Origin of the sequence: Dokdonella sp., assembly GCF_019634815.1 — a bacterium.
Lineage (GTDB): Bacteria > Pseudomonadota > Gammaproteobacteria > Xanthomonadales > Rhodanobacteraceae > Dokdonella_A.
In genome coordinates, this window is the sequence record NZ_JAHCAP010000003.1 from 115,344 (window position 1) to 173,014 (window position 57,671).

47 protein-coding genes (2 of these 47 cut by a window edge) are annotated in these 57,671 nt (G+C 65.4%); 25 read left to right on the forward strand and 22 right to left on the reverse strand.

Annotated features, from left to right (window positions below; genetic code table 11):
* Nucleotides 1–2,099: the 5' portion of a DNA mismatch repair protein MutS gene (gene mutS / locus KF759_RS02945; protein ID WP_291222905.1), read on the reverse strand. The gene continues 496 nt to the left of window position 1, outside the view; 2,099 of the gene's 2,595 nt are visible here — the first part of the coding sequence; the start codon lies at nt 2,097–2,099; its stop codon lies beyond the left edge, outside the window.
* A 282-nt stretch (nt 2,100–2,381) separates the two neighbouring features.
* Nucleotides 2,382–2,813: a hypothetical protein gene (locus tag KF759_RS02950; RefSeq protein ID WP_291222906.1), complete on the reverse strand. Its 432-nt coding sequence runs from the start codon at nt 2,811–2,813 to the stop codon at nt 2,382–2,384.
* Nucleotides 2,814–2,956: 143 nt separating this feature from the next.
* Between KF759_RS02950 and KF759_RS02955 the strand changes: the two genes are divergently transcribed.
* Entirely contained in the window at nt 2,957–3,157 is a 201-nt protein-coding gene (locus KF759_RS02955; protein WP_291222907.1) for a hypothetical protein, read from the forward strand.
* Nucleotides 3,158–3,302: 145 nt separating this feature from the next.
* Here KF759_RS02955 and KF759_RS02960 read toward each other — a convergent pair whose 3' ends face one another.
* On the reverse strand, nt 3,303–4,229 hold the full coding sequence (locus tag KF759_RS02960) for an endonuclease NucS domain-containing protein (protein ID WP_291222908.1): 927 nt from the start codon (nt 4,227–4,229) through the stop codon (nt 3,303–3,305).
* 266 nt (nt 4,230–4,495) lie between these two features.
* On the opposite strand from KF759_RS02960, the gene recC reads away from it, so the two are divergent.
* The 3 genes from recC to recD are packed head-to-tail and all read left to right on the forward strand — an operon-like array spanning nt 4,496 to nt 13,343.
* Nucleotides 4,496–7,915 carry an exodeoxyribonuclease V subunit gamma gene (gene recC, locus KF759_RS02965; protein ID WP_291222909.1) on the forward strand — a complete coding sequence of 1,140 codons (3,420 nt, stop codon included), beginning with the start codon at nt 4,496–4,498 and terminating at the stop codon, nt 7,913–7,915.
* Complete coding sequence (locus tag KF759_RS02970) at nt 7,912–11,523, forward strand: UvrD-helicase domain-containing protein (RefSeq protein ID WP_291222910.1); 3,612 nt, start codon at nt 7,912–7,914, stop codon at nt 11,521–11,523. Before recC ends, KF759_RS02970 begins: the two co-directional genes overlap by 4 nt.
* Nucleotides 11,520–13,343: an exodeoxyribonuclease V subunit alpha gene (recD, locus tag KF759_RS02975; protein ID WP_291222911.1), complete on the forward strand. Its 1,824-nt coding sequence runs from the start codon at nt 11,520–11,522 to the stop codon at nt 13,341–13,343. The genes KF759_RS02970 and recD overlap by 4 nt, the downstream gene beginning before the upstream one ends.
* Nucleotides 13,344–13,467: 124 nt before the next feature.
* On the opposite strand, the gene KF759_RS02980 is transcribed toward recD, so the two are convergent.
* The 5 genes from KF759_RS02980 to KF759_RS03000 all read right to left on the reverse strand — a co-directional run bounded on the left by KF759_RS02980 (nt 13,468) and on the right by KF759_RS03000 (nt 20,113).
* The gene (locus tag KF759_RS02980; protein WP_291222912.1) at nt 13,468–15,525 is read right to left on the reverse strand and encodes a S9 family peptidase; all 2,058 of its coding nucleotides are present in this window, start codon (nt 15,523–15,525) and stop codon (nt 13,468–13,470) included.
* 158 nt (nt 15,526–15,683) lie between these two features.
* Nucleotides 15,684–17,561: a sulfate adenylyltransferase subunit CysN gene (gene cysN, locus KF759_RS02985; protein ID WP_291222913.1), complete on the reverse strand. Its 1,878-nt coding sequence runs from the start codon at nt 17,559–17,561 to the stop codon at nt 15,684–15,686.
* A complete protein-coding gene (gene cysD / locus KF759_RS02990; RefSeq protein ID WP_291222914.1) occupies nt 17,561–18,460 on the reverse strand; it encodes a sulfate adenylyltransferase subunit CysD in 900 nt (299 codons plus the stop codon). Before cysD ends, cysN begins: the two co-directional genes overlap by 1 nt.
* Nucleotides 18,461–18,628: 168 nt before the next feature.
* Complete coding sequence (locus KF759_RS02995) at nt 18,629–19,852, reverse strand: beta-ketoacyl-[acyl-carrier-protein] synthase family protein (RefSeq protein ID WP_291222915.1); 1,224 nt, start codon at nt 19,850–19,852, stop codon at nt 18,629–18,631.
* A gap of 3 nt (nt 19,853–19,855) precedes the next feature.
* Nucleotides 19,856–20,113, reverse strand: coding sequence for a phosphopantetheine-binding protein (locus KF759_RS03000; protein ID WP_291222916.1), 258 nt, complete (start codon nt 20,111–20,113; stop codon nt 19,856–19,858).
* Between the two features lie 183 nt (nt 20,114–20,296).
* On the opposite strand from KF759_RS03000, the gene KF759_RS03005 reads away from it, so the two are divergent.
* The 3 genes from KF759_RS03005 to KF759_RS03015 are packed head-to-tail and all read left to right on the forward strand — an operon-like array spanning nt 20,297 to nt 22,242.
* Entirely contained in the window at nt 20,297–20,656 is a 360-nt protein-coding gene (locus KF759_RS03005) for an EamA family transporter (RefSeq protein WP_291222917.1), read from the forward strand.
* Between the two features lie 4 nt (nt 20,657–20,660).
* The gene (locus tag KF759_RS03010; protein WP_291222918.1) at nt 20,661–21,053 is read left to right on the forward strand and encodes an EamA family transporter; all 393 of its coding nucleotides are present in this window, start codon (nt 20,661–20,663) and stop codon (nt 21,051–21,053) included.
* Complete coding sequence (locus KF759_RS03015; protein WP_291222919.1) at nt 21,046–22,242, forward strand: DegT/DnrJ/EryC1/StrS family aminotransferase; 1,197 nt, start codon at nt 21,046–21,048, stop codon at nt 22,240–22,242. The genes KF759_RS03010 and KF759_RS03015 overlap by 8 nt, the downstream gene beginning before the upstream one ends.
* On the opposite strand, the gene KF759_RS03020 is transcribed toward KF759_RS03015, so the two are convergent.
* Genes KF759_RS03020 through KF759_RS03030 form a run of 3 tightly spaced genes read right to left on the reverse strand, consistent with a single transcriptional unit; the run spans nt 22,243 to nt 25,053 of the window.
* Nucleotides 22,243–23,109: an arginase family protein gene (locus tag KF759_RS03020; RefSeq protein WP_291222920.1), complete on the reverse strand. Its 867-nt coding sequence runs from the start codon at nt 23,107–23,109 to the stop codon at nt 22,243–22,245.
* Nucleotides 23,090–24,199, reverse strand: coding sequence for a GNAT family N-acetyltransferase (locus tag KF759_RS03025; protein WP_291222921.1), 1,110 nt, complete (start codon nt 24,197–24,199; stop codon nt 23,090–23,092). Before KF759_RS03025 ends, KF759_RS03020 begins: the two co-directional genes overlap by 20 nt.
* Nucleotides 24,196–25,053, reverse strand: coding sequence for an alpha/beta fold hydrolase (locus KF759_RS03030; protein ID WP_291222922.1), 858 nt, complete (start codon nt 25,051–25,053; stop codon nt 24,196–24,198). Before KF759_RS03030 ends, KF759_RS03025 begins: the two co-directional genes overlap by 4 nt.
* On the opposite strand from KF759_RS03030, the gene KF759_RS03035 reads away from it, so the two are divergent.
* From KF759_RS03035 to tldD, 5 genes are all read left to right on the forward strand, one after another.
* Nucleotides 25,046–25,492, forward strand: coding sequence for a hypothetical protein (locus KF759_RS03035; RefSeq protein ID WP_291222923.1), 447 nt, complete (start codon nt 25,046–25,048; stop codon nt 25,490–25,492). The genes KF759_RS03030 and KF759_RS03035 overlap by 8 nt on opposite strands.
* 114 nt (nt 25,493–25,606) lie before the next feature.
* Nucleotides 25,607–26,185 (forward strand): Maf family protein, encoded by a 579-nt coding sequence (locus KF759_RS03040; protein ID WP_291222924.1) that lies wholly within the window; start codon nt 25,607–25,609, stop codon nt 26,183–26,185.
* Nucleotides 26,186–26,290: 105 nt separating this feature from the next.
* Complete coding sequence (gene rng / locus KF759_RS03045) at nt 26,291–27,769, forward strand: ribonuclease G (protein WP_291222925.1); 1,479 nt, start codon at nt 26,291–26,293, stop codon at nt 27,767–27,769.
* A gap of 69 nt (nt 27,770–27,838) precedes the next feature.
* Nucleotides 27,839–31,651, forward strand: a complete 3,813-nt coding sequence (locus KF759_RS03050) for a YhdP family protein (protein ID WP_291222926.1) — start codon at nt 27,839–27,841, stop codon at nt 31,649–31,651.
* Nucleotides 31,652–31,734: 83 nt separating this feature from the next.
* Complete coding sequence (tldD, locus tag KF759_RS03055) at nt 31,735–33,174, forward strand: metalloprotease TldD (RefSeq protein WP_291222927.1); 1,440 nt, start codon at nt 31,735–31,737, stop codon at nt 33,172–33,174.
* Nucleotides 33,175–33,216: 42 nt separating this feature from the next.
* Here the strand turns inward: tldD and yjgA are convergent, their stop codons facing one another.
* Nucleotides 33,217–33,750, reverse strand: a complete 534-nt coding sequence (gene yjgA / locus KF759_RS03060) for a ribosome biogenesis factor YjgA (RefSeq protein WP_291222928.1) — start codon at nt 33,748–33,750, stop codon at nt 33,217–33,219.
* Between the two features lie 20 nt (nt 33,751–33,770).
* Here yjgA and pmbA point away from each other — a divergent pair, with 20 nt between their 5' ends.
* The 3 genes from pmbA (at nt 33,771) to KF759_RS03075 (ending at nt 37,247) form a co-directional block, all read left to right on the forward strand.
* Complete coding sequence (gene pmbA / locus KF759_RS03065) at nt 33,771–35,126, forward strand: metalloprotease PmbA (RefSeq protein WP_291222929.1); 1,356 nt, start codon at nt 33,771–33,773, stop codon at nt 35,124–35,126.
* A gap of 130 nt (nt 35,127–35,256) precedes the next feature.
* A complete protein-coding gene (locus KF759_RS03070; RefSeq protein WP_291222930.1) occupies nt 35,257–36,723 on the forward strand; it encodes a catalase in 1,467 nt (488 codons plus the stop codon).
* Between the two features lie 110 nt (nt 36,724–36,833).
* Nucleotides 36,834–37,247: a DUF4870 domain-containing protein gene (locus tag KF759_RS03075; RefSeq protein ID WP_291222931.1), complete on the forward strand. Its 414-nt coding sequence runs from the start codon at nt 36,834–36,836 to the stop codon at nt 37,245–37,247.
* Nucleotides 37,248–37,337: 90 nt separating this feature from the next.
* Here the strand turns inward: KF759_RS03075 and KF759_RS03080 are convergent, their stop codons facing one another.
* The 4 genes from KF759_RS03080 to tdh all read right to left on the reverse strand — a co-directional run bounded on the left by KF759_RS03080 (nt 37,338) and on the right by tdh (nt 41,035).
* Entirely contained in the window at nt 37,338–38,210 is an 873-nt protein-coding gene (locus tag KF759_RS03080; RefSeq protein WP_291222966.1) for a farnesyl diphosphate synthase, read from the reverse strand.
* A 118-nt stretch (nt 38,211–38,328) separates the two neighbouring features.
* A complete protein-coding gene (locus KF759_RS03085; protein WP_291222932.1) occupies nt 38,329–38,589 on the reverse strand; it encodes an exodeoxyribonuclease VII small subunit in 261 nt (86 codons plus the stop codon).
* An 11-nt stretch (nt 38,590–38,600) separates the two neighbouring features.
* A complete protein-coding gene (gene tilS, locus KF759_RS03090; protein WP_291222933.1) occupies nt 38,601–39,974 on the reverse strand; it encodes a tRNA lysidine(34) synthetase TilS in 1,374 nt (457 codons plus the stop codon).
* A 38-nt stretch (nt 39,975–40,012) separates the two neighbouring features.
* Complete coding sequence (gene tdh, locus KF759_RS03095) at nt 40,013–41,035, reverse strand: L-threonine 3-dehydrogenase (RefSeq protein ID WP_291222967.1); 1,023 nt, start codon at nt 41,033–41,035, stop codon at nt 40,013–40,015.
* 182 nt (nt 41,036–41,217) lie between these two features.
* On the opposite strand from tdh, the gene KF759_RS03100 reads away from it, so the two are divergent.
* From KF759_RS03100 to KF759_RS03135, 8 genes are all read left to right on the forward strand, one after another.
* A complete protein-coding gene (locus tag KF759_RS03100) occupies nt 41,218–41,739 on the forward strand; it encodes a response regulator (protein ID WP_291222934.1) in 522 nt (173 codons plus the stop codon).
* Between the two features lie 128 nt (nt 41,740–41,867).
* On the forward strand, nt 41,868–42,779 hold the full coding sequence (gene miaA / locus KF759_RS03105) for a tRNA (adenosine(37)-N6)-dimethylallyltransferase MiaA (RefSeq protein WP_291222935.1): 912 nt from the start codon (nt 41,868–41,870) through the stop codon (nt 42,777–42,779).
* 150 nt (nt 42,780–42,929) lie between these two features.
* Nucleotides 42,930–43,211, forward strand: coding sequence for an RNA chaperone Hfq (hfq, locus tag KF759_RS03110; RefSeq protein WP_291222936.1), 282 nt, complete (start codon nt 42,930–42,932; stop codon nt 43,209–43,211).
* 76 nt (nt 43,212–43,287) lie between these two features.
* Nucleotides 43,288–44,694, forward strand: a complete 1,407-nt coding sequence (gene hflX, locus KF759_RS03115; protein WP_291222968.1) for a ribosome rescue GTPase HflX — start codon at nt 43,288–43,290, stop codon at nt 44,692–44,694.
* A gap of 111 nt (nt 44,695–44,805) precedes the next feature.
* Nucleotides 44,806–45,855, forward strand: a complete 1,050-nt coding sequence (gene hflK / locus KF759_RS03120) for an FtsH protease activity modulator HflK (protein ID WP_291222937.1) — start codon at nt 44,806–44,808, stop codon at nt 45,853–45,855.
* Nucleotides 45,855–46,715: a protease modulator HflC gene (gene hflC / locus KF759_RS03125; RefSeq protein ID WP_291222938.1), complete on the forward strand. Its 861-nt coding sequence runs from the start codon at nt 45,855–45,857 to the stop codon at nt 46,713–46,715. Before hflK ends, hflC begins: the two co-directional genes overlap by 1 nt.
* A gap of 146 nt (nt 46,716–46,861) precedes the next feature.
* Complete coding sequence (locus KF759_RS03130) at nt 46,862–48,154, forward strand: adenylosuccinate synthase (protein WP_291222939.1); 1,293 nt, start codon at nt 46,862–46,864, stop codon at nt 48,152–48,154.
* 43 nt (nt 48,155–48,197) lie between these two features.
* On the forward strand, nt 48,198–49,265 hold the full coding sequence (locus KF759_RS03135; protein WP_291222940.1) for an ERCC4 domain-containing protein: 1,068 nt from the start codon (nt 48,198–48,200) through the stop codon (nt 49,263–49,265).
* Nucleotides 49,266–49,269: 4 nt separating this feature from the next.
* Here the strand turns inward: KF759_RS03135 and KF759_RS03140 are convergent, their stop codons facing one another.
* The gene (locus KF759_RS03140; protein WP_291222941.1) at nt 49,270–49,845 is read right to left on the reverse strand and encodes a M15 family metallopeptidase; all 576 of its coding nucleotides are present in this window, start codon (nt 49,843–49,845) and stop codon (nt 49,270–49,272) included.
* Nucleotides 49,842–50,555, reverse strand: a complete 714-nt coding sequence (locus KF759_RS03145; protein WP_291222942.1) for a DUF3887 domain-containing protein — start codon at nt 50,553–50,555, stop codon at nt 49,842–49,844. Before KF759_RS03145 ends, KF759_RS03140 begins: the two co-directional genes overlap by 4 nt.
* A gap of 724 nt (nt 50,556–51,279) precedes the next feature.
* On the opposite strand from KF759_RS03145, the gene KF759_RS03150 reads away from it, so the two are divergent.
* Nucleotides 51,280–52,956, forward strand: coding sequence for a M64 family metallopeptidase (locus tag KF759_RS03150; protein WP_291222943.1), 1,677 nt, complete (start codon nt 51,280–51,282; stop codon nt 52,954–52,956).
* A 55-nt stretch (nt 52,957–53,011) separates the two neighbouring features.
* On the opposite strand, the gene KF759_RS03155 is transcribed toward KF759_RS03150, so the two are convergent.
* From KF759_RS03155 to KF759_RS03170, 4 genes are all read right to left on the reverse strand, one after another.
* Nucleotides 53,012–53,791: a CPBP family glutamic-type intramembrane protease gene (locus KF759_RS03155; RefSeq protein WP_291222944.1), complete on the reverse strand. Its 780-nt coding sequence runs from the start codon at nt 53,789–53,791 to the stop codon at nt 53,012–53,014.
* Nucleotides 53,788–53,973: an Arc family DNA binding domain-containing protein gene (locus tag KF759_RS03160; RefSeq protein ID WP_291222945.1), complete on the reverse strand. Its 186-nt coding sequence runs from the start codon at nt 53,971–53,973 to the stop codon at nt 53,788–53,790. The genes KF759_RS03155 and KF759_RS03160 overlap by 4 nt, the downstream gene beginning before the upstream one ends.
* A 67-nt stretch (nt 53,974–54,040) precedes the next feature.
* Nucleotides 54,041–54,934 (reverse strand): SPFH domain-containing protein, encoded by an 894-nt coding sequence (locus tag KF759_RS03165; RefSeq protein WP_291222946.1) that lies wholly within the window; start codon nt 54,932–54,934, stop codon nt 54,041–54,043.
* 245 nt (nt 54,935–55,179) lie between these two features.
* Nucleotides 55,180–56,628, reverse strand: a complete 1,449-nt coding sequence (locus KF759_RS03170; protein WP_291222947.1) for a transglutaminase-like domain-containing protein — start codon at nt 56,626–56,628, stop codon at nt 55,180–55,182.
* 98 nt (nt 56,629–56,726) lie between these two features.
* Between KF759_RS03170 and purT the strand changes: the two genes are divergently transcribed.
* Nucleotides 56,727–57,671, forward strand: the 5' portion of a protein-coding gene (gene purT, locus KF759_RS03175; RefSeq protein WP_291222948.1) for a formate-dependent phosphoribosylglycinamide formyltransferase. Its footprint extends 237 nt past the window's final position; the window shows 945 of its 1,182 coding nt (coding positions 1–945); its start codon is at nt 56,727–56,729; the stop codon falls past the right edge of the window.

A 57,671-nucleotide genomic window follows, 5' to 3' on the forward strand; every position in this document is an offset into this window, starting at 1 on the left:
ACTTCATCCATCAGCACCAGACTCGAAGCCGTGGCGTTGTGCAGGATGTTCGCGGTTTCGCTCATCTCGACCATGAAGGTCGACTGCCCGCGCGCGAGGTCGTCGCCCGCACCGATGCGCGTGAAGATGCGATCGATCGGGCCGATGCTTGCCGAATCGGCGGGCACGAAGCTGCCGATGTGAGCGAGCAGCACGATCAAGGCCGCCTGTCGCATGTAGGTCGATTTGCCGCCCATGTTGGGGCCGGTGATGACCAGCATGCGCCGAGCTTCGTCGAGTTCGAGATCGTTCGGCTCGAACGGCTCCTCGCGCACGCGCTCGACCACCGGATGGCGACCGCGCACGATGTGGATGCCGCCGGCATCGAGCAGTTGCGGGCAGGTCCAGCGCAGTGCCTCGGCGCGCTGCGCGAGCGTGGCGAGAACGTCGAGTTCGGCGATCGCGGCGGCGGCCTGCTGCAAGGCTGCGAGTTGCCCGATCAACAGATCGAGCACGCCCTCGTAGAGCTGACGCTCGCGCATCAGCGCACGCTCGCGTGCCGACAGCACCTTGTCCTCGAAGGTCTTGAGCTCCTCGGTGATGTAGCGCTCGGCGCCCTTGAGCGTCTGCCGTCGCGTGTAGTGCGTGGGCGCCTTGTCGGCCTGCGCCTTGCTGATCTCGATGTAGTAGCCGTGCACGCTGTTGTAGCCGACCTTGAGTGTGGCGATGCCGGTCGCGGCCTTCTCGCGTTCTTCGAGTTCGACGAGGAATTGATCGGCATGCGTCGAGAGCAGGCGCAGTTCATCGAGTTCGGCATCGAAGCCCGCGCGGATCACGCCGCCATCGCGCGCGAGCAGGGGTGGTGATTCGATGATTGCCGCGACCAGTTGCGCGGCGATGTGTGCGTGATCACCGATGCTGGCGATGAGCGCGCGCAGCAGCGCGCTGTCATTTGCAGCGACTGCGAGCTCGCGGTCGGGCGCGGGTGCAGAATCGGCACCGACAACGAGCGCCTGCGTGATCTGCGGCGCGAGCAGCAGGCCATCGCGCAAGGTCGACAGATCGCGTGGCCGCGCCGAGCGCAAGGCCACGCGGGCGAGGATGCGTTCGAGATCGCCGACGCCGCGCAGGACTTCGCGCAACTGCGTCAGCCGCTGTCCTTCGCCGAGCACCGCGATCGCCTGCTGGCGTGCGCGCAATACCGCACGATCGCGCAGGGGGCGATGCAGCCAGCGCCGCAGCAGGCGCGCGCCCATCGGCGTGATGGTGGCATCGAGTACACCAAACAGCGTGAATTCGAGCTTGCCGCTGGCGTGGGTGTCCAGTTCGAGGTTGCGTCGCGTCGCGGCATCGAGCGCGATCGTCTGATTCGCGTTTTCGACCGCGAGACCGCTCAGGTGCGGCAGCGCGGCCTTCTGCGTTTCCTCGACATAGGCGAGCAGGGCGCCGGCCGCGGCGATCGCCGCGGACATGCCTTCGACGCCAAAGCCCGACAGGTCGTGCGTGCGGAAGAAGCGCGCCAGTTCGCGCTGCGCGGTGGCAGTGTCGAAATGCCAGGGCCCGCGCTTGCGCAGGCCGGGCAGGTTGGTGACGAAGCGCGGCCAGGCCACGTCCTCGCCGATGAGGGTTTCGGCCGGCGCGAGCCGCGCGAGTTCCGCATTGAGCGCTTCGGCATCGGCCACTTCACTGAGCACGAAGCGGCCGCTGGCGAGATCGATCCATGCCAGCCCGAAACCCGAACTGCCCGCGGCGATCGCCAGCAACAGGTTGTCGCGACGCTCATCGAGCAAGGCCGCATCGGTGACCGTGCCCGGCGTGACGATGCGCACCACCTTGCGCTCGACCAGTCCCTTGGCCAGCGCCGGATCGCCGATCTGTTCGCAGATCGCCACCGATTCGCCCAGGCGCACGAGCTTGGCCAGATAGCCTTCGGCCGCGTGATACGGCACGCCCGCCATCGGGATCGGCGCGCCCGCCGACTGCCCGCGCTGGGTCAGGGTGATGTCGAGCAGCCGCGCCGCCTTGCGCGCATCCTCGTAGAACAACTCGTAGAAATCGCCCATGCGGAAGAACACCAGCATGTCCTTATGCTCCGCCTTGGCGGCGAAGTACTGGCGCATGAGCGGGGTGTGTTCGGCCGTGTTGATGGCGGCGCCCAGGGCTGCAACGGGGGACTGCGAAGTCTAGCGCAGTCGCCTGCCGCGGCGCGCGCTGCCTGCGCCCGGTCGGTGCACGGCGTGGTGGCTTGGGTCTGACCGGGCCCCGCGCTTGATGCCGGCGCTATCAACCGCTCTCCACGTCTCGGATGCCAGGCGTGCGAACCGCGAGTTGGCGAGCGAACTTCGTGCTTCGACGCCAGGATCACTGTCCGGCGGGGTTTACGGGAGTCCCCTACAGAATTGCTAGCCCGTACTCTGGATGGGGTCAAACTCGAGAGCTACGCCAGATGAAAGCACTTTGTTCTGTAGGGTATTTGCGTCGACTCTGATTTCAGATAGCCATTCATCCATATCCATGCCATCGGGTATGAAGCCTGCTGGTGGTGTGTCCAGGTCGCCGTCCGGGTTTATGCAGCTTGCAATCGCACGATGGGCCAGTTTATTGCGCTTCTTGTTGAACGCCTTGAGTGCGGCGATGAGCTCGTCGTCATTGCTGAGCTTTTCGAACTTGCTTATTAACTGCCCCAGAGAGTCTCCGGCACAGTCTTTGTCGGGAACTCGGTACGGTAGATGGGCGGGCAGGTTTCTTCGTATGGCCGAATGAGCCGCCGCGATGTATAGCCTTAGCTCTTGCTCAAGCAATTGGCACCCGGCAAGGGCGTCCGCAACCTTCATGTAGAAGCTACTGTGTCTCATACGGGCTAGACAGAATGGCTTGATCCAGGCGGCCTGCCGCCGGGGTACCGTGGATTGTGCGCATGGCGCACAGAGCCACACCGTAGGCACAAGGCAACAACGCTCATTCGCGCAGGCAGGCCATGAACAAGCATACCGTGTACGTCGGCTTGGATGTCCACAAGGAATCGATCGAAAGCGCGCTGGCGGTCGCCACCGCGGGCGGCGAGGTTCGCCACTACGGTCACATCGGCGGTGATTTCGCATCGTTCGACCGCGCGCTGCGCCAGTTTGGGCGTGGGCGCTGGTTGATCTTCACCTGCGAAGCCGGTCATATCGCCTGAGCCAGACTCAAAGGCCTTATGGTGGCGAAGCCATATCGTCCATGGGCGTACGTGGCGCTCGGAGCGTCCCTTCGAAGGGCTGCGCGCGACCGGTACCGCGAACGGAGTTGGATTCCAATGGAGTCTCGCCGACAAACCGCGTGGATTACCCCGGCACCAGCCGGAAACTTATCTGATAGCGATAGAACTTGATGTTTGGCACGGCCGCGAGCGCCCAGCGGAGCTTCTGGTCGTTTTCCAGTGCAATGATGGCGCCTTCGATGGACTGTCCGGGTTCGGCCACCTGCTCCTTGATGTATCCCATGTAGCGCAGGATCTGACCCACGACCACGTCGCTCGCGCGACCGCGCTTGAGTTCAACCACCAGTAGGCGCTTGCGATCGTGGCTGACTCCCAGAATGTCGATCGGCCCGGCATCGGTTGCGTATTGCTGGCCGACAGGCTCGCCGTCTTCCTCGAAGATGGCAAAGTCGCGTGCGAGTTCGGTTTGCGCCCAGTTCGCGACCAGGAAAGCTTCGAGGTGCTTTTCCATCGCGAACGCGACCGGGTCTTCGATCACGGGATCGGATGCAATGATCATGGGCGTCGCGTCCACACCCATGAGCCGGCGAATTTCCTCGGCGTAGGTCGAAAGATCGCACACAGTGCCGATGGATCCAGAAGAATTCTGCAGCGCCTCGCTCATGGAAGCCCGTGGAATGGGCCGGTCGAGCCAGCGCACCTTTCGGCGGTGAGGCAGGACTTGGTCCGGTGCATAGGTGTAGTTGCCGATGACTTCGCCGACCCGGTAGTTTCCGCTGCCGTCCGGGCACAGCACCATATCGCCGATCTGGATGCCCTTGCTGATCGTCCAGAGCGCACCGCATGCCAATCCGGCTCCGATTCGGGTCTTGTCGGGGTGGCCAGCGAGGAATATCGGAATGAATTTGGCGTTGAAGTCCCGCCATTGGTCGGGCAGTTTGGTCGTCAAGTCTTGTCCGATATCGAAGTCAGCCCCGATGAACCCGCCCTGGAAACATTCGGCCGCGTGCGCGCTACGGCGCCCCAGCATCACTCGGAAAATCGCACTCATGCGGTTGCCCCTTCTTGCGGAGTAGTCTGCCCGACCCGTGCAGACGCCTGGCACGGGGCAGCTGCAAATTCGTGCGGCCATTTTGCCTGGCCGATTGCAGGGTGTTGCACGGTTGTCTCACTTGGCGAGATCGCGCGCTGCTATCGTCGAGCTTCGGCTGGCGCCCGCAGGCGCGCAAAACGGGACTCGGGGATCGCGTGGCAGCACGAGGCAAGACAGGGGAGCAGGCGGGGGCAAGGTTCGCGGACGAGGCGAACGGCCTCGTCGTGTTCCGCGCAAGCCGGGTCGAGGCCTTGCTCGATCCGCTGGTCGGCCTGTTGCAGGCGGCGCCGCCGCAGCACGTGCTGGCGCCGCACGAGGTGATCGCGGCGCATCCGGGCATGCGACGCTGGCTCGGGCGTGAGCTGGCGCGGCGGGCGGGTCCGCGCGGGATTGCGGCGAACCTGCGCATCGAATTGCCCAGTTCCTGGCTCGATCGACTCGCACGCGAAGTGCTCGGCGAGGAGGCCATCGCGCTGCGACCCTATCGCCGGGAACTGCTGCGCTGGCGCATCCATGCACGGCTGCGCACGCTCGACGATGCGCAGCTTGCGTCATGGCTCGATGGCGACGCGGCCACGCGCGAGCAACGCAGTTTCCAACTGGCCGACCGTCTCGCGCGCTTGTACTCGCAATATCTGGTCTATCGACCCGACTGGCTCGCCGATTGGAGCGCGGGCCGCGTCAAGCCGGCCGAGGCGGGCTTGCTCGCGCCCTTGTGGCGCGAGCTGCGACGCGAGATCGGCGCGCCCCATCGCGGCGAACGCATCGCGCAGTTGCTGGGTGCGCTGGGACGCAGTGATCAGGCGGCACGCGAACCGCTGCATGTGTTCGGGATTGCCCAACTCGCGCCCGCGGAACTTGCGGTGTTCAAGGCGGTGGCGCAGCGGCGCATGGTCGCCCTGTACGTGCCCGATCCGTGTCGCGCGCATTGGGGCGGCTTGCGCACGCCGCTCGCGCAATTGCGCGAGCAGGTCGAGATGGCGCCGGATGCGGCCGATACCGAAGGCCGCTTTCTCGATCAGGGCCATCCCTTGCTTGGCGCATGGGGCCGCATGGGTCAGCACTTCGTGCTCGCGCTCGACGACATCGGTGCGCGCGTGGACTCGCGACATTTCGAGGATGAAGGCGATGCGCGTCCACGCGACCGCCTCGCCGGCGTGCAGGAGAGCATCCGCCGTTTCGATACGGGCTTGATCGGGGAGTACGCGGCAGCGCCGCGCGCCGATGCCTCACTGCGCATCCACGCCTGCCATACGCGCCTGCGCGAGCTGGAGGTGTTGCGCGATGCCTTGCTCGATGCACGCAGTGCGCGCCCCGATCTCAAGCCTTCGCAGATCGTGGTGATGATGCCCGACATCCACGCCTATCTGCCGCTCTTGCCTGCCGTGTTCGGCGCACCCGGTCGCCACGAGGGGCCCTTGCCCTGGCATGCGGCCGATGTCGCGGTGGCAGCTGCGCACCCGCTGTTTGCCTTGCTGCGCCGACTGCTCGACTTGCCGCAGTCGCGCTTGAGCGCGCCGGAGCTGGCCGACCTGCTTGCGGCCGAGCCGGTGGCGCGGCGCTTCGGGCTGGGCGAGTCCGATATCGAGACGATCGAACGCTGGTTGCAGGACAGCCGTGCGGCGTGGGCGCTCGATGGGGCGTTTCGCGCGCGCTTTGAAGTGCCGCCGATTGCCCAGCACACCCATGCCTGGGCGCTCGATCGCATGCTCGCGGGCTATGTGCTCGGACACAGCGACGAAGCTCGCATCGTGCACTTGCGCGAAGGCGATGCGGTGGCGCCGCTGGCCGGCATCGAAGGTCCACAGGCCGAAGCGCTCGGTGCGCTCGATGCGCTCCTGGTCGAATTGCGCGAGTGGTGTGTGGGTGCACAGCGGCGGCGACGCGCGAGCGCCTGGGTCGAATGGCTCGAAGCACGCATCGAAGGCATGCTGCGCATCGATCGCAGTGAGGCGGGCGAGCGCGAGGCCCTTGCGCAGGTGCAGGAAATGCTGCGTACGCTCGGCGCCGAACCCGACGATGCGGGGCTCGATCCCGAACTCGATTTCGCGCTGGTGCGCGACCTTCTGCTGGAACAGCTCGATGGCGTCGCCGAGCGCCAACCTTTCCTGCTTGGCGGGGTGACTTTCTGCGGCATGGTGCCGCAACGCGCGATTCCTTTCGAGCTAGTCGCCGTGCTCGGCCTCGACGATGGCCAGTTTCCGCGCGCGCAGCGTGACCGCACGCTCGATCCGATGGCCAAGCATCCGCGCCTGGGCGACCGCGATGTGCGCAATGACGATCGTTACCTGTTTCTCGAAACCCTGATGTCGGCGCGCTGGCGCCTGCACCTGTCGCACGTGGGCGAGGGCGTCCACGACGGCAAGCCGCGCAATCCCGCGGCGCCGCTCGCCGAATTGATTGCGGCACTCGATGCCGCAGGCAAGGGCGCTGGCGAGCGGCCGTGGTGGGTGCGTCATCCCTTGCAACCCTTCGATCGCCGCTACTTCGATGGCAGCGACGAAGCCTTGTTTTCGTTCAACCGCGCTGGCGCGGCGATGCTCGAAGTCCTGGGCGCGGCAGCCAGTGATGCTGCGCCTTTCGTCGCCCCGCGCGCCCGGCGAGCGACGCCTAGGGCGCCGGAAGCGGATACGCCGATCGCGCTCGCCTCGGTGCTGGCTTACTACCGCAATCCGGCGCAGCAGGTGTTGCGTGAGCGTCTGGGCCTGCGTCTGGATGCGCTCGATGAAGGACGGCTGCGCGAGAGCGAGCCACTCGATGCGCGTTTCGATGCGCTCGATCAGGTCGCGCGCTCGCGCTTCCTCGAACTTGCGAGCGCGGGGCAGCAGGAGATAGAGGTCGAGCCGCCCGCGGATTTGCGTCTGCGCGGCCTGCTGCCGCCGGGGCGCGGCGGTGAGTCGGCCTGGGCGAGCGAGCGCGAGAAGATTCGGGATCTGCTGGCGCTGTCCGCGGGCCATCCGCTGTTTGCCGGTGGCCTGCCCACGGCGAAGTCGGTGCCGATCGATCGTCGCATCCAGATGCGCCAGGGCCGCGGTGCCTGGCTGCTCGGCGGCGAGCTGGCTCAGGTCTACCTCAAGGGCAAGACGCACTGGTTGCTCGAAGTGCAGCCAGGCAAAGCCCGCGGCGGCGGGATCACCGGACGCGCGGAAGCGGACGTGGATTTTCGCGTCCGCATCGATCTGTTCCTGCGTTGGAGCCTGTTGCGCTTGCAGCTTGCCGACGGACGTGCGCCGCTGCGTGTCGCGCTTCTGCTCGGTGGCGAGCGTGAGGGTTTCGAAGCAGGCTTCAACGCCTGGGACGATCGTTTCACGGGCGCCAAGCTCGCTGAGCGCAAGACGCTGCGTGCCGATCTCGAGCGCCGCATCGATGGCCTGCTCACCTTCTGCAACGCCGCGCTCGAAACGCCGCTCTGGTATTTCCCGCGCACTTCCTGGGCCGCGCGCGCGGGCGACATGGAAGCGGCGCGCCAGGTGTGGATCGGCGGTGAGTACAGCCTGGGTGAACGCGACTACGCCCCCGGTTACGCACGCCTGCTGGCGGGTGATCGTGAATTCGACGAGGGCGCCGACTGGCGCGAACTGCAGGCCCATGCGCAACACCTTGAAAGCTTGATCTCGCTCGCGGACGAGGGAGAAGGCGCATGAGTGGCAAGGCGCTGAAGCCTGCAATTGCGGCCTCATGGGCGCAGCTGACGCTCGCGCCCGCTGGTCGCAGTCTGGTCGAGGCCAGCGCGGGCACCGGCAAGACCTGGACGATCGCGATGCTGTATCTGCGCATCCTGCTCGAACAGGAGTTCACGCCGCAGCAGATCATCGTCACCACCTTCACCAACGCGGCGGCGCAGGAATTGGGTGGACGCATTCGTGCTCGCATCGAGTGGGCCTTGCAGTGTGCCAATGCGCTGCTCGCAGGCGATGGCAAGGCGAATGCGGCCGCACGGGACGAGGATGCCGGGCGCACGCCTGATCAGGTTTGGCTCGATGGGCGTTGGCGGCGCGCCCAGGGCGTCATCGACAAGACCCGCGTGCGCGCCGACCGCAATCGCCTGCGAATCGCCTTGGCCGAACTCGATCTTGCGCCGATCGGCACCCTGCACTCCGTGTGCCGGCGCATCCTCAATGAGTTTCCGCTCGAGTGCGGCGTTGGTTTCGGCATCAGGGAAATGGTCGATGGCGCGGCCTTGCGCGGGGTTCTGTTCGACGACCTCTGGCGACATCTCGAACAATCGACGGGTGATCTGGATGACGAAGATGCTGCGGCATGGGCCAAAGGGCGCAAGCGCCTCAACAGCCACCTGAAACTGTTGCTCGCGCCCGGCGTGAAGATCGAGGCGCCTTCGGAGCAGCGAATCGCCAAGCTGATGGATGCGGGCAATGCGCAGCGGATCCGTGCTTGGGTCGGCAGCGCGCCTTGGCAGCGAAGCAATGCCGCGCTCGCTTCGCGCTTGCGTGAGCTTGCAGACTTCATCGAAGCCAAGGGGATTGACGTCGAGCCAGCAGGCAAACTCGGCAAGGAATTGGCCAGGCTCATTGCCGAGCCGCTCGACAAGTTCCTCAAGCCTGATGATTCGGCGGAGGCAAGTTGGCCAGCGATCCGCGACATCGCCAGCGAAGCGGCCCGGCTGTTGCCTTGCATCGCCGACCTGCCGTTCCTGCGTGCTCTGACGCGCTATCAGGCCAAGCTGGGCGAGCGCTTGCGCGCGCAACTCGCACGCAACGCGCAACTCAGTTTCGACGAGGTGATTGCGCGCGTGCATGAGGCACTGCAGGGCGCGGACAGCGTTCTCGCCCAGCGGCTGTGCCAACGTTGGCCGGTGGCTCTGGTCGACGAGTTCCAGGATACCGATGGCCTGCAGTACGGCATCCTCGATCGCATCTACCGCGCGAGCGAACGCAAGCTGCGCGGGCACCTGCTGATGATCGGCGATCCCAAACAGGCGATCTATCGCTTCCGTGGCGGCGACATCGATGCCTATCTCGACGCTGGAAAGAGCGCCACAGAAATCCTCAAGCTCACGGTCAATTTCCGCTCGTCGCAGGCCTTGGTCGGCGCGCTCAATGCATGGTACGCGGCGTCGGGTGAGGTACTCAGCAGCAACGATCAACATGGAATCCGTTACGAGACGGTCAGCGCCCACGGGCTCGATGCGCGCTACACGATCGCCGGCAAGGACTGCCGCACACCGTTGCACCTGCACGTCCTGCCGCTTGCGGACACGCCCGAGAGCCAGGACGAACGCCGCGCGCTCGCGCTCGCGGCCTGCGCCGCGCAGATCGTCGAGCTGCTCTCGGGGCGACACCGGATTGGCGCGGCGCTCGTGCAGCCGGGCGATATCGCCGTGCTGCTGCCGCGGCATGCCGATATCGTCGCGCTGCGCACGCTGCTTGCGCAGTGCAAGGTGCCGTGTGTGTCGTCGGGACGCGAGGACGTGTTCGCATCGCCGTGGGTGACTGAACTGCGCGTGGTTCTCTACGCCTTGCTGCATCCGCGCGATGAAGGCGTGCTGCGGGCGGCGCTGGCGACGCGCTTGTGGGGCCTGGACTGGCAAGGTCTGCGCGCACTCGCCACGGATGATGCGGCCTGGCAACGCGAAGTCGCGCGCGCGCACGAGCTCGATGCGATGTGGCAGAAGCAGGGCGTGCTCGCGGTGGTGCTTGCCCTGATCGGGCGCGCAGGTGCGCGGCTGTGCGCCGCGAGCGAGCGCGAGCGGGCCTTGACCGATCTGCGTCAATTGGGCGAGCTGCTGCAGATGCAGGCGCACGAGTTGCATGGGCGCGACCTGTTGCTGGAATGGCTCGCCGATCAGTCCGCGGGTGATGCGGTCGGGGAGGAAGCCGCAGGCGAGCGGCAATTGCGCATCGAATCCGACGCGGCACGCGTGCAGCTCATGACCCTGCATGCGAGCAAGGGACTGGAGTTCAACGTGGTGATGCTGCCGCTGCAGTGGGCAAACATCGCGCGCGGGAGTGAGATCCCCGTGCTGCATGAGCAAGGCGGGCAGGGACGGGTCATGCGTTTCGATGCCGAAGCGGCGGCGCAACAGGCGCAACAGGATCAGGAGGAACGCCATCGACTGCTCTACGTTGCGCTCACGCGCGCGCGCCATGCCGTGCATGTCTACGCGCTGCCGCCGGCGCGGTCGGCGCGGAAGGGCGGGAAGTTCGCCCTCGCGGATCCGCAGCGTGCGCCGCTGGATGCGCAGCTTGAGCGGGTGCTGAGCGCGGGCAAGGCGCCCAAGCTCACGGGTGTCGATTGGGACGATGACGCGTGGCCGATCGAACTGCGCGGATGGACGCGCGCGGTCGAGGCATCGCCGATAGTGTCTGCGTTACGACTCGAGCCGGCGGGCGTGCCATTGGAGTATCGCTGGAGCTTTTCGGCGCTCGCGCGCGCAGGTGCGGCTTGGGCGGGCGAGGAACGTGCAGCCAGCGATGAGTTCGAAACAATGGCGGACAGCGATGTGGATGATTCCGCTGACGGCGAAGGCGGTGAAGTCGAACATCCCGACCTGGCCTGGCTCGCGCCGATCGCGGGCACCGATTTCGGCAATGCCGTGCATGCGATTTTCGAGCACCGCCGCATCGGCCAGCCCTTGAGCGAGCAGCAGACGCTGGTGCGTCAATGCCTGCGCGATGCGCGTGTGGACTTGCATGATCGCGCGCCCGACGAGGTGGTCAGGCACTTGGTGACGCGCCTGCAGGGCAGTCTCGATGCCGCGTTGTTGCCGGGCATCGATGACACGCTCACGCTCGCCGCGCTGCCGGCACAGGCGCTGCGGGCCGAGATGGAGTTCGATTTCCGCCTCGATGCCGTCTCGCTGCGGCGCCTGCATGAAGTCTGCGATTTCGTGCCCGGCGGTTCGCAGCACGACCTCAATGGCCTGATGAACGGCAAGATCGACCTGGTGTTCGAACATCGCGGGCGCTTCCACGTGCTCGACTACAAGACCAACCGCGCCGGCGATGGACGCTTGCTTTCGGGTTATGCGCCGCAGCGGATCGAAGCGATCATGGCCCAGCACCACTATCCGTTCCAGGCGCTGCTGTACACGCTCGCGCTCGAACGCTACCTGCGTCAGCGGCTGCACGAGTACCAGCGTGCGCGGCATCTGGGCCACACGATTTATCTGTTCGTGCGCGCGGCCGGTCTTGCGCCGCAAGCGGGCATCTGGGCGCGGCGATTCGATGATCGCCTGCTCGATGCGGTCGATGCGGTATTCGCCGGGGCTTGGCTTGAGGGGCAACCGGCATGAACGCGATGGGCTTTCAGCGCAGCGAAGGCGAGCGCGCGGTGGCGAGCTGGCGCCCGCTCGATCAGGCGGTGTATCGCTGGGTGCTCGCGCATGGAGGCGATGCCTTGCTCGCACGCTGCGCAGCATGGGCGAGCCTGGCCGATGGCGAGGGCGATACTGCGCTGCGTCTTGATGTCGCTCGGCGAGACAGGGTTGCGCTGTCGGCTGCCGAGCTTGCGCAGTTGCGTGCTTCGCCCTTGGTCGCCAGCCGCGTCGGCGAGGGCCAGCGACCGTTCGTGCTCGATGCGTGCGGCCGCTTCTATCTGTGGCGCAACCATGCCAACGAAGTCGGGGTCGCCGCGCAGGTATTGGCGCGACGCGCGGCGTCGACTGCTGCCGAGGCGGACCTGCAGGCGTCGATCGACGCATTGTTCCATGGCCAGCGCGATGAGGCTGTCGCACTGCAGCGCGCGGCGGTCGGCAGCGTGGCCGGCAAGTCGCTGTTCGTGCTCACCGGTGGGCCGGGCACCGGCAAGACCACCACCGTGCTGCGCATGCTGCTGATGTTGCAGATGCAGGCCACGCAAGCACTGACCATCCAGATTGCGGCGCCGACCGGCAAGGCCGCGCGACGGCTCGCCGAGGCCTTGCGCATCGGCAAGCAGGATCTGCGCGAACACGCGCCGGCGCGTCTTTCGGGTGCGTGGCAAGTCTGGTTCGATCGCATCGCCGAGGAACGCGCGACCACCCTGCATCGCCTGCTCGGCTATCAGCCCTGGCGCAATGCCTTTGCGCGGAGCGAGCATGCGCCGCTGGCGGCTGATGTGGTGGTCGTCGATGAAGCCTCGATGGTCGATCTGGCCATGCTGCGGCACCTGCTTGGCGCGCTGCGCCCGAGCGCGAGTCTGATTCTCGTCGGCGACGCCGATCAGTTGTCATCGGTGGCGACCGGCTCGGTGCTCGCCGATCTCGTGGCTGCTTGCGAGGCGAAGCCGCGCGGCGATCTGGTCCGCCTCACCCACAGTTTTCGCGCCGAGCGCGAACTGGTGGCCGTGAACGAAGCGGTGCGCGTGGGCGATCCCGCGCGCCTCACGAGTGCGCTCGCCGATTCGGCAGGCAAGGCGCGCTGGCGCTGTGTGGATGACGAGACGAAGCTGCGTGCGAGCTTGCAGCGCTGGAGTGATGCGCTCGCGCTGCAGTTGCGACCACCGGCACTCGCCGATGCGCAGGATCTCGCCGGCGCGCGCAGCGCACTCGCTGCGCTCGCGGGTCGGCAGTTGCTCTGCGCGCTGCGCGAAACCGCCTTCGGTACGGTCGCGGTCAATGCGCGGATCGAAGCCTCGTTGCGCAAGGCTTGGCATGTTGCGAGCGAAGGACCGTGGTTTGCGGGGCGCGCGGTGATCATCACGCGCAATGATGCAGGTACTGGCTTGGCCAATGGCGACGTCGGGATGTGTCTGGCCGACCGCGCCGGGAACCTGCGCGTCTGGTTCGATGGCAATGGCCAAGCCGAAGCGGCGGGGCCGCGCAGCTTCCTGCCGCAGTCGCTGCCCGCGCACGAGAGTGCGTTTGCGCTCACGATCCACAAGAGTCAGGGCTCGGAATACGCCCAGGTTGCGGTCCTGCTGCCGCCCGACGCGACGCACCGCATCCTCTCGCGGCAACTGCTCTACACCGCGATGTCGCGCGCGCGGCAGTCGCTGGAGATCTGGAGCACCAGCGCGGTGCTGGAAGCCGCGGTGCGCACCGAAGCGCAGCGCAGCGGCGGGCTGTTCGATCGGCTGAATCGGGATCCGCCGGACGCGCCTTGCGGCGTGGCCGACGGGGAAGCTGCCAGCTGATCGGCATCAAGCGTTCAGCATTCAGCGCGAGGTCTTGCGGCGAATGCGGCAACGTCGATTGTTCCTTGCCTGCCTCCCTTCGGGTCATGCCCTCACCGAAGGGAGAGGGCGTTCAAGACCTGCCTCAGCCGCCCGCAGGCGTCTTGCGATAGCGCTCGAACCAGGCAAGGATCGCTGCGGCCTTGGCGGCTGACTGCGAGGGCCGCTCGGCGAGGCCGCCGTGGTTGGCGCCGGGCACCTTGATCAAGGCGGTCGGTATTCCGCGCAGTTGCAGGGCTTCGTAGTACTGCTCCGATTCGCTGTCGGGCGTGCGGTGGTCCTCGCTGCCGACGATCACGAGTGTCGGCGTCTTGACGTTGCCGACCAGGGACAGCGGCGAGTGGGACCAATAGCTGTTGATGTCTTCCCACGGGAACTTGCCAAACCAGTAACGCGCGAAGTAGGGCGTCATGTCGGCGGTGAGCACGAAGCTGGTCCAGTTGATCACGGGCTTCTGCGAGGCCGCGGCGCGGAACCGATCGGTCTTGCCGACGATCCAGGCCGTGAGCACGCCGCCGCCCGACCCGCCGGTGACGAACAGTTCATCCTTGTCGACGAAACCCTTGGCGATCGCCGCGTCGACCGCGCTCATGAGGTCGTCGTAGTCGTGGCTCGGGTAATCCTTGTCGATCTTGTTGGCGAAGCTCTCGCCATAACCGGTCGAGCCGCGCGGATTGGCATAGACGACGACGTAGCCGGCTGCGGCGTAGAGCTGGTAGTCGGTGGCGAACGAAGGACCGTAGGCGGCGAACGGGCCGCCGTGGATTTCGAGGATCAAGGGGTATTTCTTCGTCGCATCGAAGTCGGGCGGCGTGACGATCCAGGCATCAATCGGCAGACCGTCGAAGGCGGTCACGGCGAGCTTTTCCGTCTTGCCGAGGGCTTTGGTCGAGAGCAGGGTCTGGTTGAGATGGGTGAGCTGGCGCGTCTTGCCGTTACGCGCGATCCAGACATCGGCCGGATGCAGGGCATCGCCCCCTGTGTAGGCGATCGTGCCGTCACGCGCGAGGCTGAATTCGCCGCCGCTGTAGGGGCGGTCGAGTTCGCTGCCGACGAGGTTGTCGGCGACTGTACCGAGCTTGCCGTCGAGGCCGATGCGCGCCACGCGCATGCCGCCGCCTTCGCCGTAGCCCACATAGAGCGCGCGGCCATCGGCGCTCCACGTCGGCGATTCGACGTTGCGGTCGAGTTTGGCGGTGAGCACACGCGGATCGCTGCCATCGCGCTTCATGACCGACAATTCGAGGTTCTGATAGCTGCGGAAATGATCATCGAAGCCGACGTAGGCGATGAGCGTGCCATCGGGCGAGACCACCGGGCCGTTGTCGGGTCCGTTGCGTCGCGTGAGCGTGCGTACTGCGTGGGTGTCGAGCGAGACCTCGTGAATCTCGCTGTTGACCATGTCGCGTTGCCAGTCTGGCGTGAGGTTGGCGCTGAACAGCAGGGCGCGGCCGTCATGCGACCACGCCAGTGATCCGCCGGCATTGTGCGCGCCGAAGGTGAGCTGCACTGGCGCCCCGCCATCGGCGGCGACCCAGAAGATCTGCCGGTAGCCGGGTTTGGAATAGCCGCCTTCGTCGGTGCGGTAGACCACCTTGTCGATGACCTGCAAGGGTTCGGCCCAGTGTGCGCCGTCCGGTTTGGTCGGCGCCTTGCCCAGTTGCGGGCCTTCGTCGGGCACGAACATCGAAAACGCGATGCGGCTGCCATCGGGCGACCAACTGATTCCGGACGGCGTGTTCGGCAGGCTGGTGATGCGCGCGGTTGCGCCGGTCTTCATCCAGCGCACGAACAGCTGCGCGCCGGCCTTGTCTTCGGCATTGGACAGATAGGCGATGCGGCTGCCATCGGGGGACCAGCGCGGCTGGCTGTGCGAGCCCGCGCCTGCTGCCAGCGGCATCTGCGCGCCGCTGGCGACATCGATCGTCCACAGACTGCTGCGCGCGCGATCGGTCATGATGTCGTTGCTGCGCCGCACGTAGACGACGCTCTTGCCGTCGGGGGAAATCCGCGGATCGCTGGCCGCCTCGAGATTGAACAGATCGGCGCCGGTAAGCACGCGCGAGGCCTGCTGCGCGGGCGCAGCCAAGGCCGGGCCTGCGAGCAAGGCGGCAAGCAGGACGAGATGAAAGCGGTTCTTCATGGCAGGATTCCCCGGCGGCGGATGCACGCGTTGCGCTGCCGACGATAGCGCGATCGTGCGCGCGTGGCCTGCGCCGGAAGTCGTGGTCGCCGCGGCCCGGCCGTTGCGGCCGGAACCTGCCGACGTGCCAACGCCGGCAGCCGGATGTGGACGGGGTTTCAGGCGTGACGCTGCACGATGCCGCGTTCGAACAGGGCATCGACAATGCGGCTGGCCGCCTGTTCGGGGGTCTGCCGGGTGGTGTCGATGTGCAGTTCGGGTGTGGCCGGCGCCTCGTAGGGCGAATCGATGCCGGTGAAATTGCTCAGTTCGCCTCGCCGGGCCTTGCGGTACAGGCCCTTGGGATCGCGCGCCTCGACCACCGCCAATGGCGTGTCGACGAAGACCTCGAGGAATTCCTCGCTGCCGACCATGCTGCGCGCGAGGGCACGCTCGGAGCGGAACGGCGAGATGAAGGCGGTGAGCACGACCAGACCGGCATCGACCATGAGGCGCGCGACTTCGCCGACGCGGCGGATGTTCTCGACGCGATCGGCATCGGTGAAGCCCAGGTCCTTGCTCAAGCCGTGGCGGATGTTGTCGCCATCGAGCAGGTAGGTGCGCACACCGAGGGCATGCAACTGGCGTTCGACGATGTTGGCGATCGTCGACTTGCCGCTGCCGGAAAGACCCGTCAGCCACAGCACGCAGGGGCGGTGGCCGTTCTGGCGCACGCGCGCCTGCTTGTCGACGTCGACCGCCTGCCAGTGGATGTTCTGCGAGCGGCGCAGGGCGAAGTGGATGAGGCCGGCGCCGACCGTCTGGTTGCTGTAGCGATCGATGACGATGAAGCTGCCCATGTCGCGGTTGTCGGCATAGGCATCGAAGGGCACGGCGCGATCGAGCGAGACATTGACGACGCCGATCCCGTTGAGCTCGAGCGTGCGCGCGGCGAGCTTGTCGAAGCTGTTGACGTCGATCGCGTACTTGGGTTGGCTGAACGAGGCGCCGACGGTGGCGGCGCCGAGCTTGAGCAGATACGACCGGCCTGGCAGCATCGCCGCATCGTCCATCCACACCAGCGTGGTTTCGAATTGGTCGGCGACACTGGCCGGCTCGGCGGCGGCGCAGATCACGTCGCCACGACTGGCGTCGACTTCGTCCTCGAGCGTGAGCATCACCGAATCGCCCCGCGTCGCCTCGGCGAGGTCTCCCGCGTAGCCGACGATGCGCGCGATGCGCGTCTGCCGGCCCGAAGGCAGGATGCGAACCGCATCGCCGGGGCGCACGCTGCCGCCGAGGATGCGGCCGGCATAGCCGCGGAAATCCAGATCCGGTCGGCACACCCACTGCACCGGCAGGCGCAGTGGGCCGCTGGCATCGGCGGTGGAAATTTCGATCGACTCCAGATGTTCGAGCAGGCTCGGCCCCGCATGCCAGGGTGTGTGCTGGCTGCGCTGGGCGATGTTGTCGCCATGCAGGGCGCTGAGCGGAATCGCGACGATGTGCTCGAAGTCCAGGCGCTGGGCGAACTCGCGGTAGTCGCGCTCGATCTCCTCGAAACGCTCGCGTGACCAGTCGACGAGGTCGAGTTTGTTGACCGCGAGCACGACCTGTTTGATGCCCAGCAAGGACACCAGATGACTGTGGCGGCGTGTCTGCGTGAGCACGCCCTTGCGTGCATCGATGAGGATGACCGCGAGGTCCGCGGTGGATGCGCCGGTGGCCATGTTGCGCGTGTACTGCTCGTGGCCGGGGGTGTCGGCGACGATGAACTTGCGTCGCGGCGTGGCGAAAAAGCGGTAGGCGACGTCGATGGTGATGCCTTGTTCGCGCTCGGCCGACAGGCCATCGACGAGCAGGGCGAAATCGAGCTGGTCGCCCTGGGTGCCGAAACGACGTGACTCGTCGGCGAGCGCGCTGAGCTGATCGTCGGGCAGGGCATGGGCCGCGTGCAGCAGGCGCCCGATCAGGGTGCTCTTGCCGTCATCGACACTGCCACAGGTGATGAAGCGCAGCAGATCGCTGGATTGGGTGCTGGCGGTTTGCGTGCTCATCAGAAATAACCTTCCGCCTTCTTCCGTTCCATCGAGCTGCCGCCATCGCGATCGATGATGCGGCCCTGGCGTTCGCTGGTGTGTGCGTGTTCCATTTCGGTGATGATCGCGTCGAGCGTGTCGGCATCGGACTCGATCGCGCCGGTGAGCGGATAGCAACCGAGCGTGCGAAAGCGCACGCGACGTTGCTGCACCTGTTCGCCCTTGTGCAGCGGCAAGCGCGCGTCGTCGACCATGATCAGCGCGCCGTCGCGCTCGACTACCGGGCGCGTGGCGGCAAAATACAAGGGCACGACTTCGATGTTCTCGGCGCGGATGTACTGCCACACGTCGAGTTCGGTCCAGTTCGACAGCGGAAACACGCGGATGCTCTCGCCGGGGTTCTTGCGCGCGTTGTACAGGCGCCACAGCTCGGGGCGCTGGTTCTTCGGGTCCCAGCCATGCTGTGCGTTGCGGAAAGAGAACACGCGTTCTTTCGCGCGCGACTTTTCCTCGTCACGCCGCGCACCGCCGAAGGCGAGATCGAAGCGGTAATGATCGAGCGCGAGCTTGAGCCCCTGCGTTTTCCACAGATCGGTGTGACGCGCCGAACCGTGCTCGATCGGGTTGATGCCCAGACGCTCGGCTTCGGGATTGCGGAACACGATCAGCTCGAAGCAGCCTTCACGCGCCAAGCGGTCGCGCATCTCGTACATCGCGCGGAATTTCCAGGTGGTGTCGACATGCAGCAGCGGAAACGGCAGGCGTGCCGGGTGGAAGGCCTTGCGCGCGAGATGCAGCAGGACCGAGCTGTCCTTGCCGATCGAGTAGAGCATGACCGGGCGTTCTGACTCGGCAACTGCCTCGCGGAAAATGTCGATGCTCTCGGCTTCGAGGCGTCGCAGGTGACTGAATGACATGAGCGTGGCGGCGGCAAAAAATGCAGTGTAAGGCGCACGCCGTCTCGCGGCCATGACGCGAAGGCATGGCCTAATGCCGGCAGGCGTCGGTGCGCGGCAGGCAGTCGTTTGCGAAATCGGCGCAATCGCTGCGCGATCGACGGCGCAATCGATCCTTGCCGCGAGCGCTCAAGGAGCCGGACGCAGGGCCAGTACCGCGTTGAGGCCACCGAAGGCCAGTGAATTGCTCAAGGCGGCGCGAACCGGGCGTTCACGTGCGGCATTGGGCACGTAGTCGAGATCGCACTCGGGGTCGGGATCGATGAAGTTCATCGTCGGCGGCACCACGCCATCGCGCAGGGCGCCGATCGTCGCCACGAGTTCGATCGCGCCGGCAGCGCCGAGGGCATGCCCGTGCATCGACTTGGTCGAGCTGACCATGAGCTGGTCGGCATGGGCGCCGAATACCTGGCGAATCGCCTTGGTCTCGGTCGGATCGTTGGCCGGCGTGGCGGTGCCATGCGCGTTGATGTAGTCGATGTCCTCAGGCGCGAGCCTGGCGTCGGCGAGCGCGCGCGTGATCGCGCGCGCAGCGCCAACCTGCGAGGGAAACACGATGTCGCTGGCGTCGGCGGACATGCCGGCGCCAGCCAATTCGGCGAGGATGGTTGCGCCACGCCGTTGTGCGCTTTCGAGCGTTTCCAGCACGAATACGCCGGCGCCCTCGCCCAGAACCATCCCGCGGCGCTGCTTGCTGAATGGCCGACAGGTGTCGTCGGCCATCACCCGCATCGCTTCCCAGGCACGCACCACGCCGCGCGTGATGCAGGCTTCGCTGCCGCCGGCGACTGCAGCACCGACCATGCCGCTGCGAACCATCGCAAAGGCCTGCGCTAGCGCGTGATTGGCCGACGCGCAGGCGCTCGAGGTCGCGAAGGCCGGGCCGTTGAGGCCGTGCTCGATGCAGATGTGGCTGGTGGCCGCGTTGGTGATCAGGCGCACGATCGTGAGCGGATGCAGGCGCGGGTTGTTGTCGCCGTACAGGCGGCGCGAAGCTTCATCATGGGTTTGCTCGCCACCTACGCCGGTACCGATGATGACGGCGGTGTCTTCACCCAGGCCATCGGCTGCGAAATCGATGCCCGCTTGCTTGATCGCTTCGCGGGCGGCGACCAGCGCAAACTGGGTGAAGCGGTCGTATTGAACCAGCTTCTTGTCATCGAAATGTGCTGCCGGATCGAAGCCGCGGACTTCGGCGGCAATGCCGTAGCGCAGGCCCTCGCGTGGAAAGCTTTCGAGCGGTCCGATCGCCACGCGGCCTTCGCGCAGCGCGCTCCAGGTGTCGGTGGCGTTGAGGCCAAGCGGCGTGACCGCGCCGATGCCGGTGATGACGACGCGATGCAGGGGACGCACGGTTCAGGCAGCCGGTGCGTCTTTGGCGGCGACGAGCTTCTCGACGGCCTCGACCAGTTGACTTAGCGATCCGGTATCAAGGGTCGGGTCGTGGTCGGGCATGTTGATCTTGAAGTGGTCTTCGATCTCGAAAATGATCTGCACCACATCGAGCGACTGGATTTCCAGGTCCTTGAGCGTGGCCTGCGGGGTGATTCGCCCCCGATCGATATTGGCTTCCTTGGCAATGATGTCGAACACGGTGTCCTGGACGCTGGCCATCAAGTGTCTCCGCAAGCTGGGGTAGGGCGGACTGGCCGCGCATCAAGTGTCGAATGATCGCCGTCTGCCGCTCGTTGTTCAAGCTGTGCGGGCGCGGTGCGCAGCTTGACGCGATGGCTCGATGCGTTCCCTGCGTGGCGCCGCGCGGGCATACTGCGCGTCCTTGCAAGCATCTGCGCCCCCATGCCCGCGACCGTCGTCCTGCTCTGGCTTGCCAACATAGTTCTTGACACTTTCGGGCAGCTTTCCTTCAAGGCTGCGGCTGCGGCGCCGGCTCTGGGTGCTGGACTGGAGCGTTGGAAGGCGATGGCGCGGCGACCGTGGATCTGGATCGGCATCGTCTGCTATGTCGGCGAATTCCTGGTCTGGCTCGCCTTCCTCTCGCTGGTGCCCTTGTCGGAAGGCGTGTTGCTGGGCTCGATCAACATCGTTGCGGTGATGATTGCCGGGCGGATCTTCTTTGCCGAGAAATTCTCGCCATTGCGCACTTTGGGCATCCTGTTGGTTGCCAGCGGCGTGGCCGTGGTTGGTTTGGGAGGCTGAGCACATGCGTCGTTTCTACCTGATCGGCTTCCTCGTGCTGGTGTGTTTCGACACCTTCGCCCAGGTCTGCTTCAAGCTCACCGCCAACCATGCGATGCCGCCCGAAACCAATCTCGCCTGGGTGCTGCGGGTGGCGTCCTCGCCGTGGGTGTATGCCGCGATCGCCTGCTACATCGGTGCTTTCGTCACCTGGATGACCTTGTTGGAACACGCGCCGATCGGCCCGGCATTTGCTGCCTCGCACCTTGAGGTGGTGAGCGTTCTGGCCTTGTCGGTGGTGATCTTCAACGAACGAATCGGCGCACCGCAGCTGATCGGCAGCGCCCTCATCATCGCCGGCATCGTCTGCCTGGCAATCAGCGAAACCGAGGCGGAAAAACCGCCAGCCGATGACTGAAGTCGCGCCAACCGCGGGCCTGCCACCGCACTGCGGTGATCTGTGGCCGCGCCGCGGCGTCGGTTTGGCGCAGCGTGCGGCGCAGTTCATCGGCATCGATGCGGTGCAATTGGCGTGTTCGGGCACGGCGGCTCTGGTGATCGCCTTGACCGCCTTGCACCGGCGCACGGGCCGCCGCACGGTGGTGGTGCCGGCCTATACCTGCCCTTTGGTGGCGCTGGCCGTGGCGCATTGCGGTTTGCATCTGCGCGTGTGTGATCTCGCCGCCGATTCGATCGACATGGATGCGCAGGCGCTCGCGCGCCTGTGCAATCACGACACCCTCGCCGTGGCGGTTACGCATCTGGGCGGTCGCGTCGCCGATGTCGGCGCCGCCATCGCGGTCGCGCGTGCGGTCGGTGCCCATGTGATCGAGGACGCGGCGCAAGCACTGGGTGCGCGGCGCGATGGCCGCAGTGTCGGGCTCGCCGGCGATGCGGGGTTTTTCAGCCTCGCGGTCGGCAAGGGCCTGACCACCTTCGAAGGCGGCATCCTCGTTACCCAAGATCATGAGCTGCGTGCGGAGTTCGCCCGCGTCGCCGGGGAGGTGGCGCCGTTTCGATTCGGCTGGGAGCTCAAGCGCTGCCTGCAACTGCTGGGCTATCACCTGGTCTATCGTCCGGCCCTGCTCGGGCTCGCTTATGGCATGCCCCTGCGTCGCGCCTTGCGTGCCGGCAATCCCGTGGCCGCGGTGGGAGACGATTTTTCCTCCACGATTCCGCTGCACACGCTCGGACGCTGGCGACAGGCGGTCGCCGCCAGGGCTTTCGCGCGCCTGCCTGACTTCCTCGAGACTTGCAGCGCGCAGGCGCGGCGCCGCCGGCAGCGTCTCATTCGAATCGATGGCATCGAGGTGTTCGATGATGTCGAAGGCGCGCAGGGCATCTGGCCCTTCCTGATGCTGCGCCTGCCCAGCGAGGCGCGGCGTGATGCGATCTTGCGCGAGTTGTGGGGCGCGGGCCTGGGCGTGAGTCGCCTGTTCATCCATGCGCTGCCCGACTACGCCTACCTGCGCACGCTCGTTGGTGAGCATGAGGTGCCCAATGCGCGCGCGTTCGCGGCACGTACGCTGAGCATAAGCAACAGCCCCTGGCTCGATGACGGGCGTTTTGCGCGGATCGTCGAGGTGCTTGAGCGGGCCGCTGCCTGATCAGCGGGTCGCCGCGGCAATTCTCGGCAGCAGGCGCAGGTTGAGCGCGTGCTGTTGTGCCTGCCATTGCGCCAGTTGCGCGGCATCGATTTGCGGTTGTTCGTCGAGCGCGCTGAGCTTGCGCTTCCACCAGGTCGTGTAGCGATATTGCGAGACTTCGCCGGTGATGTCGCTGCCGATGATGCGCCCGGCGAGGCTGTCGATGCCGCGCACGAGATCGGTTTCTAGCAGTTGGCCCTGGTCCCAGTTGGTGCGTGCGACTTCGGCGCTGAGTACGTCCTTGTCGATCGACAGATAGACCGGCGTGGCCGCATTGCGCTGTTGTTCGGCAAAGCGGTCGAGCAAGGCGGTGGGCGAATCGAAGGTCTGGAATGCCTCACCCAGGCCGAAACGACGTGCCCATCCGACATCGACGCCGACTGTCCAGTATTCGAGCTTGCCGCGGCGCAGGGGCATCAGGTAATTCTCCCAGGCATGCGCGGCGCCGACATCGCCGGAGCTGATGCCGAGCACGCGCAGCTTGCGTACTTGCGGCAACAGTGCGACGCGCCGCACCCACGATCCGCAATGGATGCCCCAAGGGAAGCGCATGTTGTCGGGATGGTTGTCGAACACGATCACATCGAACGGCTGCTTGCTCGTGACGCGCTCGATCAAGGGCCACGACAGGTGGTGATAATCGCCACTGCCGAGCATCACCGTGCCATGGGTTGGCGGCAGTTGCGCCGCGATGTAGGCGAAGCAGGTGCGCAGCTTGCGCTGGCTGCAGCCGAAGCGGATGCGTTCCTGCCAGGCATCGAGGTGGATCCGGATTGCGCCATCGAATGCGCCGACCGAACGGTCGAAATCAAGTATCAGCGGCGGCATCTTTGGCTCCGTGGGCATCGGCCCAGGCACGATCGCTTTCGAAATGTCGCGCGAGTTTGCGCAGTGCGAAGCGCAGCAAGCGGCTGCGCGGCCGGACCGCATGGCGCGTGAAGGTGAACTGCGCACCGAGGTAGGCCTTGATCTGCGGATCGGTCCAGCCAGCGACGTAGCGGCGCAGGCCGTGGCCGCAGGCGTATTGGAGATTGTGCATCCAACTGATGAAATAGAGATTGTTGTCGCGCGCGGCCGGATAGCTGAAGCCGACGTACTTGTCGACCAGGGCATCGCCCTGCACGAAACACAGATTCCAGCCGATCAATCGGCCCTCGCGGCGATAGACGAAGACGATGCCGCCACTGCGGGCATCCTGCAGAACGGCATCGAAGAAGACGCTGCCGAGGCGATCGAAATGGATTTCGCTCTGCGCGAAGACTTCAAGGTAGAGGGAAAAGAACAGCGCGCGGTTGCCGGCATCGGCAAAAAACGCCGAGCCGGTCGCAATCGCTTCGATTTCCAGACCGTCACGCGCACGCAGCTTGCGGCGGATGTCCTTGCGCCGCGAGGCCGACAGGCGTGCAAGGTATTCATCGCCCGAAGCGAAGTCGATCGGCACCCACGCCAGCGCCTGACCTTCGAGCAGCACGAACCCGGCGCGCTCGGCGGCATCGCAGATCGACTGCGCATGTGCATTGTTTGCGGCATCGAGCAGCGGCGAGGCCTGCGGGATGTCCTTGATGATGAGAAACGGTTGGGCTGCATGGTCGGCGAGCCATTCGCGCACAAGCGCATCGGGATCGACGGTGGCTGGAAACAGCGCGTATTCGGACACCGTGGTGCCGATGAAGCAGGTGCGCGGGCGCAGCAGGCGGCCCCACCAGCCGAATCCGGGAATCGACTGCACGCGCTTGCGCAAGGGGGCGTCGGCGGTGGTCAGAAGGTCGAAACGGGCGACGAACGCGGGCGTGCCCGAGGCCGTGGTCAGCGCATCGAATTCGTCGGGCGGATGCCGCAGGAATTGTTCGACCAGCGTGCGCGGTTCGAGCAGGTTGCACAGCGGTGCGGCCAGAGCGTGCGCGATCGGCGCACTCACTTGGCGATGGCAAGCGGTGCGTGCTGCACCCAGGCCGCTTCGCGCTGGGCGACGATTTCGCGGAAGAAGCCGATCGTGCCGTCGATCACCTTGGCGCGCTCGCGGTCGATCGTGACCAGGTGATAGCTGTCATCGAGCAGCAACTTGCGCACCGGCGCACGCACGCCGCGCTCGATCGTGCGCACATTGCGCAGCGAGGCGATGTCGTCGTGGGTCGAATGGGCAACAAAGCACGGCGCACGCACGCGGCCGAGGCTCGCGCGCACCTTGGCCGAAAGCGTCTGGAACTGCGCCAGCGACGGCCACGGAAAACCGGCGAGACCGGCTGCTTCGCTGTCGCCGGCCAACATTGCGCCGACGATGCGCTGGCGGATGCGCTCGTCCTTTATCCCGTAGGGTTCGACCTCGGCCGACATGCGTGTGCGACCGAAGCCGAGTCGGGTCGCCAGCGGCAGCAGGAAGGCAAGTCGGCCGATCGGTGGCGTGGCCCAGCCATCATGGAAGAAGGTGGTGCCGTACAGGCCCAAGCCGTCGACCTGAGCCGGGCGATCGATCGCCAGCTTGAGCGCAAGCACCGCGCCCATCGACAGGCCGGCGACAAACAGATGATCGACATCCTCGCGCAAGCGGTCGGCGGCTTGGGTCACGCTGGTCACCCAGTCGCGCCAGCCGGTGGCGAGCAAGTCCTCGACATCGCCGCAGTGTCCTGCCAAATGAACGCCGAGCACGCTGAACCCCGCGCGCTGCATGCAGTTGCCGACATAACGCATCTCGGTCGGCGTACCGGTGAGGCCGTGGATCAGCAGGACGCCGGTGCGGCCACCGCGCAGACGGAATTCGGAAGGTTTGATCATCGAAACTTCGGCTTTTGCGGCCGTGGGCACAAGCAGGCGGAAATTCGCACGGGCGCAGCTTGGTCGGAACGTCTTTCGCGGGGCTTTCACCCTGCGCGCGGTGGAACCGGGCCTCTCGAAGCTTGCAGCGACTGGGCTGGGGACGATCGTGTTGTCTTGGGGTCGGGCCTGTCAGATTCGCGCACTCAATGGCAGCCAAGGGACGGTGGAATGCGTCTTGCGGCTGGCACGGCAATTGCTTCGGAAGAAGCGGGGGATTGGCAAGAGCGAGACCGACATGAGCTACGACATTCTCAAGAGCCTCGGCCTGGAGCACATCGACACGCGTTCGCCGGACTTTCTGGAGACGCTTGAGCGCATGCAGCGTGAGGCCCTGCTGAGCCTGCAGTGCGAGGATCCGCGCCAGCCCGGCGAATCGTGCGAGATCCCGCGCCACTGACGACGCTTGCGGGTGGCCTTTGCCGCCTTGCACCATTGGCGCGCCGGGCGGCAATGCAATGCGCGCTATCTTAGGCAGCTTCGGCGCCGCTGCGCCGCTGCCAATCCCGAAACGATGAACCATCGGTTGTTTCTTGCCTCGCGCAGCCCGCGCCGGCAAGACTTGCTGCGCCAGCTCGGACTGACCTTCCAGGTCCTCGACGTGGATATCGCCGAAGTGCGCGCGCCCGGCGAGGCGCCGCTCGACTACGTGCGTCGGGTTGCGCGCGAAAAGGCTGCCGCGGGATTGATGCAGGTGGCCGGTGTGGCTGGCGCGCTGGTGATCGGTGCCGATACCGAAGTCATCCTCGACGACGAGGTATTCGGCAAACCAGTCGATTCCGTAGCTGCGATCGCAATGCTGGGGCGGCTGTCGGGCCGCTCGCATCAGGTGGCGTCGGCGCTGTGGCTGCTCGCGGCCGACCGCGAAGAATCCGCACTGCAGGTCTCCACGGTACGCTTCGATTCGCTCGAACCGGCTGCGATTGCCGCCTACGTTGCCACCGGCGAGCCGTTTGGCAAGGCTGGCGCCTATGCGATACAGGGGCGTGCGGCCGCCTTCATCCGGCACCTTGATGGCAGTCATTCCTCGGTCATGGGCTTGCCTCTGCGTGAAACCGCCCGGTTGCTTGCGCGCTTCGGGGTTTCACCCTGATGCCGCCGGATTGAGTGCAAGACCTCGCACGGCGCAGGATGGATTCGACAAGCAACCTGCCGGAAAGCTATAAACCGCATTCGAGTCCAGCGCCAAGTCCTTGCCATGTCCGAAGAAATCCTGATCAACGTGACGCCACGGGAGACCCGCGTCGCGGTGGTCGAGAACGGCATGCTGCAGGAAGTCCAGGTCGAGCGGCCGACCCGGCGCGGCTACGTGGGCAACATCTACCGCGGCAAGGTGAGTCGGGTCATGCCCGGCATGCAGGCTGCATTTGTCGAGATAGGCCTCGAACGCGCCGCGTTCCTGCATGCATCCGACATCATCCGGCCGCAATTGCCTGCCGAGGAAAACGGTGAGGCGGCGACGCCCGCGCCGATGCCTGCGATCAATGAACTGGTCCGTGACGGTCAGGAAATCGTGGTTCAGGTCGTCAAGGACCCGATCGGCAGCAAGGGCGCGCGCCTCACCACCCACTTGTCGATTCCCTCGCGCCACCTCGTGCTGCTGCCTTACAGCAAGGCGCTCGGGGTGTCGGTGCGCATCGAGGATGAAGTCGAGCGCACGCGGCTCAAGGACACGCTCGCCGATTTGGTCGGCGAGGCACGCATGGGTTACATCGTGCGGACCAATGCCGAAGGCATGACGCGCGAGGCCTTGGAGGACGACATCGGCTACCTTGGCAAGCTGTGGGGCGCGGTGCAGGAATCGATGGCGCGCACGCGGGCGGGCGAGCGCATTTACGAGGAACTGAGCTTGCCGCTGCGCACGCTGCGCGACCTGATGCGGCCATCGATCGAGAAGGTGCGCATTGACTCGCGTGAAACGCTGGAGCGTGCGCAGCGTTTCGTTGGACAGTTCATGCCCGGGTTGGCCGATCGGGTGGAACATTACCCCGGCGAGCGTCCCATCTTCGATTTGTATGGCATCGAGGACGAGATTCAGAGGGCGCTGCGCAAGGAAGTGCCGCTCAAGTCGGGCGGTTACCTGATCGTCGACCAGACCGAGGCAATGACCACCATCGACGTCAACACCGGCGCCTTCCTCGGCTCACGCAATCTCGAGGAAACGGTGTTCCGCACCAATCTCGAAGCCGCGCAGGCGGCTGCGCGCCAGCTGCGGCTGCGCAACCTCGGTGGCATCATCATCATCGATTTCATCGACATGACTGACGAGGAACATCAGCGTCAGGTGTTGCGCCAGTTGCAGAAGTCGATGGCGCGTGACCACGCCAAGGCGACGGTTTACGAAATGTCGCCGCTTGGGCTGGTGGAAATGACGCGCAAGCGCACCACCGAAAGCCTCGAGCGGCAGTTGTGCGAGCCATGCCCGGCCTGTTCCGGACGCGGCAGCGTCAAGACCGCCGAGACGATCACCTACGAAATTTTCCGCGAAATCACCCGCGCGGTGCGCCAGTTCGAGTCGGCCAAGTTGCTGGTGCTGGCGGCGCCCAAGATCGTCAACCGCATCCTGGAGGAAGACTCGGCAGCGGTAGCCGAACTCGAAGAGTTCATCGGCAAGACCATCCGCTTTCAGCCCGAAGAGCACTACACCCAGGAGCAGTACGATGTCGTGCTGCTGTGAGCTGATTCGGCAGTGTTGCCGCGTGGCGCCTGATTCGACCGCTTCGGCTGCGGAGCGCCCCTGATCGTGATGGTGCGCGCACGCCTGCGCCGCTTGCGCTTCGCCGTACTCGGCCTTGTCGCGAGCGTGGTGATCCTGCTCGGCGTGCTGGCCGGACTCACTCATCTGGCAATGCCCTGGCTGGCCAGTCACCCGCAGAGCGTGGCGCGCTGGCTGGGCGAGCGTCTTGGCCGCAGCGTGACAATTGGTCAGCTTCAAGGGGGATGGGTCGGCGGTGGCCCGCGGCTCGATCTCAAGGACGTGCGTATCGGCGGCGCCGATCCGGCGCAGGCACCAATCAGGATTCCCAGTGCGCAGCTCAGCTTCGATTTGCTCGCGCCGCTGCGCCGGGGGCGTGCCTTTTCCGAGTTCCATGTCGAAGGCCTCGATATGCAGCTGGTCAAGGAGGCCGATGCCTGGCACTTGCACGGGCTTGACCTCGGCGACACGCAACCTCGTGCGGAGTCGTTTTCGATGGGCGCGCTCGGTGCCTTGCAGGTGAATTCGGCGCGCGTGCGCATCGAAGATGCGGCGCATGGCCTGCAACTGGATTTGGTGGTGCCGGTGCTGCGGCTGGTCAATCACGGCGCCAGCACGCGCGTGTTGGCGCGGGTCGCGCCTCGCGCGGCCGAGGCGGCCATGCTCGATCTCGTTGCCGATCTCGATCCGGGGTCCAATTCCGGAACCGTGTACCTGGGCAGCCGCGATGTCGATCTCGCGGCGTTGCTTGGCACACTTTCACCCGGTGGCGTGCAGGTGACGCGGGGACGCGGCGTCGTGCAACTGTGGCTGGGCCTGAAGGGTGGTGTGCCTGAAAGTGCCCATGCACGCATCGATCTGCGCAATGCCGGTTTCGCGGCAGCAACGCCGCTCAAGGCCGCCGCGAAGGTCGAAATCGCACCACGAGCAGCCTTCGATCGCCTGGGTCTGGTTGCGCGCTGGCAACGTGGCGATGCGGGATGGACGCTCGACGTCGCCAACTTGATTGCCACGGCTGAAGACAAGGGGCCGGTTGCGCGTTTGCGCATCGAGCGCCGCGACAACGGTGGCCAGCCCCAATGGATTGCGGTTGCGCGCGATTTGCCGCTGGAGCCCTTGGGTGCCTTGGCAATGCTCGCGCAGCCGTTGCCCGATTCGCTGCGCCAGTGGCTCTACCTGGCCCATCCGCGCGGACAGCTCGAGTCGGCGACGCTGCAATGGCGATCGGCCGAAGACCATGACCTGGATCTGCATGTGCGCTCCGCGGAAATCGCCGCGGCAGGCAGCGTGCCGGGCGTTGCGGCCCTCGACCTGGACGTATTTAGCGATGGCCAGGCGGTGTTGGTGCAGATCCCGGAGCAAGCCGCGCGCGTGAGCGTGCCCAAGGTGTTCCGCTGGCCGTTCGAGTTCACCCGGATTGGCGGCGATATCGACCTGCGACGCACTGATGCCGGCGCGTGGCGTGTCGAGACCGATGCGCTGGCCTTCGATGCCGTCGATTTTGGCGGCGAGCTGCGCGGGGGCGTCGAAATCACTGCGGGGCGGCGGCCGTTCCTCGATCTGTATGCAGTCACGCGGCATGCCGATGTTGCTGCGGCCAAGCGCTTCTGGCCAGTCAACGTGATGCCGCCAACAGCGGTGGAATGGCTCGATCGCGGCCTGGTCGACGGCAAGGTCGTCGATGGTCGCGTTGCGTTCCGCGGTGATCTTGCCGATTGGCCGTTCCACAACCAGGCCGGCTATTTCATCGCCCGCGCCGAAGTCGATGACACCACACTGGTCTATCACCCGCAGTGGCCACGCGCGCAGGGCATCCATGCCGTGGCGCAATTCATCAACACCGGCATGCAGGTCGATGCCCAGGCCGGCAAGACGATGGGCAATTCGATCCAGTCGGCGAGCGCAACGATCGCCGATTTCGGCGATGTCCTGCTCGAGCTCGAAGTCAAGGCTGCGGGCAGCGCGGGCAATTTGCTGAACTTCCTGCGTGATACGCCAATCGGTCGGCGCTATGCCGAGCCGCTCAAGGATCTCGTTGTGGATGGCAAGTTCGATGGCGGCTTCAAGTTGGTTCTGCCGGTTCACGACACGCAGCAGATGACGCTTGTGGGCAACGCCGTGCTCAACGCACGCAAGCTCGAGCAGTTGCGTTACGACCAGCATTTCGTCGATGTCAGCGGCTCGGTGCGTTTCAGCCAGAGCGGTCTGGCCGCGGATCTGCTCGATGTCGGTTTCCGTGGCCGGCGCGCCAAGCTTTCGATCGACGTCGGCAGTTTCGTCGTCGATCCGGCGCAGGTGTTCGAGGCGCGCTTGTCCGGTCTGTTTCCCGCTTCCGAAGTGTTTGCCGACATGCCGGTGCTGGCGCCCGTGGTCGCGCGTCTTCGCGGTGAGTCGGTGTGGAACGCCCTGGTTTCGGTCGCGCCGCTGGACAGCGGCGAGGCGGCGGTACGACTGGCCATCGACAGCAATCTGATCGGCACGGCGATCGATCTGCCGGCGCCGCTGGACAAACTCGCTGCTGCGAGCTGGCCGCTGCACATCGCTTTGAACCTGCCTTATGCGGGTCAACTTGCCCAGGTGCAGCTTTTCGATCGGCTGGCGATCAGTGCGCAGTTGCCTGCAGACGACAAGGCCTTTGCAATGCGCCTGCGCTTCGGCGCCGGGGATGCGGGTGCGCCGCCGGCTGCCGGCATGCTCATCGATGGCCGCATCACCCAGTTCGATGCCGGTGGCTGGATTGCTCTGCTCAACGATGGTCAAACCGGTGCAGGCCTGCTGTTGCCGCAGGTCGATGTGCGCGCCGATGAGGCCTTGCTCGGCGGGCGCCAGTTCAAGGACGTTGGCTTGCACATCGACAATTCGCTCACGGCCACGCGCGTCACGCTCGACGGGGCCGCGATTGCCGGCGAACTCGATTTTCCGCACGGCGCGGGCTCACGCGGAATCGTCGCCCGCCTTGCGCGCGTGCATTGGCCGGATGCGCCGCCCGGTGCCGCAGACGGCAGCATGATGGCCGCGGTGGCGCCCGCGTCGGTGCCGCCGATCGACCTGCAGGTCGAGGATTTCCGTCTGGGTGAAGCCATGTTCGGCAGGGCACGCTTCAAGAGCCATCCCGACGGATCGCGCATGGTCGTCGAATCAATCGAAACGCAGTCGCCGAACGTGAGCATGAAGGCGAGTGGTGAGTGGTCTGGCACTGCAGGGGCGAACCAGTCGCGCATGCAGATCCTGCTGCAGGCGCAAAGCCTTGGGCAGATGATGGACGCGCTCGGCTATCCGGGGCTGATCGACGGCGGCAAGACGCGCGCCACCATCGATGCAAGCTGGCCCGGCCCGCCCACGGCCTTTGCCTTGGCCAATCTCGACGGCAGTCTCGACATCGACATTGCCGAAGGGCGCATTCCCGACGCCCATCCCGGCGCCGGGCGCATCTTCGGTCTGCTCTCGATCACCGAAATCCCGCGCCGCCTGAGTCTGGACTTCAGCGATTTCTTTCGCAGCGGCCTGAGTTTCAATTCGATCAAGGGCAAGTTCAATCTCGCCGACGGCAACGCCTACACCGACGGCCTGCATCTGGACAGCCCGGCCGCCGAAATCGTGCTCACCGGGCGAACCGGGCTGCGTGCCAGGGACTACGACCAGCGTCTGGATGTGCAGCCACGTGCCGGCGCGGCGCTGCCCCTGATCGGTGCTGCGGCCGGCGGTCCGGTCGGTGCCGCCGCCGGGCTGGTGGTGCAGGGGATACTCAACAAGCCGATCAGCAAGGCAGTCGCGCGCCAGTACGTGGTGACGGGGAGCTGGGAAAAGCCGGTGTTCACGCCGGTGGCGGCAGCCCGACGCAAGGCGCCGGCAAAGAAATCCTGACTCCGCGCCGGCTTGCCCCGACGCGGCTTGTGGCGCAGCATGCGCGCCCCCATGTTCGAGCCAACACCCGCAGCCTGCCTTCCATGACCGATCTCATTCGCCTAGCCGAACATCAATTGCTCAGTCCCGGGGGCCTCGCCACGTCCGATCTCGATGCGATTTTCGCCCGGATCATGGGGCCGTCGATCGACGCCGCCGATGTGTACTTCCAGCATTCCCGCAGCGAGTCCTGGATGCTCGAGGACGGTATCGTCAAGGATGGCAGTCACTCGATCGAGCAAGGCGTTGGCGTGCGCGCGCTGTCGGGTGAGAAGGCCGGCTTCGCCTATTCCGATGAAATCATCCTGCCGGCCCTGATCGAGGCTGCCGGTTCGGCGCGGGCTATCGCGCGCGCCGGTGCGAACGGTGTGGGCAGGCCGCTCGCGATTGCGACCACGCGCGCGCTGTATCCACCAATCGATCCGATCGACACGCTCAGCAACGAACGCAAGATCGATGTGCTGCGCGAGGTCGACGCAATCTGCCGCAGCGCTGACCCGCGTGTCAGGCAGGTGATCGTGAGTCTTGCCGCCACGCTCGACACCGTGCTGATCGCCCATTCCGACGGCACGCTCGCGGCCGACGTACGACCGCTGGTGCGCATGAACGTGCAGGTGATCGCCGAGGCCGAGGGTCGGCGCGAATCCGGCAGCGCCGGTGGCGGTGGGCGCTACGGTCTGGAGGAACTGCTGGCCAACGGTCGTGCCCGGGCCTTTGCGCTGGAAGCGGTACGCGCCGCGCTGATCAACCTCGATGCAGTGCCGGCGCCGGCCGGCAACATGACGGTGGTGCTTGGACCGGGGTGGCCGGGCGTGCTGTTGCACGAAGCGATCGGCCACGGTTTCGAAGGCGACTTCAACCGCAAGGGCACTTCTGCCTTTGCCGGGAAGCTCGGCGAGCGCGTCGCCGCCGACGGCGTCACCGTGGTCGATGACGGCACGCTCGCCGGTCGTCGCGGTTCGCTGTCGATCGACGACGAAGGCACGCCGAGCCAATGCACGGTGCTGGTCGAGAACGGCGTGATGAAGGGCTACCTGCATGACAAGCTCAATGCGCGCCTGATGGGCATGGCATCGACCGGCAATGGCCGGCGCGAGTCGTTTGCGCATCTGCCGATGCCGCGCATGACCAACACGTACATGCTGCCGGGCAAGTGCGATCCGGGCGAGATCATCGCCTCGGTCGAAAAAGGTCTGTATGCGGTCAACTTCGGCGGCGGTCAGGTCGACATCACCAATGGCAAGTTCACCTTCTCGGCCAGCGAGGCCTACCTGATCGAGAATGGCAAGATCACGCGACCGGTCAAGGGCGCAACCCTGATTGGCGCAGGCGCCGAGGTACTCAAGCGTGTGTCGATGGTCGGCAACGATCTCGCGCTCGATGAAGGCGTCGGCGTGTGCGGCAAGGACGGCCAGAGCGTGCCCGTCGGTGTCGGCCAACCGACCCTGCGCATCGATGCGATGACGGTGGGCGGCACGGCGTGAGCCTGTCCAGGCGGCAGGCGTCGCAGCTTCATGACGCCCGATTCAGTTCGGTGCCTGCTGTTCGCGCAGCAGGCGGAACAATTCACGACTGGCATGCGGCGGCCTGCCGGCCTTGCGTTCGGCACAGGCATTGCGGATCAGCTGTCGCAACTGCTGGCGGTCGATTGCGGGGTGTTCGGCAATGAAGTCGGCAAGCGCTTCGTCGCCGCCGTCGAGCAGGCGTTCGCGCCAACGCTCAAGCTGGTGCAATGCGGCAGCCTCACGCACAGCGCGGGTGCGGTCGTCGACGAGCGCGGCGCGGATTGCGGCGAGCTCCTCCTCGCCGAGCTTGCGCATCTGCTTGGCGAGGAACTGCTGCTGGCGTTTGCGCGCAATGTGCGAGGTCACCGCGCGCGTGCGTTCGACCTCGGCACGCAGTTCCTCGTCGAGCGGAACGCGCGCGAGTTGCGCCGGGCTCATGCGCGCGAGCGCTTCGGCCATGTGCAGCACGTCGAGCGCGTCACGGCGCAACTGGCTGCGGCTGGGGGAATCTAATGCCGGCGCACCGGCATCGGAATCAGAATCTGTATCGTGCATCGGGATCTTCAGGAGTGACCGTGAATTCGCATCTCATCGACAAAGATACCAGCTCGAACGAGCTTGACCGTCTGGCGCAGATCGCGCAGGACGTGGTCGCGCTGGCCAAGGCCAGGGGCGCCAGTGCCGCCGACGTTTCGGCGAGTATCGATCTGGGCCTGTCGGTCGGCGTGCGCCTGGGCGAGGTCGAAACGGTCGAGCGTACCCGCGACCGCGGTGTGTCGCTGTGCGTGTATTTCGGCAAGCGCAAGGGTTCGGCGACTACTGCCGACCTCGACCGTGCCTCGATCGAGCAGACGGTCGAACATGCCTGCGCCATCGCCCGTCACACCGAGGAAGATCCCGCCAACGGGCTCGCCGATCCGGAGTTGCTCGCGCGCAGCTTGCCCGATCTCGACCTCTGGCACCCGTGGTCGATCGAGCCCGAGGCGGCGATCGCGCTGGGCATCGAGATCGAGGAGGCCGGTCGCTCCTTCGATCGACGCATCAGCAATTCCGATGGCGCGGCTGTGCAGGTTGGCGCCTCGTTGATCGGCTACGCCAACTCCGATGGTTTCGTCGGCACCGAGCGCGGCACCCATCATTCGCTGTCGGTGGCGCTGATCGCCGAGGACAGTCAGGGCATGCAGCGTGACTACTGGTATGACACGGTACGTTGCGCCGCGGACTTCACCAGCGCCGCCTCGATCGGGCGCAAGGCCGCGCAGCGCACGTTGGCGCGGCTGGATGCGCGCCGACTGTCGACCCGCCAGTGCCCGGTGTTGTTCGTGCCCGAAGTTGCGCGCGGCCTGATCGGTCATTTCCTTTCCGCAGTCAGTGGCGGTGCGCTGTACCGGCGCGCGAGCTTCCTCGTCGACCATGTCGGCAAGCAGGTGTTGCCTGACTGGCTGCAGATCGGCGAACGGCCTCACATCAGGCGCGGTCATGGCTCGACTGCATTTGATGGCGAAGGCGTCGCCACGCATGATTCCGAGCTGGTCACCGATGGCGTGCTCACGCGCTACATCCTCGGCAGCTATTCGGCGCGCAAGCTTGGCCTGAAATCGACAGGCAATGCCGGCGGTGTGCACAACATCGTGGTTGCTCCCGGAAGCGAAGATCAGCAGGCGCTGCTGCGCCGCATGGGTACGGGGCTGCTGGTGACCGAACTCATGGGGCAGGGGGTTTCGCTGATCACCGGTGACTATTCGCGCGGCGCCAGCGGTTTCTGGGTCGAAAACGGAGAAATTGCCTACCCCGTTGAAGAGATCACGATTGCCGGGAACCTGCGCGAGATGTATGCCAACCTGGTTGCCGTCGGCAACGATGTCGATCCACGTTCGCACATCCTCACCGGCTCGATCCTGCTCGAACGCATGACGATCGCGGGCGATTGAGGCCGGCACGGCGCGCGCCTGTCGCTCGATAGTAACCATCTATGATCGGCTTCAGAAGAATCAATTGTACTAATCGAGCGGATGTCTGCATTGTGGTCGCCACCTTCGACTGACACAGGCTGATCCCGCCATGCGCAAGCCCAACGATGCTCTTCCTGCCAGTCCGCTGACCACCGACTTCGGCGCGCCCGTGCCGGACAACCAGAACAGTCTGACTGCCGGCCCGCGCGGCCCGCTGCTGGCGCAGGATGTGTGGCTCAACGAGAAGCTGGCCAACTTCGTGCGCGAAGTGATTCCGGAGCGGCGCATGCACGCCAAGGGCTCCGGCGCGTTCGGCACTTTCACGGTGACGCACGACATCACCAAATACACGCGCGCCAGGATCTTCAGCGCTGTCGGCAAGAAGACGGAACTGTTTGCCCGCTTCACCACCGTCGCCGGCGAACGTGGCGCGGCCGATGCCGAGCGCGACATCCGCGGCTTCGCACTGAAGTTCTATACCGAAGAAGGCAACTGGGACATGGTGGGCAACAACACGCCGGTCTTCTTCATCCGTGACCCGCTCAAGTTCCCTGACCTCAACAAGGCGGTCAAACGCTGTCCGCACACCAACCTGCGCAGTGCCACCTACAACTGGGATTACTGGACGCTGCTGCCTGAAGCGCTGCATCAGGTGACGGTGGTGATGAGCGACCGCGGCATTCCCGCCAGCTACCGCCACATGCACGGTTTCGGCTCGCATACCTACAGTTTCTGGAACGAAGCCGGCGAGCGCTTCTGGGTGAAGTTCCATTTCCGAACCCAGCAGGGCATCAAGAACCTGACCGACGCCGAAGCCGCCGTGCTGATCGGCAACGACCGCGAAAGCCATCAACGTGACCTGTTCTACGCCATCGAACGCGGTGACTTCCCGAAGTGGACGATGTACGTGCAGGTGATGCCCGAGGCCGATGCCGAGAAGGTGCCGTATCACCCGTTCGATCTCACCAAGGTATGGCCGCACGCCGACTATCCGCTGATCGAAGTCGGCGAATTCGAGCTCAACCGCAATCCGGAAAACTTCTTCGCCGACGTGGAGCAGAGCGCGTTCGCACCGAGCAATCTGGTGCCCGGGATTGGCGTCTCGCCCGACAAGATGCTGCAAGCGCGCCTGTTCAACTACGCCGACGCGCAGCGCTACCGCCTCGGCACCAACTACCAGCAGATCCCGGTCAACGCCGCGCGTTGCCCGGTGTCCAGCAACCACCGCGACGGCATCGGCCGCGTCGATGGCAACTACGGCAGCCGACCCCACTACGAGCCCAACAGCTTCCAGCAGTGGCAGCAGCAGCCGCAGTACCGCGAGCCGCCGCTGAAGATCAATGGCAACGCCGACCATTGGGATTTCCGTCAGGACGACGCCGACTACTACAAACAGCCCGGTGACCTGTTCCGCTTGATGAAACCGGCGCAGCAACAGGCATTGTTCGACAATACCGCGCGTGCGCTGGGCGACGCCCCGGACTTCATCAAGCAGCGCCATGTCGAAAACTGCAGCAAGGCCGATCCAGCTTACGGCGCGGGCGTCGCAGCCGCGCTGAAGAAGCTGGCTGGCTGAGGCTGCGGCGCGCGGCGCGGCTGTGCGGTCGTGCGCACAGCCGGCGGCGGCCATTGACTGCAACGTGGCCCGATGCAAGATTGGCGCATCGTCCACACCGGAGTCGGCCCATGAGTGAATTCGAGAACCTCACAGCGGCGCCGCCGCCGCCCGATATGGGCACGCCGCCGTCGAGCGACGAGCGCACCTGGGCCCTGATCGGTCATCTGTCGGCACTCAGTGCCTTCGTCACCGGTTTCGGCGGCATCGTCGGGCCATTGATCGTGTGGCTGATCAAGAAGGATACCCAGGCGTTTGCTGCCGATCAGGCCAAGGAGGCGCTCAACTTCAACATCACCGTCGCCTTGGTCGGTGTGGTCCTGTTGATCTTCTCGATCGTCACCTTCGGCATCGGCCTGCTGCTGGCATGGCCGGCGGGCGTCGTTCTGTTTTTCGCCTGGCTGGTCCTCACGATCGTTGCCGCGATCAAGGCCAATGAAGGCGTTGCCTACCGCTATCCATTCACCTTGCGACTGGTCAAGTAGCTGCGCGATGCCGGAACTGCGAACGGCACGGCTGCCCGTCGTGCCGCCGCGGATTGGCAGGATGGGCGGTCAGGGTGGACGGGCGTGGGTTCAGCTTTCGCGCAAAGCGACGAAACGCGCAAGTTCGCACAAGTTGCGCGCGTTTGACCCCAAGGCGGCGACGGCCTCCTGCGCCCGTGCGGTGAGCTCCGCCAGCTGCCGGCGCGATGCGTCAGCGCCCAGAATCGCGGGATATGTCGGCTTGTTCGCAGCCACGTCCTTTCCGGCAGTTTTGCCCAATTGCGCCGTGCCGGCTTCGATATCGAGCAGATCGTCGCGGATCTGGAAGGCCAGGCCGATGGCGTGGCCGTAGTCTTCGAGTGCGGCAAGCATGGGTTCGTCTTCGCAACCGGCGGCAAGTGCGCCCAGGCGCACGCTGGCGCGGATCAGGGCGCCGGTCTTGTGCACATGCATGCGTTCGAGTTCGGCCGGTGTGAGTGGCAGGCCGGTCGCGGCGAGATCAAGCGCCTGACCGCCGGCCATGCCGTGCGATCCGCACGCGCCAGCGAGTGTGCGCAGCATGTCCAGATGGCGCAGCGGCGCAGCGCGCAGCGCAGTGTCCGCCGCGAGTATCTCGAAAGCGAGGGCCTGCAAGGCGTCACCGGCAAGGATGGCCATCGCCTCGCCGAACGCGACATGGCAGGTGGGGCGGCCGCGACGCAGGTCATCGTCGTCCATCGCCGGCAAGTCGTCGTGCACGAGCGAGTAGGCATGGATGACTTCGACCGCCACCGCGCTCGAATCCAGGACTTCCAGCGGCGCGCGAAAGGCGAGCCCGGTGACATATACGAGCAGGGGACGCAGACGCTTGCCTCCGCCGAGCACCGCATAACGCATCGCCTGATGCAATGCGATGGGCGCAAGATCGTCAGCCGGCAAGGCGCGGGCCAGCACGGCATCCGCACGCGCCGAGAGCGCGAGCAGCTCGGCGGAAAGTTGCTTCAAGTTTGTGCAGTCCGTGCCGTGCCAGACGATGGGCGCATGCACGTCATCGTCGGGTCATGCGGGAATGATTCAGGCCTTGCGGCGGTGGTCGCAGTGTTCACGGATGGCCATCTTGGTCGTCATCGAATGGCTGCGCCGATGCGGGGTTGTCGGGATCGAGAAGCTGGTCGACGCGCAGCTTGGCACGGTCGAGTGCGCCCTGGCAGTCACGGTAGAGGGCGATGCCGCGCTCGAAGGACCGCAGGGAATCATCGAGGCTGAGATCACCCTGCTCCATGCGTGACACCAGCTGCTCAAGCTCGTCGAGCGAGTGTTCGAAGCTTTGCTCGACAGGTTGGGGTGCAGGCTTGTTCGGCATGGGCGCGAACGCTAACCCAGGCCATCGGCAAGTTCAACCGAAGCAGATCGCCTGCTGGCATGGGCGCGTGCTGGCGCATGCCATTCGATCTGCGCACCGAGCGGTTCAAGCAAGGCCGATGCATCGGCGGCGAGGTAGAGCCCGGCCACCGCAAGCAGGCGATCGTCGGCATCGAAAAGCAGGGGCAGGCGCGCGCGTTGCCACGGCGGCACGCCCGATTCCTGCAGCAGGTCGCGCAACTCGCGGTTGGGGCCATTGCCGCTCAGGCGCAGGGTCTCGCCACCGCGCCGGAAACGCACGTACAGGGACTGCGGCAATCGAACATCGCTGCCTGGTGCAGCCAAACGCAACACGCCCAGGTCGAGTGGAAGCTGCAATTCGCGCCCGTCGAACGGTGCGTGCCAATCGGGGGGTGGATATTGCACAGGACGCATCGCAAACAGCAGATCCCGGTAGCGGCGAACTTCGACGCCCGGCCATCGCACGCAGGGCTGGCGGTCCTCGCCCGCCTCGCGAATCTGGCGCAACAACTCGGCGGCCTGGAAATGGGTGGGTTCGGCCAGATCGATTGCGCGCAGCCATTGCCGCATGACCGGATCACGCAAGGCCGCGGGCAGATCGAGCCAGTCGCGGAAACGCAGTGTGGCCGGGTCGAGACCGCGAACGCGCTCGAGCGCCCGGCTGGCTTCGGCATCGACGAAGCTGGACACCTCGCGCGCCCAATTCGAGCTCTGGGCGATGCTGGCGCCGGCTTCGGGCCAACGGGCGAGGATCCGCGGCAGCACTTGCAGGCGCAGGTAGTTGCGATCGATCCCCGGGTCCTCGTTACTCGGATCGCTGAGCCAATGCAGGCCATGCCCGATTGCGTACTCGCGCAAGGCCGCGCGCGGCAGGTTCAACAGCGGGCGCCAAGCCCATCCATTGCCCAGCCGGCGCAGGGGCCGCATTGCCCCCATGCCCTCGGGGCCCGCACCCCGCAGCAACTTGAGCAGCACGGTTTCGGTCTGGTCGTCGCGGTGATGGGCGAGGGCCAGAATCTCGCCGGTGACCAGCAGCGCGGCAATCTCACCATAGCGGGCACGCCGGGCGCTGGCTTCGAGGCCGAGATCGGAACGTCGTGGCACCTCGACGCGGCGCACCAGCAGTTCGATTCCAAGTGCACTGGCGAAGGCCTGGCAGTGACGGGCCCATTGCGCACTGTCGTTGTGGATGCCGTGGTCGACGTGGACAGCGCGCAGGCCGCGTTCGCGCGCGGATCGGCATTGGGCGAGCGCATGCAGGAGTGCGGTTGAATCGAGTCCGCCGCTGAAGGCAACCAGAATCGGACCCGGCGCGAGCGCGGCGAGGGATTCCTCGAGCAGATGGAGGATGTCGCGCGTTTGCATCGATCAGCGACAGGCCTTGTGCGGGCCGCGGCCCAGGCTCAGTTCCAAGAGCAGACCACCTTGCCGCAGTTGCCGGCATCCATGAGATCGAAGCCCTTCTGGAACTCGTCGATGTGGATCTGATGGGTGAGCACCTTCTGCAGTGGAAATCCACTGAGCACCATCTGCGTCATCTTGTACCAGGTTTCGTACATGCGACGACCATAGATGCCGTGCATGGTGAGCCCCTTGAAGATCACCTTGTCCCAGTCGATGCCGGCACCATTGGGCAGGATGCCGAGCAGGGCGACCTTGCCGCCGTGGTACATCACGTCGAGCATGTCGGCGAAGGCGCGCGGATTGCCGCTCATCTCGAGCGCAACATCGAAGCCCTCCATGTGCAGGTCCTTGACCACGTCCTTGAGCGATTGCTTGGAGACGTTGACCACGCGCGTTGCGCCCATGTCGGCGGCGAGCTTGAGCCGGTAGTCGTTGACGTCGGTGACGACGACATTGCGCGCACCGATGTGCTTGCAGATGCCTGCGGCGATGATGCCGATCGGACCGGCGCCGGTAATCAACACGTCTTCACCGATCACGTCGAACTCGAGCGCGCAATGGGCGGCATTGCCGTAGGGATCGAAGAAAGCCGCCAGTTCGCTTGGGATCTGGTCCGGGATCGGCCACAGGTTCGAGGCGGGAACGGCCACGTATTCGGCGAATGCGCCATTGCGATTGACGCCGATGCCGACCGTGTGCGGGCATAGATGCTGCTTGCCCGCGCGGCAATTGCGGCACACGCCGCAGACGATGTGGCCTTCGGCCGAGACGCGCTGGCCGAGCTGGTAGCCGCGCACGCCAGCGCCGATCTCGACGACGCGACCGACGAACTCGTGGCCGATCACGAGGCCGGGCTTGATCACGCGTTGCGACCATTCGTCCCACTTGTAGATGTGCAGGTCGGTTCCGCAGATTGCCGTCTTCTCGAGTTTGACGAGCACGTCGTTGGGACCGATCTCCGGAACCGGCACCTCTTCCATCCAGATGCCCCGCGCGGCTTCGCGCTTGACCAGGGCCTTCATCATTCGTGACATGGTCATCACTTCTCGGGTGAGGCCGCCGATTATACGTCGCCCGGGCACTGCGGAATCATGATGTGCGCGAGTCGGGCTGGCGCGGCGCATGCACCGGCCCCTTGTTTGCACGGGGTTTCCGCAGGACACTACGGGAAGGCCGCGGGAGGGCCGCTCAGGGGGCTGTCGGGATGTTCGGATTTCTGAAGCGATGGTTCGGCGCCGCCAAGGCGGAAAGCGTCGACGGTACGCGGCGGCAGAAGCAACGCGTCAACGCGCGCAGTGGCATGCGGGTGCTGGTGGTCGATGATTCGACCACGGTGGTCGCCACGCTGCGGCGCATGCTCGAGCAGAACGGTTACGAAGTCGAGGAGGCGCTCAACGGCGAGAAGGGTGTTGAGCTTGCGGTCAACGATCCGCCCGATCTGATCTTCCTCGATATCATCCTGCCCGGGATCAATGGCTTTGCCGCGCTGCGCCAGTTGCGGCGCAACCTGCGCACGCGTGAGGTGCCGGTGATCATGATGAGCGGCAACGAGCAGGCAACCGAGCAGTTTTATGCGCAGCGCATCGGGGCCGACGATTTCATCAAGAAGCCATTCTCCCGCGCCGAGCTGTTTTCGCGCATCGAGCGCCTGCTCGATGTGTCGTTGATGCCTCGCCGTCGCCCACCAGCCGCAGTGGAACATGCGCAAGGGGATTTCGTGAAATAGGCGTACCGGTCGCGGTGGCCAATCGCATCGCCTGCGCAGCCGCGACCCACCTGCTTGACCCCTGCGCCGAGCGCGGTTGCAATGTGCCAATGTCAGGCTTGGATCGACGGCCAGTTGCGATTTTTCTCATGGGTCCGACCGCGAGCGGCAAGACCGCGCTCGCCTGCCGTCTCGCCGAACGCTTTGACCTGGAGCTGATCAGCGTCGACTCGGCGCTGATCTATCGTGGCCTCGATGTCGGTGCGGCCAAGCCCGATGCGACGACGTTGGCGCGCTTTCCGCATCGCTTGATCGATATCCGCGAGCCGACCGCTCCGTATTCGGCCGCCGAATTCCGCCGTGACGCCTTGCTGGCCATGAACGAGATCACCGTGGCAGGCCGCGTGCCGCTGCTGGTCGGCGGCACCAGCCTGTACTTTCGCGCGCTCGCCTGGGGACTGGCGCCGCTGCCTGATGCCGATCCGGAACTGCGCCAGCGTCTGAGCGACGAGGCGGCGCGTTTGGGCTGGCCGGCGCTGCATGCACGGCTCGCTGCATTTGATTCGCACAGCGCAGCCAGGCTCTCACCCAACGATGCGCAGCGCATTCAACGCGCGCTCGAGATTGCCGAACTGACGGGTGAGCCGCCCTCGCGCCTGCTCGAACATGGCATGCAGCGGCCCCCTTTCCGGATCCTCAAGCTCGCCTTGCAACCGGTGCAGCGCGAGGTCTTGCACGAGCGGATCGCGCAGCGCATGGACGTGATGCTCGATGCGGGACTGGTCGAGGAAGCACGGCGCCTGCGTGAATTGTCGGGTTGGCATCCTGATCTGCCGGCGATGCGCGCAGTCGGCTATCGTCAGGCTTGGCCGTATCTGGCCGGGCAGTCCAGCTTGGCCGAGTTTCGCCAGCGCGCGATCTTCGCCACCCGTCAGCTCGCCAAGCGCCAGCTCACCTGGCTGCGCGGCGAGATCGATGCCCAGAACCTCGACAGCGAGCGGGTTGACCTGGTCGATGCTGCAAGTGCCCGCCTCGGACGCTTCCTCAGTGTGGCCGCGTGAGCCAATCGGCGTTCGCGTCGATCCCCATTTCTCTTTGCCCGGGCAAAGCCTTACTATCGGACCGGGGTTTGGAATCGGGCGTGCTGCGGCTCACCTCGCACACGCGATTTCTCCGATTCCCCGCAATTCGAACCAGGGAGAACAAGACTCATGTCCAAGGGGCAGTCTCTGCAGGATCCGTTCCTCAATGCGTTGCGTCGCGAACGCGTGCCGGTGTCGATCTATCTCGTCAATGGCATCAAGCTGCAAGGCACGGTCGAATCCTTCGACCAGTTCGTGGTGTTGTTGCGCAACACCGTGAGCCAGATGGTCTACAAACATGCAATTTCGACGATCGTGCCCTCGCGCAATGTGCGCATGGCAGGCCCCGAGGCAGGCCATTCGGGCAGCGGCGCGGCGGCCGAGCCTGCGGGCAGTGAAGCCGATTCCTGAGACGCGCAGGCAATGGCTTGAAACCCGGGCTCGATGGCCGCATTGATGAGGCCGCGACCGCGAAGGGTGAACGCTTCTGTTTGAAAGATCCAAAAAGGGTGAACGCGCCTTGCTGCTGCAGCCGCAGGCGCCCGGGCATGCCGATCCGCAAGCGCTGGAGGAGTTCGCCGAGCTTGCACGTTCGGCAGGTGCCAGCGTCGTCGGCAGCCTGAATGCGCGCGTCGAGCGCGCAAACCCGCGCTATTTCGTCGGTACCGGCAAGGCCGAGGAACTGCGTGAACATCGTCTTGCGCTCGACGCCGACCTCATCCTCGTCAATCACGCGCTCTCGCCCGTGCAGGAGCGCAACCTCGAAAAGCTCACCCAGTGTCGAGTGGTTGATCGCACCGGTCTGATCCTCGACATCTTTGCCCAGCGTGCGCGCTCGCACGAAGGCAAGTTGCAGGTCGAACTGGCACAGCTCAAGCACATGGCCACGCGGCTGGTGCGCGGCTGGACCCATCTCGAGCGCCAGCGCGGTGGTTCGATCGGCCTGCGCGGCCCCGGTGAAACCCAGCTCGAACTCGATCGTCGCCTGCTCGGCGAACGCGTCAAGCAGTTGCAGAAGCGCATGCAAAAGGTCGAAACCCAGCGCTCGACCGCGCGCCGCGCGCGCCAGCGCCATGCGATGCCGGTGGTGGCCCTGGTCGGATACACCAATGCGGGCAAGTCGACTCTGTTCAACACCCTCAGCGGTGCGCAGGTGTACGCCGCCGACCAATTGTTCGCGACGCTCGACCCCACCTTGCGCCGCCTCGATGGTCTTGATTGCGGTGCGATCCTGCTCGCCGATACGGTCGGCTTCATTCGCGACCTGCCGCATGATCTGGTTGCAGCCTTTCGCGCCACCTTGGCCGAGGCGCGCGAGGCCGATCTGCTTTTGCACGTGGTCGATGCCTCCGATCCAGAGCGCGACCAGCGCATCGCCGATGTCGAGGCGGTGCTTGCCCAGATCGGGGCAGGTGAGCTGCCGCAGGTACTGGTTTACAACAAGCTCGACTTGCTCGACGGGGTCACCGCCCAAGCCGCATCCGATCTTGCGCCACAGGCCTCGAATGCTGGCGCCGCGGAGGCGGTGTCGGCCAACCGTGTCGATCGCATCGACGGCGGCACGCGCTTGCGGTCCTGGGTGTCGGCCAAGACCGGAGTCGGACTGGACGGCCTGCGCGCAGCCATCGCGCAGAGTCTGGGCGCACAGCGCGTGCAAGCCCACCTGTTGTTGCCGCCCGCGGCCGGACGTCTGCGCGCGCGACTGCATGCCCAGGGGTTGATCGCGCGGGAACAGGTGGGCGAAGACGGCTGGCGCATCCACATCGACGCTCCGCGCGCACTGGTGGAACCCTTGTTCGGCCTGCCGGATGGTGACGGCGCGTGGTTGCGCGAACGCTTGCTTGCCGCACTGGAAGGCCCTACCTACAATCCAGAGGCAATTCCGTCCCGCTGATCCTGCGACGCGGTGCCAGATCAACTCGGGCGCCAAGGCGGACATCGGCAATCCAACCGCGTTGCGGCAGACGACATCCAGTCGTCGGCGGCGCCGCGAAAAGGCAGAGCAATGGCTTGGAACGAACCCGGCAGCGGCAAACAGCGTGATCCGTGGAAAGACAGCGGCGGAGGTGGCTCGGGGCCGGATTTCGATGCTTGGTTGAACAAGCTGCGCGACGGCTTCGGACGCATTTTTGGTGGTGGCGGTGGCGCCGGAATCGCCGTGCTCGGCATCCTGCTGGCGTGGGCGGCCTGGGATAGCGTGATGCGCATCAATGCCGATGAAACCGGTGTGGTGCTGCGCTTTGGCAAGGTCGCCAGATTGGTGCAGCCGGGTCTGGGCTTCAAATTTCCGCGTCCGATCGAAACCGTGGTTGCAGTCAACACCGGCAAGACGCTGCAGACCAGCGATCAGGTGCGCATGTTGACCAAGGACGAGAACATCGTGCTGGTCGATTTCTACGTGCAGTATCGCATCGGGGATGCGCAGCGCTTCCTGTTCGACGTCAAGGATCCCAACGAGACGCTCGCCCAGGCGGCCGAAAGCGCGGTGCGCTCGGTGGTCGGCAACAACGACATGGACACGATCCTGTCCGGGCAGCGCAACGAACTCGTCGTCAAGGCGCGCGAGGTGCTGCAGGCCACGCTTGAGCAATACCAAACCGGACTCGTGCTGCTCGACCTCAACATCCAGAACGTGCGTCCGCCGACCGAGGTCAAGGACGCCTTCGACGATGCCAGTCGCGCGCTGCAAGACAAATCGCGCCTGGAAGAGGACGCGCGCGCCGAAGCCAGCCGCATCGTGCCCGAGGCGCGCGGTGCCGCCGCCGAGATTCGCGCCCGCGCCGAAGGCGACAAGGCCGAACGCATCGCTCGCGCTCAGGGTGACGCGCAGCGCTTCAACCTGGTCGAGGCGCAGTACCGTGCCGCGCCCGAGGTCACGCGCAAGCGCCTGTATCTGGAAACGATGAGCGAAGTGCTCCGGCCTGTGGCGAAAGTGATCGATGCCACGGGCGGAAAGAACCTCATCAATCTGCCGTCGCCGCTGGTGCCCGCGGTAAGCGCCAAGAGCCTCGGCACCACCGTGGTCACGCCGGAAACCGGCAAGGCAGGCAACTGATGCGTACCATCCCTGTCGTCATCGGCGCCTTGGCCTTGCTGATCGGCGCGAATTCGGCCTATGTGGTCTATCAGTCGCAGACCGCGATCCTGTTGCAGTTCGGCCGCATCGTCAGATCCGACATCGAGCCGGGCCTGCATTTCCGCATCCCGTTCATGCAGCAGGTCAAGCGCTTCGACAAGCGACTGCTGTCTTTCGATTCGCAACCCGAGCGCTCGCTCACGTCCGAGAAGAAGGACGTCACCATCGACTTCTTCGTCAAATGGCGCATCGTCGATGCCGCGCGCTACTACGTCGCCGTGGCGGGTGATGAGGTGCAGGCGCGCGATCGAATTGCGCCCAAGGTCAAGGAAGGCCTGCGGCGGGCGATCAATGCACGCACGCTGCAGGAACTGGTTGCTGGCGGGCGGGTCGACCTCACCAAGGATCTGGTGGTCGAGTCGAACAAGGCGACGCAGGACCTTGGCATCCAGATCGTCGACCTGCGCATCAAGCGCATCGACCTGCCCGAGGACGGCACCGTGATCAATTCGGTGTACGAGCGCATGAAGGCCGAGCGCAAGAAGGTGGCCTCGCAACTGCGTGCGGAGGGCGAGGAAGCCGCGCGCACGATCCGCGCCGATGCTCAGCGCCAGGTGCAGGTGGTCAAGGCCGAGGCGTATCGGGATGCCGAAACGACCCGCGGCGAGGGCGATGCCAATGCCTCGCAGATCTACGCTGCCGCCTATGGCCGCAATCCCGAGTTCTACAGCTTCTATCGCAGTCTCGAGGCCTATCGCGACGTCTTTGCGCAGGACAACGGTCTGTTTGTGCTCGATCCCAAATCCGAGTTCCTGCATTACCTGCAGGAAAGCAAATAGCTCCGGCGCACTGGCCCGCAAGCCCTCAAATCCGGATAATGCACAAAAGCCGGTCGGTGCCTCGCGCGCCGCCGGCTTTTCCTTTGTGCGGAATCCTCCGCGAATCGCCGGCCGTGCGTGGCCGGCAGTTTGAACAAGGTGCAGTCATGGGTCAGTCGGTCGTAGTGCTTGGTGCCCAGTGGGGCGACGAAGGCAAGGGCAAGATCGTCGATCTGCTCACGCAGGATATCGGCGCGGTGGTGCGCTTCCAGGGCGGCCACAATGCCGGCCACACGCTCGTGATCCAGGGCAAGAAGACCGTCTTGCACCTGATCCCGTCGGGCATCCTGCGCGAGGGCGCGCTGTGCCTGATCGGCAATGGCGTGGTGCTCTCGCCGGCGGCGCTGCGCAAGGAAATCGAGGAACTCGAAAGCAGCGGCGTCGAAGTGCGCTCGCGGCTCAAGATCAGCCCGGCGACACCCTTGATCATGCCCTATCACATCGCGCTGGATCAGGCGCGCGAAAAGGCGGCCGGCGGCAAGGCGATCGGCACCACCGGGCGTGGCATCGGCCCCGCCTATGAAGACAAGGTTGCGCGCCGCGGCATCCGCATCGCCGACCTGCACTATCCGAAGCAACTGAGCGAGTTGTTGCGCAGCGCGCTCGACTATCACAACTTCGTGCTCACCCGGTATCTGGGTGCCGAGGCGATCGACTTCCAGCGCACGCTCGATGAGGCGCTGGCGTTCGGTGACTACGTCGAGCCGATGAAATCCGACGTGGCCGGCATCCTGCATGAGCTGCGCAAGCAGGGCCAGCGCGTGCTCTTCGAAGGCGCGCAGGGTGCGCTGCTCGACATCGACCACGGCACCTATCCCTACGTCACCTCGTCCAACACCACGATCGGCGGTGCGCTCGCCGGTGCCGGCATTGGTGCCGACGCGATCGACTACGTGCTCGGCATTGCCAAGGCGTATGCGACGCGTGTCGGCGGCGGCCCGTTCCCGACCGAGCTCGACGATGCGGTCGGGCAGGGCTTGCGTGATCGTGGCCAGGAATACGGTGCCTCCACCGGTCGCCCGCGTCGTTGCGGCTGGATGGACATCGTCGCGCTCAAGCGCGCGGTGGCGATCAACGGAATTTCCGGCCTGTGCATCACCAAGCTCGACGTGCTCGACGGCATGGACAAGCTCAAGATCTGCATCGCCTACGAATATCGCGGCAAGCGCACCGAATATGCGCCGCTCGATGCGGCGGGTTGGGACGATTGCACGCCGGTGTATCTGGAGTTCCCCGGCTGGAGCGAATCGACCCACGGCATCACCCAATGGGACAAGCTGCCACCCGCGGCGCGTGCGTACCTGCGTGCGCTCGAAGAGCTCGCCGGTTGCCCGCTGGCGATCGTCTCCACCGGGCCCGACCGCGACGCCAACATCATCCTGCGCGACCCATTCGCCTGAGTGGAAAGGCGCTGACGATGGGCTTGCCCGGTGCCCCGGCCTGATGAGCGCGACCTGGATCGTCCAGCGCATCGAGGATGCGCGATTTCCGATCCGCATCCGCATTGAGCAGGATGGGCGCAGCTTGCTGGCCGTGCGCGCGAAGTCTGCGTGGCCTGGTCCCGGTTCACAGGTGTTCTGCCTGCGCGAACGTGATGCCGAGCCGGTGCCGGCCGTGGCCGAGCTCGAGCGCGTACCGGTAGCGCACCTCGCGCGCCTTGGGCGAAAGCTGTCGGTGACGCTGGACCGCGCGCAGCGCAAGCGATGCGAGTTCCTCATCGTCGAAAAGCCGCGCAAGGATGGCAGCGGCAGCTACGAGCAGGTGTTCTTTCGCACCGAGGCCGCTGTGCGGGCGCACCGCAGCAGCAAACGCGCCGAACTGACCGTGCGTACCGGTGAGGATCTGCAGATCGTTGTCGACAGCATGGAGCGCTATCCATGGGCCTTTCCCGGTGCGAAGCTGCAGCGGCGAAAGTTGCCGGTTGGCGACTACGCGCTGATTCTCGATGAGCGGCCGTATGCGCTCGTCGAGCGCAAGACGCTGCCCAATCTGCTGGCCGATCTTTCCGAGTTGAAGGGGCTGCACCAACAACTCGCCGAGCTATCGGCGTGGCCGCATGCCGCCTTGGTGATCGAGGCGCAGTATGCGGATTTCGCCGATCCGGCCAAGATCGGAAAGTGGCCCGCAGCCCACCTGCTGCGCGTGCTCGCTGAACTGAGTGCCTTGTTTCCTGCCATGCCATGCGTATTTGCCGGCAACCGCAAGCTGGCAAACGTCTGGACGCAGCGTTGGTTTGCGGCGGTGCGCGCGGCTGCCATGCAGCCACGCCTGCCGCAGATTGCCGAAGTCGCTGCTCGCTACGAGGCTCGCGGTGAAGGTGGCGTCGAGGTGCGCATTCGTCACGCCGTACTGCGCGATCTGCCCGATGGCTTCGAGATCGGGCTGCTGCGTCAGCAGTTCACCGACATCAAGCCGACACGGATCAAGCGCGTGATCGATCAATTGCGAGACGAGGGGCGGCTGCGAGCGCAGGGACGTGGCCGCGGCGTGCGCTGGTGGCGCGTGGTCTGAGGATTCAGCGCCGCGTCGAGGATGCGAGCGCATGCCAACACCAATGCCAGGGTTCGTAGGCGATGCCGTGGCGATTGCCGCGCGGATAGGACATCACGAAGCCGAAGCGGAGCGCGTGGCGGCGCAACCACTTGAACGCGGCCGACTGCGCGAACTCTTCTTCGAGTGCTGCGTAGCCTGGCGTGGTGAGATCGAGCGCGCGACCACTGTGGTGTTCGCTGTAGCCGGGTGCCGCGCTCACACGCAGGATCTCTTCGATGGATTGGCCGCGCGCGAGTTTGCGTTCGATGATGCCGAGTTGGTAGTGCGCCGAGCGGAACGCCGAGACTACCTGAAGCTCAATCGACTGCGCGTGGGCCGCGGCGCGCATGCGTGCAAAGGCCAGCGCGGCGCGCGGTGTGAGCCATTGCTCGCGGCCATGGATATCGGCGCCGATCGAAGCGAGCTGAGCGGGTTCACGCACGAGGCGCAATTGATTTCGGCGCGCATGGTCGGCCGGAACGCCGAGTTTGCGGGAGCGCGCGACGACTTCGGCACGCTCGTCGCGGTCGCAACGTGCGGGCAGCGGGCCGTCGATCATTGCGCCGGCGTTTCCAGCGGTTTGACGTAAAAACCCGCGATGCGACCATCACTGCCGCAGGCGATCTGGGCGTAGAGATTGACCTTGTCGAAAATCAGCGGAATCGTGATCGCCAGATACCCCTGCAGTTCGGAGGCATGGCTCTGACCGCGTGCCTGCAGGCTGCCGAAGCGGGCGAGCGATTCCCAGGCAGCCTTGAATTTTTCTGGCGGCAGTGCAGCGCGCATCGGTGCATCGAAGTCGTGCGTGGCCGCGTCGAAGTCGCCCTTTTGAGCCGCATCGAGCAAGGCGGTGGCGCGTGCCGTGCAGGCCTTTTGCAGCGCTTGTGCCTGCTGTTCGGCTGGGGATCGCGAAGGGATTGCCCTTGGCGCCGAGCCGCTTGCGGATGGATTGGCTGCGGATTGTGATGTCGCAGGGGCTTCGGGCGCAGGGGCTTCGGGCGCAGGGGCTTCGGGCGCAGGGGCTTCGGGCGCAGGGGCTTCGGGCGCAGGGGCTTCGGGCGCAGGGGCTTCGGGCGCAGGGGCTTCGGGCGCAGGCGTTTCGGGCGCAGGCATTTCGGGCGCAGGCGTTTCGGGCGCAAGGGTTTCGCTTGCGGAGCCAAGGAGCTCGGCTGCGGCGGGCGCGGATTCCTTGCCTGCCTTCGCATCGACCGCGCTCTTGCGCAGCTTGGAAGCATTGGCTGGCTGCTTGTTCGCGGCGGGCTTCTTCACCTTGGACTTTGCGGGTCTGTGTGCCGCCGTCGGAGGCGTGTGCTTCTCCGGCTCGTCTTCTGCATTACCTGAAGCGGCCGCCTCAATCGGGGCTGTCTTCACCTCCGCGGCCGGGCTCGGCTCGCTCGCACCTGTCTTGACGTCTTTGGCGCGCGCCAGCGCATCGACATCAATATCCTGAGGCGCAACTTCCGGCTCTGTTTTGCCCTGGGCATTCGCGGCTCGAATCGATGCAGGATGGTTGGCGAGCGCAGGTGTCGGTTTTGGCTTGGCCGTTTGGGCGGGGCTGGACTCGTTCCCGGCTGCGTCGGCAGCAGGTCCGGGCAGTGCCTGGCTCGACGTGTCCTTGGACGAACCGTGCTGTGGATGTTTGACATCCTTGGCACGTGCCAGTGCATCGACGTCGATGTCCTGCGGCGCGACCTCCCTGGGCCGGGGTTCGGCCGCCTTGTCGGGTTGCGCCGCGAAGGTCGAAGGCGTGCAGAAGAGTAGGGCGCAGGCAATCAGCAGGCGCAGGCTCATGACGCGAGATCCATTTCGGTTTCAAGGTGCGGTTGGGGTTGCGCTGGGCTTGTTCGCGCGAAGCGCCGCCACGATGCGCAGGACATTAGCATGCCCAGCGGTGCCACCGCTGAACGCAATCCGCGGCCCAATGCCGAAAATCATTGGACAAATGCGAATGGGCGGCTGATCCTTGGCGCGGGGCGCTTGTGGGAAAAATCCGATGAATCCGTCACTGCTGAGAATCACGCTGGCCGCAGGTCTTGCCCTGTGCGCGCAGATCGCGTTGGCAGTACCAGCTCATTACATCGTGTTCGAAGTCGATCGAACGGGCAGGGTCGATCCGGTCTATTACGCGCAGGTCGAACTCGATGGTGCAGCACCGGGCCAGCGCGCTGACGCCACAGGCGCGCAGGACCTGCGCGACGACGACATCATCTATCGCCTGCAGCGGCACAGCGTCGATCTGGGTGCCCATCGCGTGCGCCTGCCGCAGCTGCGCGGCGAATTTGCGCGTGATCCAGGCGTTGACGGGACCCTCGTTTCCACGCGTATCGACGCGGTCGAGCCGCGCGCCTTCGTGCTGCGCATACCGCTCGATGAAGCCGACACGGTCAGCTTCGGCAAGGGCAGTACGCGGCAGGCGTTTGACCTGGATGCCATCGCGGCGCGGGTGCCTGATGCGCGCGGCGTGACGAGCGCGATGCCGGTCCTCGCGCCGACGGCGGTCACCGGGCCGCCATCGAACCGTGTCGACATTCTGGTGATCGGCGAGGGCTACACCAGCGCGCAGCAGAACCTCTTCAACAGCAATGCGGCGACCTTCGAGAATCAATTCTTCGGTGTCACGCCGTATCTGGAGTACAAGAGTTTCGTGAATTGGGCGACGCTGTTCGTCGCATCGAGCCAGTCCGGTGTCGACCATCCGCCCTACCAGGCTGGTTGCAATTCTTCCAATTGCTGCGCCGATAGCGAGGCGCAAACCGATCCGCATGCCGGGCAGTTCGTCAACACCGCCTTCGACGGCAAGTTCTGCGACTGGCAGATCCACCGGCTGCTCACGGTCAATGACAGCAAGGTGCTGGCGGCAGCGGCGGCGTATCCGGATTGGGATGAAATCCTCGTGGTGGCCAATGACACGGTGTATGGCGGCTCGGGAGGAAGCGTCTCGGTGACGTCGATGAACCAGTATGCAAGCGAGATCATCCTGCACGAGTACGGCCACACCTTCACGGGTCTTGCCGATGAATACGATACGGCCTATCCGGGCTTCCCGGCCTGCAACGACGTCTCCGGTGGCCCGCCCTGCGAGGCCAATGTAACCAACCAGACCAATCCGGCCTTGGTCAAATGGAAGGCCTGGCTCACGCCGGGCAATCCGATTCCCACGCCGGGAGGTACGGCAGGAGTCGGCTTGTTCGAAGGCGCCCGATACCAGAGCGTGGGCATGTATCGTCCGGTGGACCAGTGCGAAATGCGCTATCTGGGGATGAACTTCTGCCCCGCCTGCCGTCAGGAATATGTGGTCAGACTCTACGCAGGAGGTTGGGGTGTGCCGGCGGGAGGCATCGATTTGATCGAGCCGGGCAGCGAATCACCACCGGCCGCGCAACCGGTGCAGTATGCGCCAGGGACGACGCAGACCTTCAGCATCGTTGCATTGCGGCCGTCAGTCGGCAGCCTCGCCTTTGAATGGTGGCTCGACGGCGTGCGCCTGTCCGGGCCATCGACTGAAAGCCATGCATTCACGCAGAGCATGCCGACACCGACGACGCGAACGCTGCAGGTGCGGGTGCGCGACACCAGTGCCTACGTCAAGCCAGGTCCATTGCCCACACGCACGCGCACCTGGACGATTCAAGTCAATGCCGATCTTGTTTTCCGCAACGGTTTCGATTGAAAGCTTGCCCGAGCCCGGCCAAGTCGGGTCGGGTTCTCTGCGGCAGGGCGCTTGTTCAAGCGCCAGGCGGCGCCAGCGGCGCGATCACGTGCAACACGAGGTCAGTGCACAAGTGCGCGAGCATCGCGTGCTCAAGTCCGCGCTTCCAGTAGAGCCAGCCGAACACGAGGCCGCCGATTGCGTTGTAGGCAATCACACGCGCAATCAGGACTGGCGTGAGTGGCGCGAGTTGCGCCGCCATCGGCAGATGGCCAGCGCCGAAGGCAAGGGCAGCCAGCGTGATGGCGATGAGCATCACCCACGTGCGCGGCTGGCCGTCGCAGAAGCGGCTCAGCAGCCAGACAATTCCACCCATCACGAAGACGCGGAGGCCGACTTCTTCGAGGATCGCGCCGTAGGGTGAGGCCAGCAATCCCTTGCCGGCAAATGCGAGTGACGCGGGCGCCGAGGCGGCCGGCGCAGCAAGCGGCGCGCCGAAGAGCGCAATCGCGGCGAGGATGGCGCCGCCGGTGATCGCGCCCAGCAGTGCCGCCTGCGCCCAAGCCGAATGTGCGGGTGCCGGCTGCCGATACAGCCACGCGCGCAGCCAGGGCGCGCCCAGTCCCAATGGTGCGCCGAGCTTCAGACCCGCCCAGGCGAGCAGGAACATGATCACGCCTGCCTGCAGCGACTGCGCGCCGATGATCACGGCTTGTGGAAGGCCGCTGGCCGCACTCGCCGTTTGCAGCGCCTTGGGTTGCAAGGCGAGCAGATAGGGAAACAGCAGCGCGGTGGCGAAGATGCTGACAAGGCCGAGCACGAGCGCAATGCGCAGTTGCGGTTGGCGCGAACTCATGCGGGATCCTCCTCGACTGGGTCGGTGGGGGGTGACTTGAGCCTCCCGGCCTTGCGCAGCGCATCGCGCAGCAGATACTCGATCTGCGCATTGAGCGAACGCAGTTCATCATCAGCCCAGTGCTGCACGGCTCCGAGCACTTGCGCGCTGATGCGCAGCGGATAGGCTTTCTTCTCAGCCATCGAGAACGCTCTTCGTGAGAAGTGCGGCCACGGATGGCCGCTTCCTGATGTTCGTGATCAGGGACGATCACCCATACAACGTGCCGGTGTTGACCACCGGCTGCGTCGCGCGCTCGCCGCAGAGCACGACCAGCAGATTGCTGACCATCGCTGCGCGCCGTTCATTGTCGAGGTCGACCACGCCGCGCTTGCCCAATTCGGCCAGCGCCATTTCGACCATGCTCACCGCGCCTTCGACGATGCGCTCGCGCGCCGCGACGATCGCGCTGGCCTGCTGGCGTTGCAACATGGCCTGGGCAATTTCCTGCGCATAGGCGAGGTGGCTGATGCGCGCCTCGGTGACCTTGACGCCGGCCTTGCCCAGACGCTGCTGGATTTCGTTGGCCAGATGGGTATTGATCTGATCGCCGTGGCTGCGCAGGGAAGGCTTGCCATCGTCGTGCGCATCGTAGGGATAGCTCTGCGCCATCTGACGCAATGCCGACTCCGACTGGATCTGCACGAAGTTCTCGTAATTGTCGACGCAGAACACGGCTTCGGCGGTGTCGACGACTTGCCAGACCACGATCGCGGCGATTTCGATCGGGTTGCCGTCGGCGTCATTGACCTTGAGCTTGCTCGACTCGAAATTGCGAACGCGCAGGCTGATCGCGCTCTTGCCGTAGAACGGATTGGTCCAGCGCAAGCCGGTCTCACGGCTGGTACCGGCATAACGACCGAACAATTGGAGTACCTGGCCCTGGTTGGGTTGCACCTGGAAGAAGCCCTTGGCCAGAAATCCGAGCAGGCCGATCAGCAGGCTGCCTGCGATGAGTGGTGCCGGGCTGGGATCGGGCTGAGCCTTGAGTGAGTGAATGATCCATGCCACATCGGCGAGTGCGATCAGGACCATGATGACGGCGGCCGGAATTCCGGCGACGGAAAAGGCGGCGGTTTCGTTGAGATCGGGGCGTTGGTTCATTGGCGGGGCCTCCTTCAAGGTTCGCCGCAAGTAGATATCAAAACGATATCACCGTCAAGAGAGTCGCTACCGAAACCCACTCACGTCCCCGCCGAGCGCATGACGCCTCCATGCAAATAACAATTAAAACAAATAGGTGCGCGACATTCCTGAAGAGATTTATCCGCGAGATTGCTCCCCTGGCGTCGCATTTCCGGGGCTGCTGCGACACGCTGGAAGAACCGGACGCGCCCGAACTGCTGCGCTCAGTGCGCAGACGCCGCCGTTGGACTCGGCAAAGGCTCGGCGGCCTTGAGTTCGAGGTTGCCGAGGAGCTCCAGCCCGGCATAGAACTTCCATGGATCGCCATTGCCGACGGCGAGCGCGATGTGACCGCTGTCGAAGCCCTTGAGCGCGGCATCGAAGCTGCGCCAACGGCCGTCGATCCAGGCTTGCGCCCAGGCGTGCGGCACGAACACCTGATTCTTGCCGGCAAACCCCGGTGCATAGGCAAGGCCGGTGGCGACGCGCGTGGCGACGCCGCTGGCGCGGCCGAGCGCCGCAACCAGCACCGCATGTTCGGTGCAATCGCCTTCCGGCTTGCGCGCGACCTCGAGCGCCGAGGCGTAACCGACGTTGAGGTTCTTGTTGCTGATGAAGCCGCGTACGAACGTCTCGATGCGCCGCATCTTCTCTTGTGGATCCTTGGCGTCACCGACCGCCTTGCGTGCGAGCGCAAGGATTTCCGGGGCCTCGCTCTGCAGATAGTCGCTGGGACGCCATTCATCCTTGCCTGGATGCTCGGCCCCGCGGGCTGCATGGGCCGCGGGATCCACGGAGAGTACTTGCACGGCGCCCTCGAGCCTGGCGGTTTGTTCATCGGTGCTGATGAGGCCGTCAAACTTGCCCGAACCGCGCCAGTCGAGCGTGTAACGCATCGGCTTGGCGAGTTCGGCTGGACTGAGCGCGCGTGGCGCGACCAGCAGGGTGCGCTCGAACACGTCGCTGGATTGGTTCGGTGCGGTGGCGCAAGCGCGGTCGCAGGCCAGCAGCACCAGATCCACGCCCATGAGCGGCATCACCAGCTTGTACACGGTTTCTTCGGCGTCGACCCAACTGCGCGAGCTCATCGAGGTGCCCGCGACGGTCATCGTCTGCTCGGCGCGCACGAGTTGCCGCGTGCCGCCGGGCAGCTCGACCGTCTCACGCGGGCCGATGCGGGTGTCGATGCGTACGCCTTCCAGTGCCGAGGGTTGGAACGCAAGCGCCTCGTAGTGCGTACCTTCTGCCAGCCCCTTGCGCAGTCCCATCAAGCGCGCCGCTTCGGGCATGAGCGCGCCCTCAGGCCACGGCAATTCGCGTTTCCGAGTGACGCCGCCGACTGCGGTGGTGGCCTCGATGCGGCCGTCTGCGACGCGGCCGTCGATGCGGGTTTCGATCCCCGACATGCTTGCCGTGCTGCTGAACGCAAGCGGTTTGCCGGCGAGTGTCTCGGTGCTGCTCTCGCTGTTGCGAAGTCCGATCGAAATTCCGGCACGATCAAACTTGATGTCGAGCGTTTGCGTGGTCTGCACTTGATCCCCGCGGATCGTGCGCGTGCTCTGGAAACTGCCGATCTTGCGGCCATCGAGCAGCACCGTGTACCACTGCTGCGCGGGTGGCGCCGCGTGGGCGGTACAGGCAAGGGCAAGCAGGGCGAGGACGGCAAGGCGCATGGCAGGGTCCGGCAATGGCATGAGCGCCATAGTGTGCCTGAACCCCGCCAGGAAGCTTTCGCATAGAATCACGGGTTCACCACAAACTTCGCGATCGCATGAAGACCTTTGGAACACCGCGCACCGATACCGCGATCCGCGTGCTGCTGCTTGGCGCCGGCGAACTGGGCAAGGAAGTGGCGATCGAGTTGCAACGCTTCGCGGTCGAGGTGATTGCGGTCGACCGCTACGCCAACGCGCCGGCAATGCAGCTCGCCCATCGCTGTCACGTCATCGACATGCTCGATGGCAAGGAAGTGCGCCGCGTGATCGAGCAGGAGCGGCCCGATCTGGTGGTGCCCGAGATCGAGGCGATCCATACGCCGACCCTGGTGGAGCTTGAAGGCGAGGGCGTGCGCGTGATCCCGACCGCGCGCGCGGCGTGGTTGACGATGGATCGTGAAGGCATCCGCCGTCTCGCAGCCGAGGAACTGGGTCTGCCGACTTCGCCCTATCGTTTCGTCGATACGCGCGAGGACTACCTCGCCGCGATTGCGCAGATCGGCCTGCCCTGCGTGGTCAAGCCGGTGATGTCCAGTTCCGGCAAGGGCCAGAGCACGCTGCGAAGCCAGAACGATATCGATGCCGCCTGGGATTACGCACAATCGGGCGGCCGCGCCGGCAAGGGTCGCTGCATCGTCGAGGGCTTTGTCGATTTCGACTACGAGATCACCCAGCTCACGGTGCGCCACGTCGGTGGCACGAGTTTCTGCGAGCCGATCGGTCATCGCCAGGAACATGGGGATTACCGCGAATCCTGGCAGCCGCAGCCGATGAGCGCAGCCGCCCAGGCCGAGGCGCGTCGTCAGGCAGGCGCGATCACCGCCGCGCTCGGTGGGCATGGGGTGTTTGGCGTGGAGTTCTTCGTCAAGGGCGATGCGGTGATCTTCTCCGAAGTGAGCCCGCGTCCCCACGACACCGGCCTGGTCACGCTGATTTCGCAGGATCTGTCGGAATTCGCGCTGCATGCGCGCGCGATCCTCGGTCTGCCGATTCCACAAATT

Coding starts and splice junctions, on each gene's coding strand:
- hflC (WP_291222938.1), top strand. CDS start 45,855: ATGCGTACCATCCCTGTCGTCATCGGCGCCTTGGCCTTGCTGATCGGC.
- KF759_RS03140 (WP_291222941.1), bottom strand. CDS start 49,845: ATGATCGACGGCCCGCTGCCCGCACGTTGCGACCGCGACGAGCGTGCC.
- KF759_RS02950 (WP_291222906.1), bottom strand. CDS start 2,813: ATGAAGGTTGCGGACGCCCTTGCCGGGTGCCAATTGCTTGAGCAAGAG.
- KF759_RS02980 (WP_291222912.1), bottom strand. CDS start 15,525: ATGAAGAACCGCTTTCATCTCGTCCTGCTTGCCGCCTTGCTCGCAGGC.
- KF759_RS03075 (WP_291222931.1), top strand. CDS start 36,834: ATGAGTGAATTCGAGAACCTCACAGCGGCGCCGCCGCCGCCCGATATG.
- KF759_RS03100 (WP_291222934.1), top strand. CDS start 41,218: ATGTTCGGATTTCTGAAGCGATGGTTCGGCGCCGCCAAGGCGGAAAGC.
- KF759_RS03160 (WP_291222945.1), bottom strand. CDS start 53,973: ATGGCTGAGAAGAAAGCCTATCCGCTGCGCATCAGCGCGCAAGTGCTC.
- cysD (WP_291222914.1), bottom strand. CDS start 18,460: ATGTCATTCAGTCACCTGCGACGCCTCGAAGCCGAGAGCATCGACATT.
- yjgA (WP_291222928.1), bottom strand. CDS start 33,750: ATGCACGATACAGATTCTGATTCCGATGCCGGTGCGCCGGCATTAGAT.
- recD (WP_291222911.1), top strand. CDS start 11,520: ATGAACGCGATGGGCTTTCAGCGCAGCGAAGGCGAGCGCGCGGTGGCG.
- hflK (WP_291222937.1), top strand. CDS start 44,806: ATGGCTTGGAACGAACCCGGCAGCGGCAAACAGCGTGATCCGTGGAAA.
- tldD (WP_291222927.1), top strand. CDS start 31,735: ATGACCGATCTCATTCGCCTAGCCGAACATCAATTGCTCAGTCCCGGG.
- KF759_RS03165 (WP_291222946.1), bottom strand. CDS start 54,934: ATGAACCAACGCCCCGATCTCAACGAAACCGCCGCCTTTTCCGTCGCC.
- KF759_RS03170 (WP_291222947.1), bottom strand. CDS start 56,628: ATGCGCCTTGCCGTCCTCGCCCTGCTTGCCCTTGCCTGTACCGCCCAC.
- miaA (WP_291222935.1), top strand. CDS start 41,868: ATGGGTCCGACCGCGAGCGGCAAGACCGCGCTCGCCTGCCGTCTCGCC.
- KF759_RS02970 (WP_291222910.1), top strand. CDS start 7,912: ATGAGTGGCAAGGCGCTGAAGCCTGCAATTGCGGCCTCATGGGCGCAG.
- KF759_RS03030 (WP_291222922.1), bottom strand. CDS start 25,053: ATGATCAAACCTTCCGAATTCCGTCTGCGCGGTGGCCGCACCGGCGTC.
- KF759_RS03010 (WP_291222918.1), top strand. CDS start 20,661: ATGCGTCGTTTCTACCTGATCGGCTTCCTCGTGCTGGTGTGTTTCGAC.
- KF759_RS03020 (WP_291222920.1), bottom strand. CDS start 23,109: ATGCCGCCGCTGATACTTGATTTCGACCGTTCGGTCGGCGCATTCGAT.
- KF759_RS03085 (WP_291222932.1), bottom strand. CDS start 38,589: ATGCCGAACAAGCCTGCACCCCAACCTGTCGAGCAAAGCTTCGAACAC.
- rng (WP_291222925.1), top strand. CDS start 26,291: ATGTCCGAAGAAATCCTGATCAACGTGACGCCACGGGAGACCCGCGTC.
- KF759_RS02960 (WP_291222908.1), bottom strand. CDS start 4,229: ATGAGTGCGATTTTCCGAGTGATGCTGGGGCGCCGTAGCGCGCACGCG.
- KF759_RS03040 (WP_291222924.1), top strand. CDS start 25,607: ATGAACCATCGGTTGTTTCTTGCCTCGCGCAGCCCGCGCCGGCAAGAC.
- KF759_RS03015 (WP_291222919.1), top strand. CDS start 21,046: ATGACTGAAGTCGCGCCAACCGCGGGCCTGCCACCGCACTGCGGTGAT.
- KF759_RS03135 (WP_291222940.1), top strand. CDS start 48,198: ATGAGCGCGACCTGGATCGTCCAGCGCATCGAGGATGCGCGATTTCCG.
- KF759_RS03130 (WP_291222939.1), top strand. CDS start 46,862: ATGGGTCAGTCGGTCGTAGTGCTTGGTGCCCAGTGGGGCGACGAAGGC.
- hfq (WP_291222936.1), top strand. CDS start 42,930: ATGTCCAAGGGGCAGTCTCTGCAGGATCCGTTCCTCAATGCGTTGCGT.
- KF759_RS03150 (WP_291222943.1), top strand. CDS start 51,280: ATGAATCCGTCACTGCTGAGAATCACGCTGGCCGCAGGTCTTGCCCTG.
- KF759_RS03050 (WP_291222926.1), top strand. CDS start 27,839: ATGGTGCGCGCACGCCTGCGCCGCTTGCGCTTCGCCGTACTCGGCCTT.
- KF759_RS03155 (WP_291222944.1), bottom strand. CDS start 53,791: ATGAGTTCGCGCCAACCGCAACTGCGCATTGCGCTCGTGCTCGGCCTT.
- tdh (WP_291222967.1), bottom strand. CDS start 41,035: ATGAAGGCCCTGGTCAAGCGCGAAGCCGCGCGGGGCATCTGGATGGAA.
- KF759_RS03000 (WP_291222916.1), bottom strand. CDS start 20,113: ATGGCCAGCGTCCAGGACACCGTGTTCGACATCATTGCCAAGGAAGCC.
- KF759_RS03005 (WP_291222917.1), top strand. CDS start 20,297: ATGCCCGCGACCGTCGTCCTGCTCTGGCTTGCCAACATAGTTCTTGAC.
- KF759_RS03070 (WP_291222930.1), top strand. CDS start 35,257: ATGCGCAAGCCCAACGATGCTCTTCCTGCCAGTCCGCTGACCACCGAC.
- KF759_RS02955 (WP_291222907.1), top strand. CDS start 2,957: ATGAACAAGCATACCGTGTACGTCGGCTTGGATGTCCACAAGGAATCG.
- tilS (WP_291222933.1), bottom strand. CDS start 39,974: ATGCAAACGCGCGACATCCTCCATCTGCTCGAGGAATCCCTCGCCGCG.
- cysN (WP_291222913.1), bottom strand. CDS start 17,561: ATGAGCACGCAAACCGCCAGCACCCAATCCAGCGATCTGCTGCGCTTC.